Source organism: Haloferax sp. ATB1, assembly GCF_000730175.1.
In genome coordinates, this window is record NZ_JPES01000088.1 from 57,672 (window position 1) to 115,342 (window position 57,671).

43 protein-coding genes and 4 pseudogenes (2 of these 47 cut by a window edge) are annotated in these 57,671 nt (G+C 54.7%); 28 read left to right on the top strand and 19 right to left on the bottom strand.

Annotation, left to right across the window (positions count from 1 at the left end):
* Positions 1-1,121 carry the 3' portion of a hypothetical protein gene (locus tag ATB1_RS21710; RefSeq protein ID WP_128081479.1) on the top strand. Its footprint begins 460 nt before the window's first position, so 1,121 of the gene's 1,581 nt are visible here — the last part of the coding sequence; its start codon lies off the left edge, out of view; it ends in the stop codon at positions 1,119-1,121.
* A 99-nt stretch (positions 1,122-1,220) separates the two neighbouring features.
* Here ATB1_RS21710 and aglM read toward each other — a convergent pair whose 3' ends face one another.
* Both aglM and aglF read right to left on the bottom strand, forming a co-directional pair.
* Positions 1,221-2,525: a UDP-glucose 6-dehydrogenase AglM gene (gene aglM / locus ATB1_RS14685; protein ID WP_042665015.1), complete on the bottom strand. Its 1,305-nt coding sequence runs from the start codon at positions 2,523-2,525 to the stop codon at positions 1,221-1,223.
* Positions 2,526-2,610: 85 nt separating this feature from the next.
* Positions 2,611-3,339: a UTP--glucose-1-phosphate uridylyltransferase AglF gene (gene aglF, locus ATB1_RS14690; protein WP_042665017.1), complete on the bottom strand. Its 729-nt coding sequence runs from the start codon at positions 3,337-3,339 to the stop codon at positions 2,611-2,613.
* A gap of 306 nt (positions 3,340-3,645) precedes the next feature.
* Between aglF and ATB1_RS21015 the strand changes: the two genes are divergently transcribed.
* Positions 3,646-4,971, top strand: coding sequence for a sulfatase-like hydrolase/transferase (locus ATB1_RS21015; protein ID WP_082256439.1), 1,326 nt, complete (start codon positions 3,646-3,648; stop codon positions 4,969-4,971).
* A gap of 60 nt (positions 4,972-5,031) precedes the next feature.
* Here ATB1_RS21015 and ATB1_RS14695 read toward each other — a convergent pair whose 3' ends face one another.
* Positions 5,032-6,180, bottom strand: a complete 1,149-nt coding sequence (locus ATB1_RS14695; RefSeq protein WP_042665161.1) for a glycosyltransferase family 4 protein — start codon at positions 6,178-6,180, stop codon at positions 5,032-5,034.
* Between the two features lie 107 nt (positions 6,181-6,287).
* On the opposite strand from ATB1_RS14695, the gene ATB1_RS14700 reads away from it, so the two are divergent.
* The 3 genes from ATB1_RS14700 to ATB1_RS14710 all read left to right on the top strand — a co-directional run bounded on the left by ATB1_RS14700 (position 6,288) and on the right by ATB1_RS14710 (position 8,530).
* On the top strand, positions 6,288-7,436 hold the full coding sequence (locus ATB1_RS14700) for a glycosyltransferase family 4 protein (protein WP_042665018.1): 1,149 nt from the start codon (positions 6,288-6,290) through the stop codon (positions 7,434-7,436).
* A 70-nt stretch (positions 7,437-7,506) separates the two neighbouring features.
* On the top strand, positions 7,507-8,037 hold the full coding sequence (locus ATB1_RS14705) for a hypothetical protein (RefSeq protein WP_042665023.1): 531 nt from the start codon (positions 7,507-7,509) through the stop codon (positions 8,035-8,037).
* Positions 8,030-8,530, top strand: a complete 501-nt coding sequence (locus ATB1_RS14710; RefSeq protein ID WP_042665026.1) for a metal-dependent hydrolase — start codon at positions 8,030-8,032, stop codon at positions 8,528-8,530. The genes ATB1_RS14705 and ATB1_RS14710 overlap by 8 nt, the downstream gene beginning before the upstream one ends.
* Positions 8,531-9,600: 1,070 nt before the next feature.
* Here ATB1_RS14710 and ATB1_RS22500 read toward each other — a convergent pair.
* The 3 genes and pseudogenes from ATB1_RS22500 to ATB1_RS14725 all read right to left on the bottom strand — a co-directional run.
* Positions 9,601-9,889, bottom strand: a pseudogene (locus ATB1_RS22500) (NAD-dependent epimerase/dehydratase family protein); the annotation flags it as partial.
* A 70-nt stretch (positions 9,890-9,959) separates the two neighbouring features.
* Positions 9,960-10,391, bottom strand: coding sequence for a hypothetical protein (locus ATB1_RS22505; protein WP_042665032.1), 432 nt, complete (start codon positions 10,389-10,391; stop codon positions 9,960-9,962).
* Between the two features lie 47 nt (positions 10,392-10,438).
* Positions 10,439-11,695: a Spi family protease inhibitor gene (locus ATB1_RS14725; protein ID WP_198526118.1), complete on the bottom strand. Its 1,257-nt coding sequence runs from the start codon at positions 11,693-11,695 to the stop codon at positions 10,439-10,441.
* A 655-nt stretch (positions 11,696-12,350) separates the two neighbouring features.
* On the opposite strand from ATB1_RS14725, the gene ATB1_RS21725 reads away from it, so the two are divergent.
* Positions 12,351-12,710, top strand: coding sequence for a hypothetical protein (locus tag ATB1_RS21725; protein ID WP_128081480.1), 360 nt, complete (start codon positions 12,351-12,353; stop codon positions 12,708-12,710).
* 27 nt (positions 12,711-12,737) lie between these two features.
* On the opposite strand, the pseudogene ATB1_RS14735 reads toward ATB1_RS21725, so the two are convergent.
* Positions 12,738-13,653, bottom strand: a pseudogene (locus tag ATB1_RS14735) (NAD-dependent epimerase/dehydratase family protein).
* 418 nt (positions 13,654-14,071) lie between these two features.
* Here ATB1_RS14735 and ATB1_RS14740 point away from each other — a divergent pair.
* The 3 genes from ATB1_RS14740 (at position 14,072) to ATB1_RS14755 (ending at position 17,251) form a co-directional block, all read left to right on the top strand.
* On the top strand, positions 14,072-14,836 hold the full coding sequence (locus tag ATB1_RS14740) for a hypothetical protein (protein WP_241768277.1): 765 nt from the start codon (positions 14,072-14,074) through the stop codon (positions 14,834-14,836).
* Positions 14,837-15,560: 724 nt separating this feature from the next.
* Positions 15,561-16,817, top strand: coding sequence for a PQQ-binding-like beta-propeller repeat protein (locus tag ATB1_RS14750; RefSeq protein ID WP_042665044.1), 1,257 nt, complete (start codon positions 15,561-15,563; stop codon positions 16,815-16,817).
* Positions 16,814-17,251, top strand: coding sequence for a hypothetical protein (locus ATB1_RS14755; RefSeq protein ID WP_042665047.1), 438 nt, complete (start codon positions 16,814-16,816; stop codon positions 17,249-17,251). Before ATB1_RS14750 ends, ATB1_RS14755 begins: the two co-directional genes overlap by 4 nt.
* A gap of 645 nt (positions 17,252-17,896) precedes the next feature.
* Here the strand turns inward: ATB1_RS14755 and ATB1_RS14760 are convergent.
* Both ATB1_RS14760 and ATB1_RS14765 read right to left on the bottom strand, forming a co-directional pair.
* A complete protein-coding gene (locus ATB1_RS14760; protein WP_007276006.1) occupies positions 17,897-18,205 on the bottom strand; it encodes a hypothetical protein in 309 nt (102 codons plus the stop codon).
* A 439-nt stretch (positions 18,206-18,644) separates the two neighbouring features.
* Complete coding sequence (locus ATB1_RS14765) at positions 18,645-18,872, bottom strand: MarR family transcriptional regulator (protein ID WP_082256448.1); 228 nt, start codon at positions 18,870-18,872, stop codon at positions 18,645-18,647.
* Between the two features lie 296 nt (positions 18,873-19,168).
* Here ATB1_RS14765 and ATB1_RS14770 point away from each other — a divergent pair, with 296 nt between their 5' ends.
* A complete protein-coding gene (locus ATB1_RS14770; protein WP_042665055.1) occupies positions 19,169-19,813 on the top strand; it encodes a hypothetical protein in 645 nt (214 codons plus the stop codon).
* A gap of 332 nt (positions 19,814-20,145) precedes the next feature.
* Here ATB1_RS14770 and ATB1_RS14775 read toward each other — a convergent pair whose 3' ends face one another.
* Both ATB1_RS14775 and ATB1_RS14780 read right to left on the bottom strand, forming a co-directional pair.
* Complete coding sequence (locus ATB1_RS14775; RefSeq protein WP_241768278.1) at positions 20,146-20,748, bottom strand: helix-turn-helix domain-containing protein; 603 nt, start codon at positions 20,746-20,748, stop codon at positions 20,146-20,148.
* Between the two features lie 326 nt (positions 20,749-21,074).
* Positions 21,075-22,214, bottom strand: coding sequence for an acyl-CoA dehydrogenase family protein (locus ATB1_RS14780; protein ID WP_042665060.1), 1,140 nt, complete (start codon positions 22,212-22,214; stop codon positions 21,075-21,077).
* A 416-nt stretch (positions 22,215-22,630) separates the two neighbouring features.
* Here ATB1_RS14780 and ATB1_RS14785 point away from each other — a divergent pair, with 416 nt between their 5' ends.
* The 7 genes and pseudogenes from ATB1_RS14785 to ATB1_RS14815 all read left to right on the top strand — a co-directional run bounded on the left by ATB1_RS14785 (position 22,631) and on the right by ATB1_RS14815 (position 30,526).
* Positions 22,631-22,942, top strand: coding sequence for a hypothetical protein (locus tag ATB1_RS14785; protein ID WP_241768280.1), 312 nt, complete (start codon positions 22,631-22,633; stop codon positions 22,940-22,942).
* A gap of 264 nt (positions 22,943-23,206) precedes the next feature.
* Positions 23,207-23,628, top strand: a pseudogene (locus ATB1_RS23470) (hypothetical protein).
* Between the two features lie 26 nt (positions 23,629-23,654).
* A complete protein-coding gene (locus ATB1_RS14795) occupies positions 23,655-25,400 on the top strand; it encodes a hypothetical protein (protein WP_042665063.1) in 1,746 nt (581 codons plus the stop codon).
* Positions 25,397-26,236: a hypothetical protein gene (locus ATB1_RS14800; protein ID WP_042665066.1), complete on the top strand. Its 840-nt coding sequence runs from the start codon at positions 25,397-25,399 to the stop codon at positions 26,234-26,236. The genes ATB1_RS14795 and ATB1_RS14800 overlap by 4 nt, the downstream gene beginning before the upstream one ends.
* Before the next feature lie 2 nt (positions 26,237-26,238).
* Positions 26,239-27,303, top strand: a complete 1,065-nt coding sequence (locus ATB1_RS14805; protein WP_042665069.1) for a hypothetical protein — start codon at positions 26,239-26,241, stop codon at positions 27,301-27,303.
* A 6-nt stretch (positions 27,304-27,309) separates the two neighbouring features.
* Positions 27,310-28,434 (top strand): hypothetical protein, encoded by a 1,125-nt coding sequence (locus ATB1_RS14810; RefSeq protein ID WP_042665072.1) that lies wholly within the window; start codon positions 27,310-27,312, stop codon positions 28,432-28,434.
* Complete coding sequence (locus ATB1_RS14815; protein WP_042665074.1) at positions 28,427-30,526, top strand: VirB4 family type IV secretion system protein; 2,100 nt, start codon at positions 28,427-28,429, stop codon at positions 30,524-30,526. The genes ATB1_RS14810 and ATB1_RS14815 overlap by 8 nt, the downstream gene beginning before the upstream one ends.
* A gap of 381 nt (positions 30,527-30,907) precedes the next feature.
* Here the strand turns inward: ATB1_RS14815 and ATB1_RS14820 are convergent, their stop codons facing one another.
* The gene (locus ATB1_RS14820) at positions 30,908-32,356 is read right to left on the bottom strand and encodes a PGF-pre-PGF domain-containing protein (protein WP_082256449.1); all 1,449 of its coding nucleotides are present in this window, start codon (positions 32,354-32,356) and stop codon (positions 30,908-30,910) included.
* Between the two features lie 307 nt (positions 32,357-32,663).
* On the opposite strand from ATB1_RS14820, the gene ATB1_RS21035 reads away from it, so the two are divergent.
* The 5 genes from ATB1_RS21035 to ATB1_RS14850 all read left to right on the top strand — a co-directional run bounded on the left by ATB1_RS21035 (position 32,664) and on the right by ATB1_RS14850 (position 41,751).
* The gene (locus ATB1_RS21035) at positions 32,664-34,700 is read left to right on the top strand and encodes a glycosyltransferase (protein ID WP_198526120.1); all 2,037 of its coding nucleotides are present in this window, start codon (positions 32,664-32,666) and stop codon (positions 34,698-34,700) included.
* Positions 34,701-34,712: 12 nt separating this feature from the next.
* Positions 34,713-35,990 carry an oligosaccharide flippase family protein gene (locus ATB1_RS14835; protein ID WP_042665085.1) on the top strand — a complete coding sequence of 426 codons (1,278 nt, stop codon included), beginning with the start codon at positions 34,713-34,715 and terminating at the stop codon, positions 35,988-35,990.
* A 105-nt stretch (positions 35,991-36,095) separates the two neighbouring features.
* Positions 36,096-37,061, top strand: a complete 966-nt coding sequence (locus tag ATB1_RS21730) for a hypothetical protein (protein ID WP_128081481.1) — start codon at positions 36,096-36,098, stop codon at positions 37,059-37,061.
* 42 nt (positions 37,062-37,103) lie between these two features.
* Positions 37,104-39,857: a hypothetical protein gene (locus tag ATB1_RS14845; RefSeq protein ID WP_042665090.1), complete on the top strand. Its 2,754-nt coding sequence runs from the start codon at positions 37,104-37,106 to the stop codon at positions 39,855-39,857.
* A gap of 85 nt (positions 39,858-39,942) precedes the next feature.
* Entirely contained in the window at positions 39,943-41,751 is a 1,809-nt protein-coding gene (locus ATB1_RS14850; protein WP_042665093.1) for a hypothetical protein, read from the top strand.
* A 174-nt stretch (positions 41,752-41,925) separates the two neighbouring features.
* On the opposite strand, the gene ATB1_RS24420 is transcribed toward ATB1_RS14850, so the two are convergent.
* The 4 genes from ATB1_RS24420 to ATB1_RS14870 form a co-directional block, all read right to left on the bottom strand.
* Positions 41,926-42,375, bottom strand: a complete 450-nt coding sequence (locus tag ATB1_RS24420) for a hypothetical protein (RefSeq protein ID WP_082256443.1) — start codon at positions 42,373-42,375, stop codon at positions 41,926-41,928.
* Entirely contained in the window at positions 42,376-42,903 is a 528-nt protein-coding gene (locus tag ATB1_RS14860) for a winged helix-turn-helix domain-containing protein (protein WP_042665098.1), read from the bottom strand. It lies immediately after the preceding gene.
* A 368-nt stretch (positions 42,904-43,271) separates the two neighbouring features.
* A complete protein-coding gene (locus ATB1_RS24615; protein ID WP_082256444.1) occupies positions 43,272-43,472 on the bottom strand; it encodes an SWIM zinc finger family protein in 201 nt (66 codons plus the stop codon).
* A gap of 15 nt (positions 43,473-43,487) precedes the next feature.
* On the bottom strand, positions 43,488-44,879 hold the full coding sequence (locus tag ATB1_RS14870) for an ATP-binding protein (protein WP_042665101.1): 1,392 nt from the start codon (positions 44,877-44,879) through the stop codon (positions 43,488-43,490).
* 1,477 nt (positions 44,880-46,356) lie between these two features.
* Here ATB1_RS14870 and ATB1_RS14875 point away from each other — a divergent pair.
* Positions 46,357-48,771 (top strand): TraM recognition domain-containing protein, encoded by a 2,415-nt coding sequence (locus ATB1_RS14875; protein WP_042665169.1) that lies wholly within the window; start codon positions 46,357-46,359, stop codon positions 48,769-48,771.
* A gap of 51 nt (positions 48,772-48,822) precedes the next feature.
* Here the strand turns inward: ATB1_RS14875 and ATB1_RS14880 are convergent, their stop codons facing one another.
* Positions 48,823-50,073: a bacteriophage-like protein gene (locus ATB1_RS14880; RefSeq protein WP_042665104.1), complete on the bottom strand. Its 1,251-nt coding sequence runs from the start codon at positions 50,071-50,073 to the stop codon at positions 48,823-48,825.
* Between the two features lie 498 nt (positions 50,074-50,571).
* Here ATB1_RS14880 and ATB1_RS14885 point away from each other — a divergent pair, with 498 nt between their 5' ends.
* Positions 50,572-51,840, top strand: a complete 1,269-nt coding sequence (locus ATB1_RS14885) for an RNA-guided endonuclease TnpB family protein (RefSeq protein WP_042665107.1) — start codon at positions 50,572-50,574, stop codon at positions 51,838-51,840.
* 148 nt (positions 51,841-51,988) lie between these two features.
* Here the strand turns inward: ATB1_RS14885 and ATB1_RS14890 are convergent, their stop codons facing one another.
* Positions 51,989-52,177, bottom strand: coding sequence for a hypothetical protein (locus ATB1_RS14890; RefSeq protein WP_042665110.1), 189 nt, complete (start codon positions 52,175-52,177; stop codon positions 51,989-51,991).
* Positions 52,178-52,496: 319 nt separating this feature from the next.
* On the opposite strand from ATB1_RS14890, the pseudogene ATB1_RS14895 reads away from it, so the two are divergent.
* Positions 52,497-52,898, top strand: a pseudogene (locus tag ATB1_RS14895) (hypothetical protein); the annotation flags it as partial.
* A gap of 605 nt (positions 52,899-53,503) precedes the next feature.
* Entirely contained in the window at positions 53,504-54,205 is a 702-nt protein-coding gene (locus tag ATB1_RS14900; protein WP_042665113.1) for a heme-binding protein, read from the top strand.
* Positions 54,206-54,298: 93 nt separating this feature from the next.
* Here the strand turns inward: ATB1_RS14900 and ATB1_RS14905 are convergent, their stop codons facing one another.
* Positions 54,299-56,137 carry a choice-of-anchor I family protein gene (locus tag ATB1_RS14905; protein ID WP_241768283.1) on the bottom strand — a complete coding sequence of 613 codons (1,839 nt, stop codon included), beginning with the start codon at positions 56,135-56,137 and terminating at the stop codon, positions 54,299-54,301.
* Between the two features lie 852 nt (positions 56,138-56,989).
* On the opposite strand from ATB1_RS14905, the gene ATB1_RS14910 reads away from it, so the two are divergent.
* A complete protein-coding gene (locus ATB1_RS14910) occupies positions 56,990-57,271 on the top strand; it encodes a hypothetical protein (protein WP_042665116.1) in 282 nt (93 codons plus the stop codon).
* A 212-nt stretch (positions 57,272-57,483) separates the two neighbouring features.
* Positions 57,484-57,671: the 5' portion of a hypothetical protein gene (locus ATB1_RS14915; protein ID WP_241768284.1), read on the top strand. Its footprint extends 61 nt past the window's final position; the window shows 188 of its 249 coding nt (coding positions 1-188); it begins with the start codon at positions 57,484-57,486; the stop codon falls past the right edge of the window.

The window sequence follows — 57,671 nt, forward strand, 5'->3', positions numbered from 1 at the left end:
CTCGAAAAGTGCATACACGGACAGCATTTATATCTGCAATGGGTTTTGCCAGTACACGGTCACTACTACTATTTGAGGCCAAGTTTTTAGACGAAACACTCGCAATTGCCCTTTTCTTCACACTGACTTTTGTGTTGCTGATGGCTCAGAATCGACGACGTAGCATTCTCATTCTCCTGCTCTTAGGATCGATTACATTAACACACCACACAGTGTCGCTGTTTGCACTTTTATTTATAAGCGTATGGTATACTATTGGGTCAGTCACTAGCTCAAACATTGTTCCCTCACGCTTCAAAAACATAGAACTGAATGAAGTTGGACTACCTCCAGTAATATCCCTATTTGTGGGGATGTGTATTTTTATATTCATATTGGCATATTTTGTTCCAGATCTTACAAGGTGGGTTACTGTAGACTTGATCCAATCCATCATGAAAGGTGGTGGAGGGGGTGGAGAAGCATCAGGACGCATTGGGGAAGGTTCAAGCTCAATCCGCGGAGCGATTACAACGTCTGCAGTTGGGGTGTTAGGTGCGTTAGCACTAATTGCAGCTTACGGTACATTATCTAAAAGACAGAGACCATCGTGGGTAACTTCGTGGACTGTATTTGCTGGAATTATTGGTCTTCTATACTCAATATCTCTTGTGACAGGTAGAATTATTCCTCTGGATCCAATTCGGTTTCTGATAGTCTTTGTTCCGTTCTTGGTAGTTTCCGCTTTAGTTATCCTATGCAATTCAGAGATGATATCACGCCCAAACAGACGGACTACCCTCGCATCGATATTAGTTTGTGCACTCATTATTACACAATTGTTAGCGATTCCTCCACACGTCCTTGTTTCAGATCCCGAGTCAACGACCCTCTCTGAAGGACATTATACTTCTAGCCAGTTTACTGCAAGTGATTGGACTAGTGAGTACTATGATGGACAGATTGCGGTTTATGAACCTGGCTTGTGGGTGTCAAAAGGGAATTCAAATCTAACAGCAGTTGATGAATCAAATCAAACCTCTCTATTCGTCTGGCGAAATGAATCAATGGTAAAATTCAACCAATCAGAAGACAGGATTTATGATAGTGGAGATATTCGGTTAGTAACAGGACTTGACTGAGTCGCCTCAGTTAAGCTAAGAACCTACCACGTTCCATGATTAGCTATCGGTAAGTTGGTTTTTCTGCGAATTCCACAGAGATGGCTTATTCTCCACCAATTACCAAGTAAGGCCCTGATAGGTGAGTCCCTCTGTTGACACAACGGTATGCCTTCCATCAACAACAACCTGCTGTTCCATCTGATCAAATTCCTCGTCTAACACCTCAAACTCATCCCAGTCAGTACACACGGCACATGCAGAGGCATCAGCAAGTGCATCAACAGCGGAGTCCGCATACTCAATATCCGGGAAGTATTCGCGCATGTTGGTCGCCGCGACAGGGTCGTACGCGGCGATAGATGCACCTCGGTCCTTGAGACCCTCAATCACCGAGATTGCACGGGAGTTCCGAATGTCGTCCGTCCCCGGTTTGAACGCTAACCCGAGAACAGCCACTTTCTGCCCAGTGACATCGACGTGCTGATCAAGTAAGGACAATAATCGTTCTGGCTGTTTGTCGTTCACCTCGACCGCGGCTTCGAGAACAGGAGGTGTGTAGCCCTGCTGCTTGGCCGCGTGAATGATCGCGTTGGTGTCTTTCGGGAAGCAACTACCACCCCATCCAAGTCCGCTTCGGAGGAACTGTTCTCCGATACGGTCATCAAGCCCAATCGCGTCCGCAACCTCATAGGCATCGACACCGAACTCTTTGCAGATATTTCCGATGTCGTTGATCAGTGAGACCTTGGTTGCCAGAAAGCCGTTGTTGGCATATTTAATCATCTCCGCAGTCCGGCTGTTTGTCTCGACGACGTGGGGGTCAGTTTCAGCAATGAGTGGTGCAAACACCTCGTGCATATCTTCGAGTGCTCGGTCATTGTCCGCACCGAGAACGACTTTTTCGGGATTACGGAAGTCTTGAACTGCAGTCCCTTCACGGAGGAACTCTGGGTTCATCCCGATTCCCAGTTGTTCGCCCTCAACTTTCCCGCTCGCCTCTTCGAGTAGGGGTGTGATGACTTCCTCAGTCGTCCCTGGGACGACAGTGCTTTTCACAATAACTGTATGCCACTCGGATTTCTGTGCGAGTGTCTTGCCGAGTTGTTCTGCCCCGGCCTCCATAATCGAGAGATCGATTTCCCCATCGGCTTGCTGTGGTGTTGGGAGACAGAGGAACGTAACATCCGTCCCAAGGACATCGGTGTAGTCCGTGGTTGCCCGTAGTCGGCCCGTGCTGTCTTCGCTTGCATGCGCCGCAACAAGTTCGGGGAGGCCGTCCTCGTGAATCGGCGGCTCGCCCCGGTTGATTGCGTCGACAATCTCTGTGTCGATATCGACGTTGACGACTGTGTGACCGAGATCTGCGAAACACGCGGCGATTGTCGTTCCGACATAGCCGCTCCCGATGACAGAGAGTTCCATTACTCCGTGTGTCCCACGCAGGTCATATCAAATACTCGGAAAAAATGAAGAAACGGACGCACCAGCCAAGGTTGACCGGCTTCGCTTACTGTGCTTCAGCGACTTCGCCAGTCAATCGTTCTTCTGCTTCATCGCGGTCTTCGGGGTAGCCAATGTCGAGCCGCCAGCCATCGAGCCTGATTGCGTCGATTGTGCGTCCGCTGTGGATGAGCAAGTCGATCGCCTCACTAATCTCGTACTCGTTGCGGTTCGACGGCTGCACGAGATGACACGCGTGGAAGATCTCAGGTGTGAACGTGTAGAAGCCCGTCATCACTAAGTTGGACGGCGGGTCATCCGGCTTCTCGACGACGTCGGTAATCTCACCGTACTTGTTCGTGTCACAGACGCCGTACCGGCTTGCTTTCTCCCACGGGACTTCTTCAACGAGGAAGGCCGCGTCAGCTCGTTGTTCCTGTTGACGATTGACAACATCTGCGAGATTGGCGTTGAAGATGTTGTCGCCGAGCATCAGCATGAAGTCGTCGTTGATGTGCTCTTCGACTTCCAGAAGAGCATGAGCAAGCCCCTTTTGTTCTTGTTGGTGGGTGTAGGTGATAGGGAGCCCCTGGAATTCATCGCCGTAGTACTCGATGATTCGTTCTTTCAGATAGCCGACGACGACGACGAGTTCGTCAGCGCCGAGTTCAGCGAGTTGCTCGAAGCAATGGGTCAGGATAGGCTTATCGTCGACTTCGACCATTCCCTTTGGTTTATCTTCAGTAAGTGGACGGAGTCGGGTCCCCTCACCGCCGGCTAAAACGACTGCTTTCATACTGGCTAATTGTCGTTATTCAGTATAGTTCTTGTTGCATCTTATGGAGCCTGTGCAACCAACCGCAATAGAGGGGGTCATTAGTGAGATGCCCAGCTAACCAGCAATATGAACAGAATATCATAGAGATTCGGCCGTTGGTCGATGATCTATTATTTGGGACATTGGTTCAGTCACGCCTAGTACTGTTAGTAAAGTACACGATGGGTGCTAAAGCGAATTGAAATCAGATTATCAGGGGATGGCTTGTTTGTCAATTCGTCAAAACATATAATTTTGAATAGCTCATACACCCAGTAGAGACATATGGCAGATAATATTCGAAAAGTCGCGAACTATGCATATACGAGGTCTCCCATTGATTTAAGGAGAATAGTTGGGCCATTCTATTACAAGTACATGAGTAAAAGGGCGGACTGGTCTCACCAGAACCCTACAAACAGAGGTGAGACACAGACTGCAATCGACCATGTCTTGGTTATTGTGATTGACGCTCTCCGCCCAGACCATGTACCTAACTTGCCCGTAGATTTTTCAACTGCGATTGCACCTGCACCTTGGACTTTTCCTTCTGTGACTAGTATCCACACAGGAGAATATCCTCATGAACATGGAGGGACTGCTCAAGTGAGGGAAAGCAGCGACTATATGGTAATGCCTACACAGATTGAAACAGAGCACACAATTGCACACGAATTTGAGGTATCAGGTTTTAATACATATTTAGGTGCATCTTTCATAAACCCGTTTCTTGCTGCAAGAGGTTGGTACCAAAAAAATAAGTTGTATGGTGATGCAGATGCAGAGAGAGTAGTTGACGATTATATGGGGTGGAGAGGGAAGCAATCAAAGTCTTTTTCATATTTACACTTTGGTGATTTACATGCACCAATTAGTCCACCGGATGAATATTTGAAGAAATACAATGTGGATACTTCTTTGGAATACTACAATGATTGGTATAGAGGATATGATGGTTCAACTGAAGCATTGAACTGGAGGGACAATCGGTTCCAGCTCTATGCAGCAGCACTAAACTACCTCGAAGAGATTCTTCAGCCACTTATATCATCGATATCTGACAACACCCTCATAGTAATTACTGGAGATCACGGAGAAGCCTTCTACGAACATTGGGAAGAAGATAAAAATTTCACAGTTGCACCACATGCACCTGGTGCAGGACATGGAGGAACGCCGTGGGATATGGTTGCTAGAGTTCCGTTTGGGATTCACCATCCAACAAAGCAAGCCACCTATGAGGGGGGCTGGATCTCATTAAAAGATATCCCCAGAACATTACTGCACGGCGCTGGATTGCAGACTGATAGTTTTAACGGGAGAAGTGTATTCCAAGATATTCCTTCGGACCGACACGTAATTTGCGAGGGCAGTAGATATGGTACTGAAAGAAAGGCCGTTTACTACCAGGATTCTAAAATCATTCATTCTGAGGAGGATTCTGTCACGTTGAGCTTGAAAGTTAAGAGTGGATCTGGAGAAGAAATCACAGATCAAAATCACCACGAGGAGGAGTTAAAGAGCCACCTCCCAAACAGTGATAAAGTTGGTCAGATTGAAGAAACAAATGCTATGTTACAAGATCAGCTTGAAGCATTGGGGTATAAATGATTCACACTTAGTCTTAATCAGGTACAGATGGCTGCGAAGTCACATGACAATATTATGCACTCAGATAAGTCTCTGGTATATGTGAGTCAATTCATTTGCAGACGATTTCCAAGAGTACTGTGATTTGCATAGTTCCCTACCGCGAATCTGCTTATTTGAATGAGGTAATTCAGTAATGATGGTCTCTGCTAACGACTCAGGATCACCAACCTGAGCTAAACTACCCAAATCGTGATCCACTATCTGGTCTGAAACCCCGACAACCTCTGTCGTCACAACAGGAGTCCCACACGCAAGCGCTTCGAGAACCACAAGGCCAAACCCTTCCTGATCGGACGAGAGTGAAGGAAGCACGAATAGATCTGCGATATTATACGCGGTTACAAGATCTTCATCAGGAATATACCCAGTAAAATGAACAAATTCAGAGACGCCCAACTCAGATGCAAGAGATTCGTACTCCGGTTTTAGTTCACCGCCGCCACCAACAACAAGTCTCGGAGTCGTACCATCCCTCTCTACAAGGAGAGACATAGCCTCTAACAGCACGTCAAGTCCTTTGTACTCGTGAACGTCATCGAGGACACTTAAAAAGAAGAGATTGGGGGATTCATTCGAAAATCCGAGTCGTTCGACGTCTTTATCATCAACATCAATTGGTCGAAACGTATCGACGTCAACGCCATTGCTGTTCACCTCAACCTTCTCAGCATACCGATGGAGGTGATCTGAACTTTCTAAGTAGTCGGGTTGCGTAATCAGTATCTTGTCCGCCGCCGCGAGTGTGAACCGCAATGCGGTGTGGTTGTAAGCCGAGGCGACGTGATCAATCGAACCATTCCCAACAATATCGTTATGATAGGTGACGACAAGCGGTGTCCCCGTGATTTTGGCAGCGAGAGCACTGAAATCAGCAGTCCAAGGAGTCGGAATATGAGTGTGAATGATATCCGCCTGGCGTGCATGCTGCAGCACCGAAATCGGAAACTGCGGCATGATATTTGTCTGCGCAACTTTGCCAATATCATCTAATCTCTTAACGTCAACACCGTCAATCGTCTCCTCGTAAGCAGATTCTTCTTTGGCCTTCGCGCAAAGAACAGTCACTTCGTTCCCCAGTTCGACAAGTTCTTTTGACATGTCGTGCGTGTAAGATTCTACGCCACCGATATAGGGAGGAAACCGAACAGGCGTCTGAAGTATCTTCATTGTCAATTCCGTCTCCCGGCACATACACAATAGTTTCTTTTTTATCTTATCTACACGACAAATCGGCCAACACGAATGCTGGAAACCAACACAGACCGAGGCAGAATATGAATCTCGCCTTCGTCTCGAACGTCGTTTACCCCTACATAACTGGTGGCGCAGAAAAGCGCATCCACGAAATCGCCACCCGACTCGCACAACGAGGCCACGACGTCACCATCTACGGCCGGCACTTCTGGGACGGCCCGAAAGAGACCTCCCACGAGGGCGTTACCCTCCGCGCGGTCGCGCCCGAAACGGACCTCTACACCGACGACCGTCGCTCCATCACCGAAGCGCTCGACTTCGCCGCCCGACTCGCCTATCCGCTCGCCAAGCAGCTCCACGACGAGAACCACGACCTCGTCGTCGCCTCCGTCTTTCCGTACTTTCCCGTGCTCTCTTCGAAGCTCGCCGCCCTTGGCACCGACGTGCCCGTCGTCACGACCTGGCACGAAGTGTGGGGCGACTACTGGGGCGACTACCTCGGCATGCTCGCACCCTTCGGGAAGGTCACCGAACACCTCACCGTCCGAGTCCCCCAACATCCCATCGCCGTCTCGGGTATCACCGCCGACCGCCTCGCCGACATCGGCCGCGACAGGGACACAATCGAAGTCGTCCCGAACGGTATCGACGTCGACCAGATTCGAAACGCCCCACTGCCCGACGGGGACGACTCGTTCGACGTGCTGTTCGCCGGGCGGCTCATCGCCGACAAGAACGTCTCCATCCTTCTCGATGCGTTCGACCGCGTGGCCGACGACTACGACGACGTGACCCTCGGCGTCGTCGGTGACGGCCCGGAGTCTGACCGTCTCGAACAACAGGCGAGCACGTTGGACCATGCCGACCGCGTGAGTATGCTGGGCTTCCTCGACGAGTACGAAGACGTGCTGGGCCAGATGCGCGCCGCGGACGTGTTCGCCTCGCCCAGTACGAGAGAGGGATTCGGCATCACCTACGCCGAAGCGATGGCCGCCGACTGTACGGTTATCGGCGTCCAGCATCCCGAATCCGCAGCGAGTGAAGTCATCGGCGACGCGGGCTATCTCGCCGAGCCGACTGTGGATTCGGTCGCCGAGTCGTTAGACCGAGCACTCGCGGGGGAGACGCCACCGACCGAACCGACGAAACGCGCCGAAAAATACGGTTGGGATAGCGTCGCCGACCAGGCCGAAGTGGCGTATCGTCGGGCAGTTGACGGCAGTTGGTAGGTGCCAGTTTGATCCGAGAGACACACCACAGTCGTGAACACTTATCGGCTAACCTCCAAAGTAACATCTAATGCCCAACCCTTCACGTCGCCGGATTGTTGGTATCCTCGTCTTACTGGGGTGTCTGTTTGGACTCATGGTCTGGTTTGGGTCACTCGCTCCTACACCCGAAGTAGGTGCATACCCCGGCTCGGAAGAATTGGGCACAGACTACGATGCGTGGGTCGGCGACCAGGTGAGTCTCACAGGTACGGTCACCGATACTAACCCACTCACGATCAGCGCCGAGTACGGAGCTGGCGAACATGTCCGTGTCCGCGTCACCAACGCCGCTGTCGATGCACAACAGGGTGACAGTCTCTCAGTATACGGCGTCGTCGAACCAGACCGGACAATCCGTTCGTTGAACGCCTACACCGTCTCGCCGGCGAACTATCTATACATGTACGCAGTTTCGTTCCTCGCTGGCCTGTGGGTGCTTGGTAGAATCATTCGGTCATGGCGTCTCGACGAGACGTGGTCACTCGTGCCGCGAGAGACTCCACTTGGGATTCGTGACATTGCACCCCGACCCAAGCATACGGAGGACCACGATGCCTGATCTGCTCGCACACGCCCTTCTTGCATACACAATTGCCACGCTCGCCTCGTGGCGCTACGAGTGGATTTCGCGTCCGTACGTCACCGTTGTGATGGCCGGGGCGTTCATCCCAGACATGACCAAGATCATGTTACTAATTCCGAGCGCTCAGGTTGAACAATTGCTTGGAACTCCGTTTGACTGGACTGGTCTTCACACAGCCGGTGCTGCCTTGTGTTCGGTCCTCATTGGAGTTCTTCTTGTCTCTGAGTCAGAGCGCCTCCGCGTCTTCACGCTCCTCTCAGTAGGTGCTGCGTCGCACCTCATCGCGGACGCCTTTCTGTTGAAACCGACTGGATTGTCCTATCCACTCCTTTGGCCGCTTACTCGAATCCATCCACCAACTCCGGGCTTATACCTGAGTACGGACTTCGAACCGGCACTTATCCTCGGGATGGTTGCACTCATCGCCTACAGTGTTACCCGATTCAAGACCGATCAAGGGCGTTCGTAATTCAGTCTCTTACTGGTCTACTGGTTGTTGATCTCCTGCAGTTGTTCACCTACACCAGGCGACGAGACGTAATCGATTCACTTTCACCGAATCACGAAGCAGAGACCGGACACCCCTCGCAACGAGTGACAAGATCGACTGGGAACCTGCGCTATCAGACACCCTGAGTAAACTAGGACGAGACGACACCGACCGAACCCACGAACCGCGCCGACCAGTACGATTGGGATAGCGTCGCCGACCAAGCTGAGGCGGCGTACGAGCGCGCCATCAACGGAGGGTGGTGATGTTCGTCGAGGACGAAGCAACGGGCGTCGGTAGCTGTGTCTACCGAAGATACTGACGCCAGCGAGTGTACAGATACATCCCGCCGAAGATGAGGCTGACGAGCACCACGAGCCCGGTCACATGCGTTTCGCGCACACCGACACGGAACGGAGGTGTTTGGAGGGCAACGCCAGACCACAGGAGAGAGATCGCGGACACAGCTAGCAGTATCGAACGTCAATTGAGTTAGTGGTTGTGTCCATCGCATCGTCGCACTCGCGTCGTCAAACGAACTACGCCGAGCAGTACGAGTGGGACCACGTCGCTAACTAGCCAGACGTGGTGAGCACCACAGTCGAGAATCAATCGAGGTGGTCGTACCCCCTCCCCCCATGACTTCATCTGTTCTTGTAATGTCGGAATGGGTGACTCGTCGACCAATCGAAGCCAATGCAGTTGGGGAAAAGCAAACGAGATGTGCCGTCGTTCAGTAGTAGAACGCTTCACACTGTGGAAAGCATACGAAATGTACTCTCTCTCATTCGGAAGATGATAGCTGAAGACAGGCGAGTCAGAGTACGTTTCGTATGCTTTCTTTCCTGGTTGAAACCGCAAGACAGCTCAGACGATAGCATACGAAATACACTCTCACTCGGGTCTCAGTCCGACGACGGACGAGATCTATACGTAGTCGTCATCACGAGAAGCGCAGAGTCCATTTCGTATGCTCAAATCTACGTCCAAAAACGGCAGGCACCGACGTGGAAAGCATACGAAATGTACTCGCCCTCCCGTCAAATCACTTACTCTAAATACGGCTCACAGACCCGCTCGACACCTTCTTCGAACGAGAATCTCGGGCTCCCATCCGGTCGCGTCGTGTATCTTCGAGTAGTCCGGCTTCGTGTCGTGGACGTACACCTCGAACGGATTCTCCACGTACACCGCCTCGACGTCCGTCCCGAGCACCTCATTAATCAGCTCGACCATCTCGTTGAACGAGTAGCTCTCGGCAGTCCCGAGGTTGTAGATGCCCTGAAGTCGCTCCTCTGCGGCGAGTTCGATGCCGCGGACGATATCGTCGACGTGGGTGATACGCTCGAAACAGCACCTGCTCCGAAAGAAGCCGCAAAGACAAAAAAAGCCACACCGAGGAACGCGTCTACTGCGTCGGTGACCGAATAGCCGTGACACCGGTATCAACCAGCACGACGAACCCGAGCAGGGACGCGATGAAGAGCGCGATAATCGGGCCGGCGAACGCACCAGAGCCGCCGTACGTGAACGCCCCGTCGGTCGTGAGGACCGCAGAGACGTTCAGCACAACGATACCGAGTGTGAGGACGCTAAGTCCGCCGGTCAGGTATGAGGCGAGTCGTCGCGGACCCGCGTACACGTGATAGAGTGCGACGGCACCGAGAAGCGTCGGTACCGCCCAAATCCCGAGTGCAATCGCGATACCGGCGGGCGAACCGGCGGCGATACTCGAGAGCTGAACCGGTGGGATGGCGAGCAGCACCACCACGACGAGCAGGGTTGCAACCGAGAGCGCAACCTCGGTCATTCGGATGGAGAGATTGTCATTGAATGACATGTTTTGGCTTGGATGCGGGGATGTAAATTGTTTGTGACGAGTACTGTCTACGCTGGCGTAACTGGCGTCGTGAACCCCGTGAGCCAGTTTTTATGTCGGATCCAACTCGTGCCGCCATAGGTGTCGTGGCATTTGTAGTAGAAATTGCTCGCGTCATCGTAGCCGACCACGGTTTCGGTATGCCCGACGAGCGAGACATCCAGCGGCATCGTGGACAACAGAAGCGGGTTACCATCGTCGATCTGATTTTTCGTCTGCTCTGGTCGAGTTAGGCCCACATCGACGAAGTTGTTTTCCGGAGATTCGTAGTCGTTGTCACCGCTATCGTACTTTCGAATGCCCCGCGGGATATCGCCGGGGATGGTCAGTCCGCTACCCGCGCCGGGGACGTCCCTTGTACTCATCTTTTGATGAAGGCTATCGATGAGAGCGTCTCGGTCAGAATAGGAGGTTCCTTCATGGTGGCCGATGGCCATTGATGCCGCAATCGGAGAACAGCCGTCCCACTCATTCCACGAATCATCGGTATCGCCTTCAGTCCAGTTCGGGACTCCAGGCACATCTTCGTCCGTGCTTCGCTGGATACCTATCTGGCGGACGTGCTGTTCTGGTGATGCCTCCTGGACCGTACGCCACTCAGTTTTTGCTCCGTGAGTGCTGGACTCAAACCGGTGGATGCCACTTACGGTCGGGAGCGGACGTGCGTGCCCGGTTCGAAGGTCCACGAACCGTGTTTGCTCGTCATCGCCAGCAGTCGGATCCGTCGCTGCGACACCGTACGACATCCCACCCAGATAGAGCAGCGTCTCGTCGAATGTGAGACTGTCGTGAATAGCCGAGTTCGAGAGACGACGCAGGCGTGACTGGGGTGCAGGGCTCGTGCCGTACCCCAACACGGGTGGAAGCTGCTTCCGCGCGGAGATAACGATATGACCCTTCTCGTTCGTAACCGGGAAGACGTATACTGCCGGTTCGAAGTTCGTTGTCGAGTTCTCCGAAACGGGGAGTTTGAACAGCGTTGCGGAGCCAACGTCGGTACGATTCCACTTCTGTAGTTCATCGTCACCCGCAAGCTGTTCGACCTTTGCCTCGGCCATTGCCCGTGCGAGGGACTTCGAAACCCGGTCCGATGACTGTGCTCTCGCTCCCTTCGTGGCGACGATAGAGCCGAAACTCAACGCGCCGAGCGCTTTCATCGCACCCCGCCGTGTAGTCCGAGTCGGCTGTGGTGAGCCGGCAGTACAGTTGGATGCGCTGTTCGGTGAATTTCGATTCGTGTCGTCGTCGTGCGTATCGTCGGTCATGAGGGCTTGCCTCAGTGGAGTTGTTACCATTCATCAACATTACTTCATTTACTGAGAAATAGCATGGAGGAGCTGCATATGATGAGTCGAATAGATAGAGCCTTCGCCTTCTGCACAACTCACCGTCGCAACGCACGGATCGACAGTTGGTTTTTAAATGAAGTTAGATTTATTATAGACGAATAACATTTTCTGGACTACGATGGGTAGCCCGTCTCAGACTCTCATTTCGACCCTCCAAACCCGTCACAGCATGCTCGCCGAGTTGTGCACGGCCTCATATACGAAACGTCAGCTCGAAACAACGCTGGATGTTTCGCGATCGACAGTCAATCGTGGTCTTCGAGACCTCCAAGAGGAATCCCTCGCTGAATATGACGGTGGGGAGTGGCAGGCGACTGCGTTCGGACGGCACGCCGTACGCGTCCGTGAGTCATACTTAACAGAATTGGCCTCGTTCGAGGAGGCGGACGTATTTCTCGAACAGTTGGCCCAAGAGGGGGTGCTCAATTACGACTTTCTACGTGGGGTGACAGTACACAAAGCGGAAGCAGCAGCGCCCTGCAAAATACTCGAACAGTTCATTACGCAAACGACTCGCGGGACGACAGTTCGAATTATCGCACCTCGTGACGTATTCGGGTGTACGAGAGTCGTGTACAACCGGCTCTGTGAACGCGAAAAGTACGGCTTAGAGCTACTGGTTGCTGATGATGTCCTCGAATCATTTCGAGAGGTGTTCCCCGAGTTCGCGCAGTCGTTGCTTCGTGATTGTGGTGTGCGATTTCACAGAGCGACGGTCCCGTTCTCCTTCGGTCTGTGGATCGTTGATGAGACGGCTGCAGGAGTCATCATCTATGGCGATTACGGCATTGCTGGTCTCTTGGTGAACAACTCGCCGCGTTCGGTCGAGTGGGCAAAAAGTCAGTTCCAGACAGTCGAAGCTCACGCGGAGGAAGTCGAACTCGCCCACGTCACAGCCGTGACCGAGGCCGAACCCACGTCAACACGCTAATCCGCATCAACGAGTAGTCCTTTCAGTTCACAGATACGGCTCACAGACCCGCTCGACACCGTCTTCGAACGAGACTTCGGGCTCCCATCCGGTCGCGTCGTGTATCTTCGAGTAGTCCGCCTTCGTGTCGTGGACGTACACCTCGAACGGATTCTCCACGTACACCGGCTCGACGTCCGTCCCGAGCACCTCATTAATCATCTCGACCATCTCGTTGAACGAGTAGCTCTCGGCAGTCCCGAGGTTGTAGATGCCCTGCAGCCGGTGGTCGGCGGCGAGTTCGATGCCGCGGACGATATCGTCCACATGCGTGAAGTCACGCGTCTGGGTGCCGTCGCCGAACAGCTCCGGCGACTCGCCGTTTGCGATTTTGTCGGTGAACTGCGCGACCGTATTCGCGAACTCGCCTTTGTGTTCTTCCGCGCCGCCGAAGCCCTGGTACACCGAGAAGAAACGCATTCCCGCGAGCTGCATGTCGTAGTGGTGGTGGAAGTACTCCGCGTAGCGTTCGCGGCCCAGCTTCGACGCTTCGTAGCCCGTCCGCGACTTCGACGGGCATGTCTTCCGGCGAGGGCTCCGTCCGCGACCCGTAAATCGAAGACGTCGTCGCGTACACCACGGTATCGCAGCCGTCTTTCCGGGCCTGTTCGACCGTGTTCACGAAGCCTTCGATGTTGACACGGGCACCCTTCGTCGGATTCTCTTCGTGCATCTTGTACGACGACAGCGCCGCGAGATGGAACACCACGTCGACGCCCTCGGTCGGGAGGTCGTCGTCGAGGACGCTCGCGTCGTGGAATTCGACCGCGTCGTCGAGGTTGTCGGGCGTCCCGAGGTAGAGGTCGTCGACCGCGACGACCTCGTTGTCGTCGGCGAGGTGGTTCGCGAGATTCGAGCCGATGAATCCGGCACCGCCAGTAACGAGGACTCGTTTGCCATCCATACGTCGAAGCTCTCACCGAGTGACAAGAACCTATCGTCAACGTGGAGTGAAGTTGGGGCGGGCTCTCTTGTACTCTTCAGAAAGGAACTCGGCTGGTTACCCACCTCTCAGACCGAGTGATAGAATGGTGTATGAAGCGTTGTAACGCCCATCATCAGCAGAGACCAAACACGGATGTATCCACAATCGCTGTCGTACCAGCATACCACCATCCAGAAGCTTCGCCGTTCACAGCGAGAAGGATGTCATGTTGGTCTCAAAAATAAGTCAGAGAATACCGAGAACTCACGAGTGGGTGTCACAGCCGTACAACTGCCACACTGAAACGAGGACAGCCAGTCGATTCGCGGGAGTCGCCGCAGTTCCGAGACAGAACGTTTGCACGGGAAGTTATGTGCCTGACCCATTACGTTCGATTATGGGAGTCCTCCAAGCCCTCCAACGGACACCCGGTGCGCTCAAACGCGCCCCTGGTCTCGTAATCCCACAGCTGATCGTGTTCGTCTTAGTGCTACCACAACTGCTGTTACAGACGACGTATCCGTTCGTGTCGATGCTGTACTCATTGGGATCTTCACTCATTCTCCTACTCGGAATGCCATTTATTCAGGGAGGAATGTTCGGGATGGCCAACGAAGCCCTCACGACGCGCAGTTCACTATCACGATTCGTCAGCGATGGAAAGGCCAACTATGTACAGTTGCTAGTCGCCTACATCGTCTTAGTTGTCGTCAACGGTGTCATCGGTGCAGTCGGAGTTGGATCTGGTATCGGTGCGGTTGTGGGCCATGGATCCGTCAGAATCGTCTTTATCGGACTGGCAGCAGTCGCGGGACTGCTGTATCTCGTTACCGTGTTCGTGCTCCAATTTTACGGCCAAGCAATCGTTATCAGCGGTGCGTCCGCAATCGCATCGTTCAAGCGGAGTTATCGTATCGTCCGAGAAAACCTTCTCGCGGTTGGCGGCTACACGTTGGTTGCGCTGGTAATCGGCATGTTGGTCGGCGGCATCTACGGCGGCATTTCGTTGGTAGCCAGCCCTGAGGCCACATCGATGATTGGCCTCCCGCCGCTTTCGACGCCGTTACTCGTAGTTGTCGGGCTCCTTGCTGTAGGGATCGGCAGTATTGTATCGGCGTTTATGCTCACCTTCTCGGTTGCTGTCTACGACGAATTGGCCTGAGCGAAGCTGATTTTCGCCTCTCGTGTTGGTGACGAGACGACGCACGTCTCGGTCACCAACACAGACCGCTCAGAAAGCGGCAAAGTTCGTGACCAATCGCTTATGTGTCGTTCGCACAACAATCTCAGTAGGAGGCGCACCCGATCCGAACGAGACGGTGCGACCGAAGATATGCCTACTGAAGAGAACACACAGAGTGGCGACACTCGCAGACAGGTAAACCAGGCGACACAGCTTACGCGAATACTAGCAGTGAGTGTGATGAGTGCGGCGACGTTGATAGCCATCGCTGTGACATCATTTACACAGTTCATCCTCGTCGTACTCCTCGCAGTGGTACTCGGAGTCGGCATCTATCTGTTAGCGGGAGTACTTCACCACGACTGACCGAGTGGCTATCGTTGACGGACTGAACTTTCTGCTCCGGGATCGAACACAGACGATAGCGATCGAAGCGAAGTAAGGACGAGGGTCGACGACGTAGCAACAGAGCCGTACAGATAGCGTCCTGTCCCCGAAACCGAGTACTGAGCCAGCGGTCGAGTCGCCGAAAGTGACTCCTCACTATCGCTATCGTGTGCCGAAACCATCATCATAACACCATTGCAGGGTCCGGTAGCGTCGCCGCACCCAACAAGCGCACTCCGCCCGATAGCGTCGATAGAGGGGAGATCGTGTCAACGAGAGCGCCAGACACAATACCGAGTCAGGAAAAACAGCGAGTATGCCCTCCGAATCGCTCGTCTCTCGACGGGGCTTGCTTGCCTCGCTGGGCGGTGCTGCCTCGATCGGCCTCGGGACCCTGTTCGGGACCGACGCCGTCCGCCCTCCGGTCCGTCTCGAAAGTCGGGTCCCCCCTGGTGAGTGGCCGATGGCAAAACGGTCCCCTCGGCGCACCGGCTTTCAACCACGTCCCGGCCCGCAAGACGGCCTCGTCGAAGCGTGGCGACAACCAGTCGAATCCGCGCCCGTCGTCGCTCCGGGAGTCGTCGCTGCACACGACCGGGTGTACACGGTCGGTCGGTACACGGTGCGGGCGCTGGCGAGTGCTGACGGCCGTCCCGACTGGACGCGTCCCCGAGAGAACGCCCCGAGCTTTTTGTCTAGTCGCGCCCCTTTTGAGTTCCTCCAGACGGGCCCGACCATCAGCGGCGACCAACTGTACGTTGTCGGTGGAGTGACGCTGTACGGACTCGACGCGACCACTGGTCAGTCGACGTGGGCGTTTCGCACGACCAGCAGCTTCGAGCACGTCCTCCCGGTCGGCAACCTCGTCGTCGTCGGCATCTCTCGCGGGTCGGACGACCAACTCGTCGCGCTTGACCGGTCGACGGGTTTCGAGCGCTGGACACGGTCGACCGCCGAAGTCCCGCTCGCGTTCGCGTCGGCCACGGACGGCCACGTGGACTCCCCGCTGCTCCTCACTGCGACGACAGCCCACAGCGACCGGCGGCAGTTAGTCAGCCGCGACCCGCTCGATGGCTCCGTCCACTGGCGAGCGCCCGCCGACGCGCCGCAGTTCGAGGCGTTCGCGCTGCCTGCAATTAGCCGGGGGCGGGTCTACGCCGGTGGGGCGAGACTGACCACGTTCGCAGCCAGCGACGGGAGCGTCGTGTGGCAGACCGCGGTCGCCGACGGTGCCAAATCAATCTCGCCGGTCACCGATGGTGAGCGTGTCTATGGTGTTGGTGGTGGCGTCGCCGTCGCGGTGGACGCCGCAACCGGGGATCCGCAGTGGTCAGTTTCGGTTGGCGAAGTTACCCCGTTCGTCTCGCCTGTCATCGCCGGTGAGACGTTGTACGTCCCCGGCGACGGTGTGGTGATTGCGCTCGACACGACCGACGGCTCTACTCGGCTTCGTCACACGCTGTCGGGGACGACAGATGGTATCGACGGCATGGCGAGTGCTGACGGGAACCTCTACGTCAGGTCCCACCAGTCGGTCCGTGGGTACGCCGCGCCCGAGGAGGGTGACTCGTGAGCGAATCTGAGTCAGCGACCGAAACAGCGGTCTCGGGGTTCCTACAGCAGGTGGGTCGTGGCATCGTCTCCTTTCTCATCCTCCAGTACTCCCTCGGCATCGGTGTCAGAGCGGTAGTCAACCAAGCGGTCGGACCGACACCCATTGCGAGTACAAGTCTCATCTCAACTATCGCCGTGGCGCTCGTCGTTGCGACCCTCATCAACTACTCGAAGCTACCCAGCTATCGCCGGCAGGTGGGGTTCACGGTGGTTGCGTTGGCGATCGGAATCACAGTAACGACGCTCGTCATGAGTGGAGACGGTCACGTCGGTGGCCTGTACCCGACACTGCAGACGGGCCTTTCTTGGCTGGGTGCGTTTCTCATCGCGTACGCGGTTGCCTTCGAAGTCGAGTGGAGTCGAGTCGTTTCGTGTTGGTACCGCGTGGAGTAGCCGACTAACCACTCCCAAGTAGTGTCTCACGGAATACAGGAACAGTATTGTGGTAAATATATATTCTAGTATGATGAGAAAATAAAATAGAACCGTCTGAAGAGAGTAACAACCAGTTCGATAGTATTACTACAGGTGGGCGACTGCAATATCAGGTCCAGAAGTTGTAGAGACACAAAACAGAGCCATATAGTGTTTAAACATTCTAATTCGGGTGGCTAAGCAGTAGGCCGGCCAAAGTGTCGCGCATTAGCCTTTGTAGGTAATCTCTATTAGCCCAAAATGGCTATACTGGCAGGAAAGGCAGTATAAGCGGTTCTCGATGTATCAATACCAATCAGTGACACACTCGTTTCGAGAGATACCCAGAGATCACATCCAAGCAGAATATCCAAGAAGACAGTAGCTATATGATAGAATATATTTTTGAAATAGTGTTTTAGTACTCTTGCAACACTCTACAGCAACAGTCGTGAATCTGAATCCGCTCTGGAAGACCCACCGTGCCACACGCAGGACACGCCACGAGCGTCGTCGGCAACTCCTGGCAGGACTCCAACGCGGCGTGCAGATGTGCCTGTACGTCGGGTTCGGTCGTTCGGGTCAGCGCTTGAGCAAGGTGCATTCGCAACTCTTCGTGGGCACTCATACACGAGGGGTCTCCTTCCGCTCAGAATCCACTCGAAGCCCGAGGGGTGCAAGCTGGCCCATCGAGGCCCACCCACGTTTCTGAGAGACGAACGCCTTCCACTCAGTGAGGGGCCGGCCATCAAGCGTCTGGTAGTGATCGAGAGTTCGGCCGTCAAAAACGACGACGGCGTCGGCCCGGCGGTAGTAGTGATGTGTACAGCCCTCAGTGTCGATACCAAGGGTAAACGAGCGTGCGAGGGCGTTGATAAGGTGGTCGGCTAGCGATACGGTACGCTCTTGTGTCGCGGTGTGCGTAGTTGACATTGGCTTTCTTGTCCAATCGAGAAGCCACCGGTCACGTGTTCTAGCACGTGGCCTTTCTACAAAAGGCGAATCCAGTGCTTCTCAGTTCTACCTACGTTCTTCGATCACTTAATACTATGCACAATGCCCAGTCAGATTGCATATTAGTAATGCCATTCTTTATAGCATATAGTGGTCTAGTAGCAACTATGAGCGCCTCAGATCTCACTGGGACGGACAAAGCAATTCTCGACGTACTCAAGCGAGGACGCGATGGGGATAGTCCGTGGGGAATTGCGACCAAAGGCTATCTCGTCGATGAGACTGGGTACTCACGAAATAGTGTGTATAATCGCCTCGAAGTGCTCGAAGCTCGTGGCTATGTGAAACTCATTCATGAGCCTACGCGACTCTTCGAATTCGTGAGTGATCCGCGAGAAGAGTGAGAAGAGATCAGTTACTACAGTTCGGATGCGTCGACATCCCCAGATAGATAGCCACGTCCGGTTTCGCTAATCTCGTATTTCCCCCTCTCAACGCGATCTACAAGCCCCTTCTCTGCGAACTCCGACAACCGATTATTCACGTGTGTTCGAGTGAATCCAGCATTAAAAGCGATGATACTGGGTGAGAGTACAAGACCTGAGTCGCCCAATATCTCAAGAATCTGGTCGTCAGTCGGTTTCATCCATTCCCCCCGTTTGCGCATACGGAATCAATCAACACGATAGTGTTAACCGAACCGATGTATAATACAATATACACTAATAGACGTTATTTGTTTGCTTATTAGTAAACAGATTGAAGTGGATCGATTTCGTGGAGTGATCTAACGACTCATCGGATTTCCAAGTCCTCTCAGAAAGGACCCGTGCTGAAGACACGGATCCGGTGCGGTCAGTTCAACCCAAACCGCATGTCTTCAAACACACCACCCACGCAAAAAGGTCTCGTCGCACAGCCACCCCACACGGAGGGCCACGAATGACCTCTATCGAGGATCTCGCCGCCCGGATCGACGAACTCGAAGAGCGCGTCGACGAACTCGAAGCCGACACCCAACAACTCGAAGAGACAGTCGACGCCCAAGCACAGACAATCGCGTCCCAACGCGAGGAACTCTCCCAATACAACACTCACACCCAAGATCTCGAAGCCAAACTCGACGCGGCATCGGACCACCGTAAGCATCTCCAACAGCGCCTCTACGCCGTCGAATCATCGGACACCCCCACCGACGAATCCACCACCCCAACCTCCCCGCTCCAACAACTCATCCGGCTCCCCTCGAAAGCGCTCTCAAAACTCACCGCCAACCAAGAACGCGCTCGCTTCATCGCAAAGGACATCAAAGAGTACGCCACGAACGTCCCCGCAGGCTTCGCACTCGATTCGAGTACTATCAGAACCGTCCTCCACGCAAAGGAAGGTCGAACACCCCATACCCAAACCGTCACTCGCGTCATGGACTTTCTCGATGACCTTGGCAAAGAAGGCGTGAAGATCGTGAAACGCCGCGGGACGAAACGCGTCATCTTCTCTGAACACGCCGTCTCAGAACTCGCAGAGACGTCACCTGCGTCCGCGGGTGGAAGTGGGATCACGGACGTTGTGATGGGGTGGCGCTAGCGAGCGTGTGATCAACGATCGATAATCGGACGCACGCCACAAGTCGTCGACACCCACTGCGGGTACAGACGCTCGTTCTAGCAGCAGCACTGGAGAGAGCCCCTTTGTGGACAACGGTAGTGTGAGTGAATAAAACGAGTTTGTGGTGGTGAGTCCATCGAGACAAATCACAACAGGTGTGATTAGTAGGCTCTGTTGAATGCCGTAGAGCCTGATAGAACCTGTGTGACACAGACAGAGGGTGGATTTAGCACGTGGGTGTCGTTCGTTTCATAGCCTCGTGAGAGAAAATGACTGTTACGTAGGGTTGCAAACACAAATTTCGAAGGACACTATTCGAGCCACGTCAGGCCGTCTCTCCCTAATAAAATCGCCTCCACTTTGTGAAGGTGTTCGTGGAGGGTCGAAGTGGTAATCCCCAGTTCATCCGCTAATTCGCCGGCCGACGTTTCCTTCGGATACTCGTAGTACCCCATCTCACGAGCGAGTTGAAATACCTCTAACTGACGCTTCGTGAACTGATCCACTGGCAGTGTGGTTGGCGCATCTCCCCGATTCTGCTGCTTCATACTCCGTACATGAATCTCCGCACTCATCTGCTCACGAACTTCATCAAGCTTGATTCGAGCCGTCTCCCGGTCGTGGTTCGTTACGAGACTCCAATACTCCCTCCCATCTCGAATATCAATCGGCCCCGTACACACGAATCCACGAGAAGTGAGTGGCTGACTAATCTGCTTTCGCCCATCGTGAACAACGAGGAGTTCGCGCGTTGCATTTCCGGGCTTTGGAATCGATGCCTGTCGGAAAACAGTCGCCATCTGGGAGACAGAACGAACCTGTTCAGACGCACGAATAGCTTCGATACCCTCGGTAACCGATTCGTGATTGTTCGCGTAGATAGTGAAAAGCGTCGCAACCTCGCCGCCAGTCATGTAAATCCCATAACCGAGAATCCCGACGTCGAGACGCTCCGTGATTTTGATTTCCCAGCATTCTGGGTACCAGAGATCAAGAGACACCTGAAGTGCTTCGTCAGACCGCTCGGGAGACATCGTAATATCGAATATCCCCTATAGCCCGATAACGGTTCTGTGAGCCGGGGCAGACAGCCGACGACCCTCTTGGTCGGCTCTGTTGAAATCCTTCAGCGTTGACATTGGAGAGAGCGCTCTTTCTGGCTAGTTTCCGTGGATCACAGTGAAAGCTAGTCTCTCAACAAATCGCAAGACAGCGAGAGGACTTCAACAGAGCCTCTTGGTCAGTTATCATGTCGCTCGAAGATGGCCTCAGCAAGCGTGTTCTTGTGACCTTCGTTCGGGCCACCGGCAATCGTGAGGAGTTTCGCGTCGCGCAGATACCGCTCGACATGGTGCTCAGTCGTGTAGCCGATACCACCGTGGAGTTGAATCGCGTCGTTTGCGTTGTCCACGGCGGCCTGTGTGGCGTTGATTTTCGCCATGCTGAACTCGCGTGTGACGTCGTATCCACGTTCGGCACGGTCGGCCGCGCGGAGGGTGAGTAACCGGGCGGTATCGACTCGTTCAGCCATCTTCCCGACCTCCCATCCTACACCTTGGAAGTTGCTGATGTGCTGGCCGTACTGCTTACGTGCGCTCGTGTAGGCCACCGTATCTTCGAGGGCAGCGCGGGCGATACCGACACCGCGAGCTGGGACGTTCACGTCCGTATGTATCTCTCCACGCTGAACGTAGCCCTCGCCCTCCTCGCCGACGAGTCGGTCATCGGGAACGCGAACGTTCGAGAGGGAGACGCGCGGGGATTTGACGCTGTTCGCGCCCAGTGTCTCCCATACTGTCTCGGTTTCGAAATCATCGGTTGGTACGAGAAACGCGCTGATGTTGTGTGGGGTGTCCTCCTCGGGGCCAGTCTTCGCGTACGTAAGGACGTAGTCAGCGTCAGAGAAGTTCGTCACCCACTGTTTGTGGCCGTTGAGTACCCACTCATCCTCGTTACGTTCAGCGGTAGTCTCCATCTCCAATATATTACTCCCCGCGTTCGCCTCACTCAAGCCGAGTGCGCCGACAGTGTCGAAGGACACCATCTCTGGAAGGAAGTCCTCGCGCTGCGCCTTGGTTCCGAAGCGCTCGACGACTGTCGCAACTCCGATGTGGAGTCCGATGGCACTTGCCACGGACATGAGTCCAGCCGATAGCTCTTCGATCATCAACGCGAGTTCGACGAGGCCTTCGCTCCGGCCCCCGTATTCTTCCGGAAGCGTCACGCCCGTCAAACGACGTTCGCCGAGTTCGTCGAAAATCGTGCTCGGGTACTCCTCTTTTCGGTCGAGGTCTCTCGCCTTTGGTTCGATTTCCGTTTTTGTAAACTCCCGAACCTCATCTCGAAACTCCCGTTGATTCTCCGTCAGGCCGAACCTCATATATCATGGGTATGCACCTAACCGAGTAAATGTGGAACCTGCTATAGCAGGCTATCTGGAGATACCCATCAAGATGATTTTCTATACTAAACGAGTTTTCATCCAACTCTGTGACCGACTTGCGCCCTGTATTCAGCACGGCCGCTGCAAGCTGTTAGTAGCTGGGGATTTCAACAGAGCCGAGTAGTATTGATTGGCCATCCTCTGGCAACGACGACTGCCTGCCGTAATAGCCAACTACGAGCCGCGAGTGGACTCGCTCACGATGTCGGTCGAATCGTACGGTCCCACTCGTCCAGACCCGCTGACTCGATTCATGGCCGCCTGTCAGGGCGCTGGTATTGCCTCCATCGCGTGTCCAACGGTCGGGAGTGCGTCGATCCTCGTCGTGAGTGCAGTCACCCACTGGACGCCAAGTGAGCTCCTGCGTTGGAGTGGACAAACTGCTGTTGTTGCTGTTCGTGTGTGCAATCGCCGTCGGCTTCATTGCAGGGTCGTACTGGCCGGTGGTCGATGGCCACCCACAGAAACGCGAACACGAACTGTACTGGGTTCGAAAGCGCTTCACCATGTGTCTGTTTGGCGGCCTCGGGTGTTACGGCGTGTTCTCGCTTATGTTCGTCGTGACGGTCACAGACCTGCTCCAGAATATGGTCGGCCTTGGCGCGGCGATTCTCGTGTGTACCTATTTGTATGCGTACTCCACGGACCGACGTGGGGTGAGGTGAGCAAGCTGGGAGCAGAGCCAATCCCACGCATCAATTGCTGACGAGACAGAGTGCTCGTTCGTTATGCGGTCTTGGGTTGAAATCTGCAGTGAACTCCTCGTAGACAAGACAGTCATGAGATAATGAACTACCATTGAAATCTAGATATTTCACAGATATTAGCACCTATTCCACACATTCCACAACCAAAAGAACTTAATTATCGCCTGAAAGTTGAAGATGCAGGAATTGTCTCCAACGGGACGCAATTCACAAGCAACCCACATGTCGAACGAAAAAGACAACCCAACCAATACAGTAGTCAATCCAGCTCACGATTCAGTTCGAGTCGTTTCGTCCGGCCGTATCCTCGCGATAACTGCCCTCTTTGGACTCGTCGTCCTCACACAGCCTGTTGCAGCCCAAGATGGAGTCATCTGCAGTACAAGCAAACTGCCGCAGATGCTCGAAGGCTTCTTCCAATTAACCACGGCGCTCGGCTGATCGGTCTCATCGTTGTCTGGCAAGGCGATTCGCTCTTTCAGATGTTTACGACGAATCACGAGCAGAAAGCCAAGCTGAAAGAGCATATGCGTGCAGCCCTAAAGTCTGCAGTCACCCTGCTCGTACTCGGCCCCCTCTACACCGTTGCGGGGTCGTTGATGGGACTGCCACTTGCGCAGTGTGTTGATCTCGCGCCCTGGTGAGCACGGGCCTCACATTGCCTTCCTGTATGCGCACTTCCGCGTGGCCTGTCGTCTTCGTTTGCCTCCTTCTCACGAGTGGTCTCGGTCTCGCCGGTCTCGTCACAGCAACGCCACATCCAGAGACAGAATCCAATGGCTTGACCGAAAACGAGACGGCAACGCTGTGGTCTCGTGACGCAGACGAGTACGTAAACGAAACGGTGTATCGCCAGCGGTACGGCGAAAGCCGAACCCCCATCCAGCAACTCGCCAATGGAACAGATATCACGTTCACACGCCCACCGGCGACCGCGGCAACGTGGACACGGAATGACTTCGGTGACCTGACCGCAGGCAGTACACAGACATCGGTGTATCCGGACCACGCGTCTCTCACAAGTGGACGTTTCATCGACGATGCACACGCGACGTTCTTCGCGATCCATCCATCGACACGGGGTCATCTCGAAGCAGGGGAGACACCACTGTACGTCGCACCCAACGGAAGCGTTCGCGGATTTGTTGACTATCGTGTTCGGATTCCGGATGGCCACCACTCCAATCGGTCGTCTGTAACGTGGTCACTCGTTGACGACGAGATCTCGGAAGTCCGTCTGAAGTCGGATGGTGACGTTATCGTCCGCACAAGAGGGACTCATACACCAGTCCTTGCGTACCACCTCGACGAGACATGGAGTACAACACTCACGCTCGAAGCCGATATCGACGTCCGACTGGAGAAGACGACGACAGTCTCTGTTGGGAACCGAACCCAGACAGAGGTCGCCTATCGGACTGAGACGATCACCGTCGCTGATTCACTCGATGTCGAGGTGTACAATCTTCATGCATACGCCTACGACGCGGCGTATCCCAATGGTGACACCGGAGTCGCACTCTTCCAGTCGAGGCCGTGGCAGGGCTACACACTCACCGAGGATGGCGACTCACGCGTTCGCGGTGTCTGGCGGTTCTACACGGCCCGTGACAACCGATGGGATCGGCTCACCCAAGCGACGGCCACAGATGAGACCGAGATCCATTCCGAAGCACACCCGGTATATGTTCATGCCTACCCATCACGCATCGGGCCGCGAGCCGAACCAATTCGTGATGGGCCGAAGATACTCGACTCGTGGGGCAAAGAACGCCCGAGTCCACAAACCACGATACCAGACACGGTGGCTGTCGAAGTCGTCGACCGGGCGTATACGCCCACCTACGGACTTGCAGTCCGCACAGATGAGCTTGACCGCGATGCACTCCGTGTAATCGGCATCGTCCGCGACAGCAACGCAACTCCCATCACGTCAACGGTGAGCAGTGGTCCGGATCGCGAACTTCGCGAGAGTCGACTCACCGCCGACGTGGTCACGCAGACAAACGATCAGGCGACCGTCCACATTGAACTTCGAGATAACGAGACTGGCGCACCGATCGACCTCACGGCTGACGAACGCCAAGTCTCGCTCAACGGTGAATCTGGCGGGGGCTACATCACCATTGCTGACCAGCGTGTTCGGACGAACGAGTCCGGCGTCGCGGTCGTGAGTATCGACCAACCAGGGGTCTACACCGCACGCTATCATCCGGGAACGTGGCTTGTCGCAAACCCAGCCTATGTTTCAGAGACGGCGACTGCCCGGTGGCATCCACTCGGAACGCTCGATGGGTGGGTTGAGTTACTGATCGAGGTCGGCTGGCAGTTCATCCCCTTCGTTGTGACGTTCTATGCCGGCAAGCAGGTTCTCCGATTTTTCGGGCCACGCGATGATTCTGAACGATATCCATGACACACAATCAATCACAGTTCGATCGACGTACCGTTCTCCGAACAACAGCAGGGCTCTCACTCGCTGGCATTGCTGGCTGTCTCAACGGCAGTGGCTCCAGTGACGAAACGACCAGCACGAACGGCGATTCAGACGACCAAGGAATCTTGCGTCAGGTCGCTGTGGAGGGAACCACGCTTGTCGTCAGACTCGGCTCTGGGAGTGCTGTCGAACAGCTCAACCTCATCCAGCCGAATGGTGAGCTATTCGGGACGCGCGAGGTCGCGACCGGCGTTCAGCAGATTTCATTCGAAATTGGGACTTCGTACGATCCCGGTGACTATCGAGTGCTCGCCGTTCACGGCGACGAGACGGTCGCCGAGACGAGTTTGGAGATCCGACCGCAACTCGAAATCGTTGACGTCGGTCTCTTCAGGAACAACCCAGACAAGCCGTGGGATGAGATCTACGGAGAGAGTGAGACTAATCGAACGAGAAATAGCGAAGCGTATGTCGAAGTTCGGAATACAGGGTCAGGGCCCGATGCCGTGGTTGGACTTCGATTTAGAGGAGATGTTCCTCATTTAGCAGAAAAATACGAGGGGAGCGGCTTGCATGGGACTGACCAGATTGTCGTCCCATCAGAGGACCTTATCGACCTATTCAGTAGCACATTCCCCTTCGGTCCGAAACTTGGCGACGACGGAATGGGCTGTTCAATCGACGGGAATCAGGGTGAGTTTACTGTGATTATTGAGTCCCTGGTTTCCGGCCGTGAGATTGCAGAAACCTTCGGTGTCACGTACTCTGGCTCAGAAGAGATGCGCGACTGCGAGATCAACATTTCTGCCCCATAATCATGGTTGAACTCATAGACGTCGTTCTCGAAGGATTCAAAGACGTCGTCGATTGGATTATGAGCCTCTTCGAGAGCGGACTCAAAGAAGGATATAGAGCCATCTCTGAATCAATGTTTGGAACACCAACCCCGAATACAGGCAGTGGGTTCGTATTTGGGACTCCAACGAACGCACCTTGGCCTACAATTCAGGATGCACTGGTTGGGGGTGAAATCATGCTGATCTCGTTCTTACTTCTCATCGTTAGTGTGCAAGGTCGTCACACGATGCGAATCTTCAATATCGGAAGCGGGTACAAAGCCCGAAAAACACAGAAAACAGCTTGGACCGGAGGAATTCTAATTGTTGGTTGGTACTGGGTTGGTGTCCTCTCCCTGTACTTAGTAGACGGCATTACTATCGCTTTACTCCCGAGCCTTGGGTCTCTGTCAGATGCGATGCTTGAACTTCTACGTGTGACCCTCACCAACCCCATCTTAGGCCTCCTCCTCGCCGCACTCGGGGGCATCTCAATGTGGGCGATTCAAGCCCTCTTTTTCATCCGCGAGATCTTGCTATATGTCTACGTCTATGGGATGCCCATCGCCATCGCACTCGGATATGGAAACATCCCCATTCTCTCCGACATCGCGACTGGCTTCGCAAAACGATTCGTTCCGTTAGTCGTCCTCCCACTCCCCGCAGCGGTCGTGTTCAAAGGCTATGACCTCTTATTCGCCAGTGGGACATTCAATCCTGCAACCGCCTTTCTCCAGTATCTCGTTGCCGTCTCCCTGCCCGTCATCGCACTCTATCTGACGTGGAAGACCTTCGCCTACGCCACCCCACTCACTGCGAAGGCCATTGGAACCGCAAGCAGAGGCGCAGTCATCGCCGGAAGCGTCGCCACAGGTGCGGCTATCGGCGGGTCGAGCGTCGCAACGACCGCCGCCCGTTGGGGGCCAAAAGCCGCTGCTGGGCAGGTACTCGCACAGAAAGCTGCCACCCGAGCTGAAAGTACCACCACACCCACTACTGCTGCGTATCGCCGTACCGAAAACGACCCACACAACACCAATCGCTAATTCATCATGTCGACTGATTCAGACGCTGCAGAACGCCGCCTCATGGACGAATTCGGAGAAGAAAGCCGCATTCCAGGGCTCAATATCGAAGAAGGGGATGTTGGCGTCCTCATTGTGTTCCCACTGCTCGGATTGTTCATTGCCGGTCTCACTGGAATCGACTCACTCGCAGTCCCACTCATCGCAGGGGGCATCGGACTCGGTGCCGCCGTCGTCTATGTCACCCCGGACCACCTCACTGCGTGGGCATGGGCCACAGACGTGTCTCGATTCGCACTGCGACCGCGGCAGACGTTTAGTGCGCCTATCGAAACAGACACAAACACCACCGCAGAGTTCGTTCGAAATGCGGGTGGCCTTGCGAACTACACACCGTTCAAACCGGATGAACGAACACAGGAGCTCACCAACATAGAGCGGGCGTGGCCCGGTGTGGGTGCAATCCAGCGTTCTGACGGTGTAATGGAGGCATTCATCGAAGTGAACCCAGGGAACATGGACTTCGCCATGTCCGATGACTGGGCGAGTCTCCAAGCAGCAGGCACTGCGTTTGCAAACACGGAACTCGATTCGAAGCTGACGTTCCACGCGACGACGCGGTCGTTTCCAGTCGAACAACTCACAGCAAACATCGAACAGCGGCTTTCCGATGAAGACGTCACCCAAAACCCTGTCTTCCGTGAACTCCTCGAAGAGTACCGCGAGAGACGCCCACGGGCGATGCGAAACCGCGGGACACAACAGATTCGCTTTTTCATCGGCGTCGAGGTCTCGCCACTGGAAGTCTATGACCGCTTCCACGATGAGCGAACACCCGCAGAGAAGTTGACTGAACTCCCTGGGATTGGCTTCCTATTCACGCCATTCGTCACGCGCCGAGAAGACCTCTCGAAGCCCGAAGAGCGTGCCCGGATGTTTGAGCGATTAACAACCCGAATCACGAACATCGATTCTGGATTCATCCAGCAGGCGTCGGGGTGGTCGGCTCGTCGCGTGAGTACAGCCGAGTTGTTCATACTGACAATGGAGTTTTGGAACGGCCACGAACACGACTATGACAACCCACAACGAGTGATCCGTGACCACCCGATTATCGGACGGGCTCGTCGAGAGGATGCGTTCGATGCGTAATCTCAGCTTCCAAACAGCGAGCGAACTCGCACACCAGCTTTTCGAGTGGCTCCAACAACCAACATCACCCGAAGGTGCTGCCGTGTACGCTGTCGGAGCGCTCGGTATTGCGCTCGGGGCTATCGGTGTGTGGAAATACCGTTCTCCCGACGTCGTACCCGAAGTCGAGTTCTCGGACGTTCTCGACGAAGACACGATTCACACAGGACACACTGAGGGGCAACTCCTCGATGATATCGCAGAGTCACACAAAACCACGATTGCACCCACAGCCATCGAATGGGAGACCCGAACTGCCCGTGTGGGCGAACAGTGGACCTCGACACTCATGATTACGGACTACCCTGATTACCCGAATGATGGCTACCTCAGTGATCTGTTCCAGCTAACAGACGTTGAGTTCGACCTCACAGCCCATATACGGCCAAAAAACCAACTGCGTGCTCGAAGCGAACTCCAAGAGATCGCTGACGATCTCCAGGTTGACGCCGACCTCGAACAGAGCGTTCGAAGTGGGTATCTCCAACAGCGAGCACACCAAGCTGCGGCGACGTACAATGCGGTCGAAAGTGGGACTCGTGTCTTCGACCAGTCGGTGTTCGTCACTGTGCGTGCCGACACACGCGAGAAACTCAACGATGCCGTCCAACGCGTCAAAAGTGCGCTTCGAGATGAGCCGGCCAGTCTCACACCGAAGACTGCGATTTGCAAACAAGACCTCGCACTCCAATCTGCCGCACCGATTGGAAAGAACATCGTTGGTCGCAGCTCAATCGCGCTTGGTGGGGCCGTTGGCGCGCTCCTTGCATCACCACACAATGCGACCATCCTCGAAGAGGGGGGCGTCGAATTCGGGATTCACAAAGACACCCACAGCCCGGTGGTGATCGACCCATTCGCTCGCGATAACGGCTATGCGATGTTCACCGTCGGCGATACCGGCTCTGGGAAGTCGTTTAGCTCGAAACAGAACTTCATCCGGTCGATCGAACAAAGCACAGACCGGATTGGCATCATCCTCGAACCACTCAACAATTGGGCTGGCGTCGCCGAAGCCTTGGACGCCAAGCGCATCACCGTTGGCGGGACGCTCGGGTTAAATCCCTTAGAGATTCGCCAGACTCCTGAGCACGTCCAGCGGGCGATGGGTGAGGACGCGAGTCCGTTCAACGAGAAACTCGATGACGCAATGAGCTTTCTCACGAACTACTTCGCACTGCGTGGAATCTCGCTTGGTGACCGCCGAACCACACTCGAACTCGGACTTCAACAGGCGTACGAACGCCAGGGGATCACCGACGAGATCGACACGCACGGCAATCAGAGTCCGACCATCCGCGATATGATGGACATCTTCGAGGAGATGGTTGCATCACCCAGCGAGTTTGTCGTTCGGGCGGACGCCGAGGCGCACAAACTCCGCGCGGACGCGACGTGGCTTCTCGGACAACTTGGTCTGTTCGAAGACGGTGGCCGATATGCAAACTTGGGTCGACAATCTGAGTTCAACATCCGCGACGAGAAGGTCGTCTACCTTGATTTAGCCCAACAAGAAGGCAGCGTCAGCAGTAGTACGGCACTGACGATGCAGCTTCTCATCTCTTTGGTGTACGAACGTGCCAAAGAGACAGACAAGGAAGTCGTGTTCGTCATCGACGAAGCACGGTACATCATGCAAGACGCCGCAAGTCTGGCGTTCTTAGAGACGGTGTTCCGTCATCACCGCCACCACGATCTCTCGATTCGACTTGTCACACAGACTGTCGACGAGTTCTTCCAACATACTGAGTCCGAAGCGATTCTCGATCAGTGTGCAGTCAAGCAGTTCCACCATCTCGATGGCATGGACGAAACGTGGGCCAAAGAGTTCGGGCTGAACTACGCTCAGATGCGATTCGTCCAAGATGCGATTCCGGGGAATGAGGATGCGGGGTACTCCGAAGCGCTCGTTGGCGTCGATGGTGAGTGGCGTGGCATCAGAGTTGAGGCGATGCCCAAAGAAAAGCGAGTCATCGACTTCGACCCAACGGAGTCGTCTGCGAGATCGTTACCCGGAGGTGAGAGCACTCGTCAAGCGTACAGGCGTTCGTGAGGGTCCCAACGCCAAAGTTAGCAAAAATCGAAGTCGTTTCCCTGAGTGAACAACCGGTCGCGTGAAGACGGACGATGAGTGTCCCAAAATGCGGCGCGTTCTGGTGTCTCGGAAACCAGCATCCGCTGAGTCCGCAGAATCTCTAATGCTGCGAGATGCGAATGAGACGCGAAGCATCTCAGTCACGTTCGAAAGACGTGCTGCGTCTTTCGAGCCTACAAACTCGCTCTGCGTGTGTGGGACATCGCCGCCCGCGCACGTGCCCCATATTCTTGGCTCTATTGAAATAGTTTATATCTGACATTAAAGAGGGTTACCACAGATTTTCGCGGATGCTGTTGCAAACTCGCATCTCAATAAAAACGAGAGGTCGTTTGTGCGTTAGTCTTGACGGCGAAGACCAACGAGCGCAACTGCGAAGAGAGCAATAACTGCGAGGACTACAGAGAATCCTGGGCCATCGGTTGACGTCGTTTCAGTCTCTAGATTCTCATCCGTTGTCGTTACCTCCTCTTGAGGTGTCGCAGTAGACGTCTCGGTAGGTGCCGCAGTAGACGTCTCGGTAGTAGTCTCAGGTGTGTTCGATTCGGTCGTCGTTGTACTCTTGTTCGAGATCGCGAACACAGAGAGACCAGGAGACTCGGCTGTGAAGCGGTAGGAGTCACCAACTTGCTCAGTAAAGCTAGTATCGAGTGCATTCCACTCACCGTCATGGTACCGGTAGAGTGCAATATCTTCTGGCGAGCGGTCGCCAAGTTGTTGTTCACTCACACGGAAGTTGAAGTCGACCGTCGCAAGGTTGTCATCAGGTGCGCTGTGGTCGACGTTAATGTATCCAAGCACGTCGTCATCTGTTGGCGAAGTGGATACCTCTTCATCACCGGTCTCTGGTTCGTCAGGTGATGAATAGGTCACATCCATGTCGAAGTCAGAGTCTTCCTCGAAGTTGACGTTAATATTCTCGACAGCACCACCAGAAGTTTTGACCTGCTCCTCAACCGTCTCCTTGTTAACAGTCAACTTGACGGATTCACCGGCCGACCCAGACTTGATATTCACTGAGATACTCCGTCCGTCAGGAGAATCTTCGACGGAAACTTCTGCGCTTCCAGTCGATTCAACTGTCGCCCGCTCAGACGTTGCTATGTTGGAGGCTGTGCTGCTTTGGGAAGCACCACCACCACCGCCACCGCCGCCGCTGCGGTCGTCATCATCGTCGTTGTCGCTGTTGTTATTGTTAGTCGACTGCTCTTTGACGTCAAACGTATACGTTGTTTGACTGTCGTCGAACGGGAGGAACTCACCATCGGTGGCTTCCGTGTCGAAGCGTACGGTCCACTGACCGTTATCAAAGTTGCTGGTGTCAATGACAAGTTCGTAGGTGAGTTCACTATCAGCGCTACCATAGCCGTAGCCATAGCCGTATCCGAAGTCCTTGCTGTATCCGGAGCCGTAGCCAACAGTGTTTGAACCGTACCCGTAGCCTGCGTTGTTTGAGACAAGCGTCACGGAGTTCAACCAAGACGGTTGCTTAGATTCAACGCCGCCGCTCGCATCAATGCGGACGGATTGTTGTTTGCCATCGGGGCCCTCAAGCTCAATCAGGTGATTTTTGATTGGCGTACTGTCGCCCGATTCAAGGTCGATATCGACAGTAAGAGTCACTTGATTACCGCTCTGGACCGAGGACTTGTCGCCGTCGAGAGTCCCTGTAATAGCTGATGCTGGTGATGCGACACTCAACACAGAGACCACGACAACCGCTGCGAGCAGGACACTCAGCAGCCGTGTGTGGTTCTGAAGTTGAGACAACTTGTCGGTGAGAGACATGTCTGCGTGCTAGGTCCAACCATTCACATATAGTAGCTTCGGATTACCAAATCTGAGTTCAGATATTCAGAGAACCATCAGTCGGCCCCTTCAGATTTTCTATTCGTTAATCGTCCTAGTTCTGTGGTTAAGCTCCCTGTTATAGGCCGTTATAGATAGAGGAGTGACATTCTCGGTAGAGACTAAGGGACGTTTCTGAAAATCATTATTCTGAATGATAGCCAGTTTTATAAGTAGTATTGTCAAAAGAATTTGTAACACAACCGGGTCCGCGACGGACGGATCCCTCACTCACAGAATCAAAGACATGCTCCAACTCATACAGACTCTCGCAGTAGGCTGCTTCTTCATCGTTTTACTTCCCGTGAAGTTGCTTGCACGCGTTCTCCCAACTCGTGTTCTCAGTCGTTGGACGACAGGTCAGGTTAGTCAGCAAAGCCAGCCCTGTGCGACCGAAAACTCATCCAGCACAACGCGGAGTATCGTTCTTCCGATTTACAATGAAGATCCGTCTACTTGGGAATCTCTTGCCTACTCGCTTCGTGTCTCGGGGTGGGACGAAGTCATACTCACAATTGACCAACCGAATTCGGAAACACAGGCTGCCATTGATCGCATCTCCGACCCAAATATTAAATTCTCAATCTCGCAATCACGCCGCGGAAAGGGGGGAGCACTCCACGAAGGTCTCACAAGCACAACAGGAGATATTATCGGATTCATTGATGCAGACGGGGCAATTAGTACCGAGAGCATTGACAAGCTCTACGCAACTGTTGAATCGACCGATGCACATGTTGCGATCGGCTCTCGCGATATTGGGTCAAATAGCAGAGCTTCTCAGTCAGCCTTACGGCAACTGCTTGGACAGATCTATAGTAGGCTTGCACAAGCGGCAACGAAGGTCCAGGTGACCGATTTTCAATGTGGCGCGAAGGCGTTTGATGCACAAGTCTGGGAACAGACTCACCCCACGCTCCGTGAACGCCGGTTTGGGTTCGATACTGAATTCCTTGCACATGCGAATGCAAACGGATACACAATTGAGGAAGTCGGAATTGAGTGGAATGATCCTGGAGATAGTGAAGTAACGCTGTACACCGATATCCCGGATATGCTTCGGGCATTACTCCGTGTCCGGCGTTCACTACGGACAGTTTCTGAACAAGGAACTACGAACAAGCAATCGCTCGCACTTGTCTCTGCACACCCCCCAACGCGAGGTGGGCTTGCAGAGTACGGAGAGAAACTGGCACATGCATATCATCGTCGCGATGATGTCGTCCCAACAGTCGTCTCTCGAACAACTGAGAACACTAATAGAGAGTACCCATATCAAGTTGTGCCTCGCTGGCGGCGGGACTCATTGGCAGCTGCAGTATCACTTATTCGCGAAATTGCAGATCCGACGTACGATGCAGTACAGTTCAACATCCATATGACATACTTTGGTTCACAGAACCTCCACCGGTTTGTTGGCCTTCTCATCCCACCGTTTCTCAGCACGGTTCTCGAAACCAAAGTCGTCGTCACAATGCACGATTTCTTCGAAGTGGTAGAAGACGAGGAACTCCCAGACGATGTGGGACGGCTACACGTGTGGGGAGCGAAAATCGCAACTCGACTGTTGCTCCTTAGCGATGTTGTGACTGTTACATCAGAGAAGTACTTGGAACTTGTCGAGGTTGAATACGGGATCACGGACGCCGAGTACATTCCTCATGGCACCTTCCAGCAACCAATGAAAGCAGATGGAGGGCAAAACCATGAGACAAATAACCAGCCGGATAAGACAGACTCACCGTTCACGGTTTTATTGTTTGGCCATCTCGGCCCCACGAAAGACGTTGAAACCGCTGTCAACGCGTTTGAGCGTTTCCACCGCCGAGTTCCGGATTCTGAATTAGTAATTGCTGGTGGGTCCCACCCCGAGTATCCGGGGTATCAAAAGGACCTCAAACAACAATACGGTGATCTCGATGGTGTTCGGTTTACTGGATATGTTCCAGATAACGATCTTCGGCGTATCTGGAAGAATGCAACCATCGCAACGATGCCGTATCATACGATGACTGGCGTCTCCGGGGTGTTCCAACTCGCTAAGTCCTACGGAGTCCCTGTTGTTGCAGCGGACGTTGAGGGGATGCGAACATCGACTGTTGATACTGGTGGGGACGCAGTATTTGTCACACCGGGGGATGCACACGAATTGTGCCATGCGTTTGAGAAATTGCACGGGGACATCGAGTATCGACAAGAACTCGCATCGAAAAACCGGAAAGCGGGCGAAGAATGTACAATTGAGGATACCGCAGCAATGATGTCTGCAGTTCTCGCGGATTAACCTTACATCGCTATGGATTTTCCCCGTTCAACCTTTCTGACTCGGTTGGGGTCACAAGTCGACTCGTTACTGAGAGATGCGGGTATCGTCACCATTGGTGTCATCCTCAGTGGAGGAATCAACTACGGATTTCAACTGTTCATGGGTCGAGCACTTGGTCCTGAAGAATATGGCGTATTCGGTGCTCTGTTTGCACTTACGTATCTTCTGCAAGTATTCAGCCGTGGGATTCGGTTTGCTTCAAGTCGCCATGGGGCAAAACTCAATCAAGCTCAGCAGAGTGTCTTAGCCTTCCATTCGTCGTTCGCAATACGTGCTTTCGGGATTGGTATCGTTCTTGCTAGTATTGTAGTTCTCGCGACTGAAGAGCTATCAGCGTTGCTTGGTATCGGGCAGTTCATCACAATAATAATTGTAGCCCTCTCGATTCCGTTTTCTTTGCTTCTTCCGGTCAATATTGGGTTAATGGAGGGAACGAGTCAATTCAAAGATCTTGCTGGGTTTCAGGTGATACCTGCGGTTCTCAAGCTTGGGGTCGGTGCTGGGTTAGTACTACTGGGCTACGGGATTGCAGGTGCATTTCTTGGTATCTTCGCTGGCGTTGCCGTCGCTGCAGTCTGGTCTACGAAGCGTATTCGTGACCGAAACGCCGCGTTGGGGGATCTGTCAGAACTCTCTACCCACCATGCATACCGTTATCTAGTCCCAGCAACGCTTGCAGGGCTCTGTTTCAACATTCCAGGTAATGTTGACGTGATACTCGTCCAAGGGCTTACGAGTGACACCGCTGCGGGCTACTATACAGCAGCGTCTGTTCTCGGTAAGTCACTTATCTTCCTTGTGATCGGCTTGACTGCTGCGTTATTCCCTGCGATTGCTCGGATAGATTCTGATGAGACTGCAGATCAAAAACAGATGCAGTCGCTATTCAAACGGGGGATGGGGTATTCGGTACTACTCCTCGGAAGTGTAACCGCAGTATACGCCCTGATACCAAAGTTCATCCTTGTGATTTTGTATGGGGGTGCATACGCCAATGCTGCACCCTTTGTTCGATGGTACGCCGTTGCAATATTCGTATTCTGTCTGGCATTGGTCATTCTGAATTTCGAGCTGGCACGATCCAACTATCGATTCGTAGTCTTGTTCTCAATCGTCTCAATTAGTGAGGTCATTGCAATGATAGTGCTCGGAGGAGACCCAATTTCGCTCATCCAAACGTTACTGGCCGCAAACACGGGATTAGTCTGTGTTGGGGGTATCAAGGTGGGCTACGAGTTGTGGAGCTAAGTAGTCCACACGAACCGATGCAGGTTCCTATTGACCTCGCAACCAATACAACAATTGAGAATCTCCTCGATTGTTTTATAACTGCGCAGCAGGGACCGAATTAGTATGGATGCAACTCGTAACGTGGTCGAGGGGGTGAAACTCTGGGCACGGAGTTCTGTGAAAGCAATTAGGAAAGAAGGCTTATCCGGATTTTCGGAGTCAACTCGACTGCTTTACACACATATTCTGCGATTTTACGGACTCATTCACAACTACGGTGAGCCGATCTACGATGCTGAGTGGGACGTATTAATCGTGCTTGATGCGTGCCGAGCCGACCTCATGGAAGAGGTTGCATCCGAGTACGATTTTATCAATTTCGATGTCACCAACTCTCTCGGGAGTTGCTCTCCAGAGTGGATGGAGAAGAATTTCACATCGTCCTACATCGATGAAATGCAACAGACGGCATACATTACTGGGAACCCATATTCTGAGACCTGTCTTGAGTCAAGTGAGTTCGAACTGTTTGACGAAGTCTGGAGATATGCGTGGGACGAAGAACTTGAGACGATTCCACCAGGGCCACTTACTGATCGAGCAATTACAGTCGCCCGGGAAGGCCAGCCAGATCGACTAATTGTCCACTATATGCAGCCACACCACCCCTTTGTTCCATCACCTCTGGGTGAAGGCATACGACCTGACACGGGAGAGCGAATCGAATTTAGTGATCTCGAAGACGTGTGGACACGGCTTCAACGTGGAGACCTCAGTCGTGAAGAAGTCTGGGAGGGGTACCGAGACAATCTCGAATATGTCCTTGAGAGTGTCGAAACACTCATCAACAATATCGATGGGAAAGTGGTCATCACAGCTGATCACGGCAACGCACTCGGAGAATTCCACATGTACGGTCATCCGATCTATGCACCTGTGTGGCCACTCAAGCGAGTTCCGTGGTGTGAGTATGAAGCAACCGACTCAGGGACGTACACTCGGGACCAGACTGCATCGGAACGCCACGACACGACAGATGACGAAACCCTCTCAACAGAAGACAAACTCGCCGCACTTGGATATATATAGCACGTTCAACGGGCTGAAACAACAATATTTCAATCACATCACATGCAAAGAATCCTAACTCGTCTCTCTCAGCACAAGATCACCGATGACCAGCGTAACAGAGTTCTCGCAGGAATCGCATTTCTTGTTGCCTACAGTATTCTCCTCCAGGGGATTATTCTCGGCCGATACTATGCGATTGGTGACCTACCACCACACGCAAAAGGGATTGCACTAGCGAAGTTCTTCGGGACGTGGCATGAGACGATGTTGGGATTCGCACACCAGTACCCGATTCACAAGATGTACTTTGGTGTGTTTACTCAACTCCTTGGGCCACTCGGGCAGAACCTGCTGTTTCTGTCACTCCCAGTTGGTGCGTTCATCGCTTTCATCTTCCTTGGACGCCGGTTTGTTCCAGAAGGAACAGCACTCTTTGTTGCGGCAGGAGTGTACGCTCTCAACCCGCTAACGCTGGCGGAGATGGTAAACGGAGGGTCTGGAGAATTCCTTGCATACGTTGGCGGACCAATTGTCATTGAGTACTTATACCGGATTACAGAGCGAGATTCGCTCAGGCCTGTGCTCAAAGCAGGAGCGGCATTCGGGTTATTTGGTGTGATTCCATGGACCCTCTTTTGGATCCTTGCTCCGTTCGCGCTAAATCGCCTGTATTCAGTTCGTAAGGACCCAAAGTCGGTTTCCCGATTGGTAGCATCTGGGGGTCTTGGAATCCTGCTTTCGATTCCGGGCGTATTCTATCTCTTCGTTCGTGGGGCAAGTATCTCAACAGCCAATGGGTTTGCGAGCCATCTGGATTGGAACTACGCCGATGCTACTGTCCTATCGATACTCCGCCTTGCCGGCAATCACGGCTCATACGCGTTGACCACGTACGGATACAATACTGATTCATGGGCAGCTATTGGTCTTATTATCCCCTGTATTGCGCTCTTCGCAGTTACGAAGACAAAACTTCGGTTTCTCTACCCAACCGTTGGTGTGTTTGTCTCGTTCGCGGTACTTACGAATGCAACAGTCACCTACCCACTCTTCGAGCTATTTCCACCACTATGGACGTTCCGGAACATGACCAAGATTCTCTTTCCGATCTCACTCTGTGTCTTGTTGCTGTTTGCTGCTGGCTTCCACTATCTTCTAGCACTCACACGACGCGTGCCGTCTTTGGGACTGTTCAATTTTCAGGTGACCGAACCAATGCAGACAGTCTTCAATCGGCTTCCACAAGTTCTACTCGTCGTCCTCATCGTCAGTAGCTCGTTTGCGTATGTCGCTCCCATGGCAGGCGCAGCAGGACTGAATGGGACCTATGATGATAGCTATGCAATTCCAGAAGAATATGACACGGTCGCAAACTCGCTTGAAGGGAAGGTCCTCTGGGCACCGTACAGCTATACGACACAGCTTCGGCTGAGAGCCACATACCCAAATCATGTCGGAATAAAGAGTGGTGGTCTTAATACTGGAAAAGCGAATGGGGAGTACGTTCGCCAATTTTTCAGATCGATCGGAGCTGGTGACCGCCTCTACCCGCACCTTTCGGCGCTTGGAGTCCAGTATATTGTTGTTGACGAACTCCCCCAACAACGCTATCCAGCAACAGAAGGGCGTATTCGAATGGAAGAACGCCACGGTGCACCCTGGTTGTTCGGAAATCCGACCGAATTTGCCAGTCGATTCGACGACTCAGCAGCCTACACGCGAGTGATGGAGACTGAGAATCTAACGGTGTATCGTGTGAACGGCATTGAGCGAAAGTCCGGAAGCGTCATCAAACAGGGAGTTCACCGATTATACACACCTCAGACACCGAGTACGCACGCCGGTGACGCCTCGAATCTAATTTCGAACCCTAATTTCGAACAAGGGGTCTCCAGTTGGTGGACGAATCCCCGGTCGACAGGTACCCAAGCAACAGTGGTTTCTAACAACGGCACGCGAACACTCAAACTTGAGACGTCGACTGGAAACGTCATCCCTGTTGCTCAAGGATTCGAGACAGATCCGGAGCAAGCATACCAGGTAGCTGTAAATTCAACTGGTAATGTGTCGGTTGTTCTCTACTGGTATGACGGAGAAAAACGGGCAGATAACTCAAACCTCATCGATCGAAGGGAGTACCCCGTCTCAGAACACCCCATACAAGTGATTGCAAAGAGCGATTATCTATCGTTGCGCCTTCGACCGAAGAACGAAACAGTCTCCCTTCACTCGGTCTCCGTCAAGCCAACGACTGTGCCGGCTGCAGTTGGCTTCGAGCAGAATACCGAGGACATTCCAGGCGTCCTTATTGACGGAGAACAAACAGATACAAACGTCGGAAAAACGGTGGCTGTGAACCTCCCAGCAGATGAACGTGCCTCGCTAAATCCCGACATTGTTGTGACTGATGCAGAGTCCGTCCTGCCTGGAACTGTAGTGCTGAACGATACATATCGACAAGGGGCTGGGGTACTCCTCCCTAACGAGACGATTGAGACACAAATCCCAGAGAATGCGACAGTCACCACGTATGAAACAGAAAACGGGACTGTCGTTGATTATTGGGTCGTTGGAGAGTGGGATCACACGGAAACCGCAGTCAAATATACTTCCTACCACGATGCTTGGACAGCAGGAGCCAATGCAACGCATCTCCGTGCGTTTGGTTGGGCGAACGCATTCACGAATACAACGACAGCAGAGATCACTTGGTCCGGGAACGGAGTTAGATTACCCGTGGTCGGGATCTGGGGCTTCAGTTGGCTTGCTATACTGGCTGGGCTGACCTATCTCCGGCGAGAGCAAAACCAATGAATACACATCGGAGAGGAGTAACCCGAACTACTCACAGGAGAGATTGCCCGAACTGCTCGCAGGAGAAATATCTCGAATAGCAAATATGAACCAAACACAGAGCCTCTATATTCGTGGTGTACTTGTCTTCTCGGCAATTGCGCTTCTTGTATTTGCACCGCTGTTTGGTTCGGGGTATATCCTGTCGCTTGACCTTGTTTGGGCACCCGGAATGTCGCACGTCCAGCACCTCATTGAGATCAAAGGACCACTATACTATGGCCGGTTCCCCTTTGTCTTCCTCCTCGATACACTCGGGGTAGTTGTTCCGTTAGACGTCCTTGAGAAACTCGTCTTGATGAGTGTGATTGTGATTAGTGGTCTTGCAGGCATCCACAGTACTCCTGCACAGACACACACTAGCAAGTTTGCTACGGGGCTAATCTATGCTGTCAATCCATTCGTATACACTCGGTTTCTTGCCGGTCATTGGTATCTACTACTGAGTTACGCCGTATTACCGCTCGCCATCCGTGCGTACTATCAGTATCTATCTGGAGAGGTTGAGCAACCCTATCGTGCCTTACTGTGGGGAACGCTAGTCTCAGTATTCGACCCCCATGGAACTGTTCTACTTGCGTTCATTGGAGGGATATTCACTGTTGTACACGGCTTCCACTCGGAACTTGAACAAAACCTCTCAACCGTGAAACGGGTCGGGTTCTACTGTGTAGGATTTGTGCTTCTGAACAGCTACTGGATCCTCCCAGTCGTTACAAATTTGACCGGCGGCAACGGGACGCTGTCAGCGTACAGTATTGCCGATCTCACCGCGTTTTCAGCATATCCAACGATCGATGAAAACATCCTACTGTCCGTAATGATGCTCTATGGATTTTGGAGACCAGGCTATCTCACCACAACGAGTGTTCTCCCCACACCACTCGTGTTTGGCTTGTTTACACTGCTGCTAGCATTGTTGTTGTATGGGGTATTTATCTCAGACGACAAGTCATGGCGAGACGGGCTGTTTGTAAGTGCTATCTGCTGTTTCATCCTAGCAATGGGCGCTACTGGGCCAGTGACTGGGCCAGTTGTTACCAAACTGTTTGAGACTGTGCCCGGTCTTCTCGCGATGCGTGATACCCAAAAATTCAGTATTGGGCTTTGTCTCGCATACGCGTGGTTTAGTGGGGTTGCTCTCGATGAGCTTATTCGGGATTCCCCGATCAACGTCCCATCAGTCTCAAGAGACTCATCACTCCGAGTTGGACTTAGTCTGGTGATCTTAGTTGCGACGCTTTCATACTCTCTTCCAATGCTCAATGGTTTCCACGGCCAGTTATCGCCAACTGAGTACCCTGATAGTTGGAACGTACTCAATGAACGGCTCACCGACGACCCGACACCGTCTCGTGTTCTCGTGTTTCCATGGCATCAATACATGATGTTTTCATTTACAGACAGGACGATTGCAAACCCCACCGACATATATTTCGATAAACCAGTTTTGCGGGGCCGAAACATCGAAATCGGGACTATCGAAAGTAACGCTCCAGAACCCGCCCATCAAGAAGTTCGCAGCCTCTTGGCAATGGACTGGCGTGATCGATCAGGGTTCGGAGAAGCAACCGCTCCACTTGGAGTGAGATACATTGTGCTATTCAAATCTGCAGACTACGAGAGCTATAGCTACCTCAACGATCAAACGGATCTCAGAATCCAGGGTGAGACAACGGAATATGTTCTCTACGAAAATACGGCCTTTGATGGTCAACAACAGGACGCATGGCCAGCAAAAAGTTCGCCGATCCCAATGACAGCTGTTCTCGTTGGTTTCGGACTGTCGCTGCTGACATTACTGTCAATAAGTATCCCAGTAGGTCGACGAATACTAAACGAAAACTCTCGTTAACTTCCTGGGCTGGCGGTCGTCTGTCGCGCGGTTGATGTAGTCTTCGGCACGCGTGACATCCTCCTCGTCGGAAACCTCGCCGTTCACGGCGAGGAGGATGTCATTGGTTCGCGTTCTTGTAGGCAACACAAGACCGAAGCGTGGCCATGTCGTGGATGGTCGCGATACCTGCGTTCATTGAGTCGACCACAGAGTTTCAAGTCGCTGGTCAACTGCTGTGAGAACAGTTGAGTACACTTCGAGAGGATGGAGTGAAGACAGAGAAAGGCCAGTGACCTCCGCTGCATCTGGGGGCTGATGAAAATGTACCCGTGCGTTGTGAGTGTTTGGGTGTTGATCCCAGCGGCACTCCCATTGGGATCCGTCGTCATGCGCTTCGACATAGTGAATCGAGAAATCACCAGTCGTGAACCATCGGATATCAAGTCGTGCAGTCTCTATCGATTCGGGGTATCGGCCAGCATCAAGCAATGCGTGGAGGAGTCGTGGTTCGTAGGAGTCTGGGTCGAACTCTGTCTCGACCACGAACGAATCCGACGCGAGGTGTCGCTCAAGCAATCGCAGAGTCTGACGGTCGGGAGGCCCAGTTGAATTCGGTTCTGGGTCTTCAGGAGGTGTACCCATTTAGGCCGGGATGAGGTGCCCGTCGTTCTGGGAGAGCTGGCGTGCAAGCTCGTAGAGCCGAATATCCCGGATCACTCCCTGCCATTCATTGACCGCAGTCATGCGGTCGTGAATCGTTTCATGGGCTTCGTGGTCGAACACCGAGACCTCGTTGGGATCTGTGGTCTCGAATTGTGTCTCGTACTCCCGTCGTCGTTCTTCGAGCGCCTTCACGCGCTCAAGTATCTCTTCGACAGAGAGGTCATTTGCAATTCGACTGGCGTCTTGCCACTCCAGATACCCCTCATTCCGCTCATACTGAGCCGGTCGACTGTCTCTGTCTGCTCGGACAATGCCCATCTCAGCGAGTCGGTCAAGATGTTTTTTCGCAGCGTTAGGTGAGCAGTCCGCTAACTCTGCGATATCAGTGTACGCGGTAGGCGACGTAACACCCAGAACAACATCATAGACACGGCCAAACGTGTCTGTTCCCTCTTGCCATCTTCTCCGAGCAGAATCAGAGTCAGGTGAAGGGTCGAATTCAGTCATACGTTGGTGTAAGCGCTTTGTCTCAATATATCTTTGTGTTTTGCAGATATTTGAATGGTCATTGAAACGACTGGGAAGTGTCTATGACATCCTCCCCGCAGTAAACGGCGAGGCTTCCCACACATGGGGAATACCAGTCAGTCGTCGCCAGAGTCACAGATCACTCTAGTTGGCTCACGAGACGTGGTCTCGTGGACGCTAGCAGAGGGCCCCGACTCTTCGTAGGCCGTGAGGTCATTTGCGCTGGTACGCTCTTCTCACGGTGAGTCGTGGCGGTGTCACAACCGCTCCCACCCGGGAGTGACAAAATTTCTCGCTGGAACTAGAATGACAGAGAAACTACCGACCCCAATGTTAATTTTCGACGTTTATATTGAATTGCGAAGCCACCACGTCTCCTGCTCGCACGTTGCGAAGCGGCCAGTCGGCTTGGGCAGCACTCGCGTTCGGATTTCGAACAGGACACCACGGAGATGCTGACACTCGACACCACGTTTCCGGAGATCTGGACACGAACACGTCCCCGCTTCAACGTCAACGTCGTACGTCTTCCCGTTCGACAAGTCCACCTGATCAGCCGCAGGTTACTCGCTCACCACGATATCGTTGGGCGTGAACAGAGAGACATCCGAGCGCTCGTCAGCAACCGCTCGCAGGCCGTCGGAGAATCCTGAACGAGCGAAGCAACAGTAGTGAGACGTCAGAGTACCACCCTCAGGTGGCGTCCAGTCGACCTGCGCAGCGCTCCGCTCTAGGTCCGCAAGGTCGCCTTCGTTCATTTCTCGCTGCGTGTACTTGCACTCCCCAGCGACGAGTGTGCCGTCACTCGCAAGGCCGACAACGTCCAGTTCGTGATGCTTGTGCCACCAATAGCCAATCCCGTGGTAGGTCTTGGGAACTAACGACGGGAGCGCATTCTGACAGACGAGTTCGAACATTGAGCACATGTACTCCGAGAACGAAGGTGCGATCAACTCCTCAAAAGCATTGTCACCGAGCTGGGCGAGTTTCCCTTCTTGGCCGTACACATAACGGAACCAGAACCGAAACAGCGGTTCATTCAGTCGGTATCGGCTCTTTCGGGTCACGTTGGGATTTGCTGTCACCGGGATATCCCGTGTGACCAGTCGCAGTCGACGGAGCTTCGCGAGATACGATCCGAGTGCGTTCGAATCGATACCGGCGAAGTTAGCAATCTCATTCGCCTCGCGCTTTCCTGTCGCAATTGCGCGGAGGACTGTGTAATAGGTCTGTGGCTCTCGAATCCCAAACTCTGTCCGGAGAAGGAACTCTGGTTCGTTGTGGAGCACACCGTGTTCGGAGAGGACGTGTGTCTGGATGTTCTCCGCGAGCGATTTCGTTGGGGTGAGCGCCTGAATATAGTACGGCGTCCCACCGAAGACGCTCCACGTCTCAATCGTTGTCTCTGGGTCGTCCGTGGGGTACAGCTGTCGTGTGTCGGCCAACGCAAGTGGTGGTAGGTCGATAGTTCCGGTCCGGCGTCCGTACAGCGGGCTCCCGCCTCCAAGCACTTTCTCTTCCATCACGCTGATCGACGACCCGACGAGTACCAACGACGCCGCCGTCTGTTCGAGATGGAGGTCCCAGACCCGCTGTATCTTCGAGGGGACTGCATCGTCGGATTCGATCAAGTACGGAAACTCGTCGATAACAACGACTGCGTCCTGCCGCCCAAGCGTCTTGAGAATCGTCTCCCAGTCACGCTTGATATCGTCAACGACCGGGTACGTCTCGCGAGCGGTCTCGACGAAGCTTGCGAGCTGTACGTCCGGAGTCTCCTCGGTCGCCTGCCAGTACACCGCATCGTCTCGGTCACGAATTGCTTCACGGACGAGCGCGCTCTTTCCAAGCCGCCGGCGGCCATAGATGACGAGCAACTCCGCCGTATCACGGTCGAACCGGGATCGAAGAAACGAGAGTTCGTCGTCGCGGTTGACGAAGGAAGGCCGAGACATAGTCCGTATTTGGCTTGGTAGATCATAGTCGTTCTGATTATCTTAATCGTGATTTTACTAATCGTGATTTTACTAAAGGATACTAAGTTGAGGCCTTGTCTACGCGCTGTCCTCAAACCATCGGACGTCAAGTCGAACGTCACGAATCGACTCTGTGTTCTGTGTCAGTCAAAAGTCAAGTCCGACCCCAATTATCAAACAATAATGTAATTCTGTCTAGTTTTGTTTCTGAAACCACAGATGTAGAAGAGATTATGTCCACTGTGTGAGAGTGAAACTCGTTATTTCGTCTACAACCGACCGAGCCTTCATCCGCCTCTCGCCAACTGCGGATACGTTCACCCCTTCGACTGTCACCGCACAGTTCACTCGATTGTACTACCTCTTAGCGTCGACACAAACTCCATCCACTCTCGAATGGCTACTCGTCACTGATGGATCGAACCCAGACACGATCGAGTACGTTCTGAGCGTCGACACTGCACTCGCATCGACGATCGAAGCGTGGTGTCGAGAACTCGTTCCGAACTCGTTCGATATTTCGACTCCAACGACAGACCCACTCAATCGGCTCTCACCTGCTGACGCTGACGTCGACCCAGACGATGGGGCTCTCGAATCGTATTCACCACCACAATACCGAGCAGTCGAGTTCGTGGGCGTCACAGACCGACACGAAGACTGGCAAACCACGCTCACTCGATACGACGAGTTCACCGACAAACATAGCCGCCTTCCACTCGCAACGGTGGTGAGCACGCTTGCGGACGCGTCCGTGCCGATGGCCGTCCAGATACTCATCACACCGTATCCAGACTGGCGACACCACGCCATTGACAGAAAACAACGGCTCAAACACGGCCGGGATACGGTCTTCCAGCGATTCGTCGAGGACTGGCTTGTGTCGACAGACCCCGAGAACAACGTCTCTGACCCAGGGGTTCGCTCGCGCGTGGATGCACTCGACGAAAAAGACGCACAACACAGTTTTGCAGTCACCGCCCGGGCAGTCGCAACAACGACCGACCAACGTGCACAATTACCCGACTGTACCCCAGTCACCACGGCATTTTCTCACCTCAATGGCGACCACTACCGAATCGAAGGTCGCACACACCACGGCGAAGACGCAAAATCGATCTACGACTCACTACGCAATCGCGTCACGATCGACCCAGAACACTCGAAGCTCACTGCGAGACTTCCGTGGTCCGAAAATGCCAGTCGTGGACTCGTCATGGATGGGTGTGAACTTCCGGTGCTATGTCTCGTAGATGCAGCCAGCCTCCCGACAAAAGCTCACCGTGGACTCGCCCCCACACCAACAGACGAACACGGGCTTCCACGCCCACCGCGTGATCGGATCGAGCGGTATCGAACAGCGGGGTTCACACTCGGCCATGCACAGACGGCCGATGGCGATGCCGAAGCCGTCCCCATCTCACTGCCGCCAGCACTCCAACCACTCCATGTTGGTATGTTTGGCCGGACTGGATCAGGCAAGTCATCGAGTCTGGTTGCGGCGCTGCTCGCGAATCACGCAGCAACCGATGGCGCTGATATCCTCATAGACCCCAAAGGCGACGGGATGGCCGACGACTATCTCCGAGCACACTATGCGAAATACGGCTCTCTCGATGACGTCTACTACTTCGATTGCACAGAGACACTCCCCGCGCTGTCGTTTTTTGATATTCGCGACCAACTCGATGCAGGCATCGACCGGACAACTGCTGTCGAAGACGTCGTCGACCACTACATCGATATCCTGATCGGCATCATGGGTCGCGACCGATTCGAACAGGCGGTTCGGTCACCCGACATCATTCGCTACGTCCTCAAAGCGATGTTCGATCCGATTCATGGGTCGAACGCATTTAGCCATCGTGAGTTCCAGACGGCAGTCGCCAGATTACACGAAACGCGCGACCCGCCGCCGGTGGTAGATGAAGATCTCCAAGCGATGCTCGCCGGTGTCGCCGCCAATTCGAAGCGCTCGTTCGACGAGCTCATGCAAGGGGTTGCAAATCGTATCGAGAAAATCCCACTCGATGCACGCCTTGCACAGATATTCAATCATATCCCAGCCGACGATCGTGATGACCCGAAATTCGATCTTCGGAGGCTCATCGACGAAGATGCAGTCATCGTCATCGAGACGGGGGGTCTCAGACCGGCCTCACAACGCGTCATCACGCTTGTCATCCTCTCGGCACTGTGGACTGCCCTTCGACGCCGAACCCAACAAGGTGACGACGAAACAGACCACCCACTCGTGAATCTGTATCTCGAAGAAGCCGCGCAGTTATCGACGTCATCGCTCTTGTCAGACCTCCTTGCCCAGTCTCGTTCGTTCGGCCTCTCGATTACCTTGGCGATGCAGTTTCCGGCACAACTCAAAGAGACCAACCCAGAGGCCTATCGCGAAGTCCTCAATAACGTCTCAACGATTGTCACGGGGAACGTCGCAGTCGACCCGGAGTTCAGTCGGCGATTTGCAACAGCCGAACTTCCCGCAACGGAAGTCCAAACCCGACTCCGGGCGCTTCGTCGTGGCCAGTGGCTCGCAACGCTCCCTGCGGGATTCGGACAACCAGAGCCACACCCGTTCGTCCTCCAAAGTCCACCACTCCCGGCTGGCCACCCAGAAAGTGAGGCCCCGTTTTCGCCCGCTCGTGAGACAGCATACGCGACAGCACTGGAGTTGTGTACTACTCGATCTTCCCACACGTCTGGGATCGATGTCTCGAAGATTGGCAGTCGGGCCACCACAGAGCAAACACACACGTCACTGGGCCACCGTGAATCAACGCCGCTTGCTGATTCAGAAGCGTCGACACACCACGCGACTCCCGAGCCCTCACAGACACCATCCGGGCACTCACCACCAGAACCCTACCCAGATCGAAACGCACCAACACCCGATGCCCGTATCAACTCTGCGCTACCCTACACGTCGCGTCTCCCACCGATGGTTGTGTATGACTCAGAAGTGCACGTCGTCGTCTGTGAGGAGTGTTCGACTCGATACGACCCAACACTCACGGGCATCAAAAACGCCGTCGAGTGCTGTCACAGCCTCGATGACGTTGACCGCGATGACATCCCAATCTCACAACTCCCACTCAAACTCTCGGCAGTCGAACGCGGCAGTAGTGCCTTTACTGACGCACAACTACGGTTCCTCCAAGCGGTCTACTCTGCACATCAGCGTCGATTCGACCCCGAGTTCGAGTACAACCTCTTGTATGACAGTATGGTTCGTCTGCAAGAATACACTGGCATCAGATATCAAGAAGTAGAAGAACTCATCGATGGCGGATCTCTCTCGGTCGATTGTAAGTATCCACACAAGCTCTACACAGTCACACCAAAAGGTCGTCGTGCGATTGCAGTTCGCCATCGCGAAGGCATTGCCCACGGCCACGGCCGCGGCGATCTGAGTGAGTCGAGTCTCCACGTCGTCATGGTCGAACTTGGCCGGCGGTATCTCGAAGCACAGTTCGTTAACGACGATGACTCGGAAGCTGTCGAAGCTGTTGCATACTACGAACACGAAGGCTCGCGTCTCGATGCGGTCTGTCTCGATGAGCATGGCGACATCGTCGTCACCCTCGAAGCTGAGCGAGCGAATCACGATATTTTGACTGCAGTTCCAGACGACTATGACAAGATGGCTGCGTGCGATCCCGAAGCAGCGGTGTGGGTCGTGAAGAATCGAAGTGATGCACATGAGGTCCTCCGTGCACTCAACGAGCCAAACGAGGGCTACCCACGCGTCGAAAAGACCTACAGTTCGAATTCGCCGCCATCGTCGTTCAAGATTCACCAACCCGGATTCACCGAGATGCGCACGCTACAGGAGTTGCAGTCGGTACTATCCCAGTCGTGAAAATCGCCAGTCACCAGTTACAAACGAGAGAACCAACGAAACAGGGCTGGGCTACCGTCTGAACCACCCAAACAGCGACCACCCACGACCACTCTCGTCTGTCTCGCCTTCCGCAGCGACCGCCGCTTCGAGTTCACGTCGCCGTTCGCGTTCGGTTTCCAACTCCGCTTGCAATCGTTCGTTCTCTGCGAGTGTCGCTTCGAGATGACTCTGCAGGTCTTTGAGTCGTTCGAGAGTGCTGGTATCCCGAGCTGCGACTGTCTTTTCACTGTCGGTTGGTGTGGCCGATGTCGGCTTACGTGGTGGCTGGTAGTCCCCACGTCCAGTTCCATCTCGGGCGGGGTCTGTGGTCGACGTTGAACGGCCGGCTGTAGTCGACCACTGTGAGGGGTCATAAAACTCGGACGTGCCTGAAACCGCCCGCTCAATGGTCTTTTCTCCGTATGTTGACCCATCGGCGAAATGAACGTCATCCCATTTCTTGCGATACAGTCCAGAGTCTCGGAGAAGCCGGTCTATCTGTGCTGCGTCGCCACCTGTCCAAAACGCGAGGATCGAACACAGCGCCATGTCTGCTTCTGAGTGGCTGTCGTACGCGCTCGTGTCACCTTTCCACAGTCGGCTGAATTTCAGGCCGTTTGCTGCGTTCGATGCACGTTCGACCACATCTTCGTCGGTGAGGTCGTTTCCTGGCGTGTCGACAGCACTCGGTTCCTGAATCGTGCTGTCTGTGTTCGATGTGTGTTGGTCACGCTGGGTATGTTGTGTCTCGAAGTACGCACCGTGGATTTCGGTGAGTTCGTCCGTTCGGTCAGCAACTGTCGTGGGCGTCTCGTCGACGTGGTCACCAGTCACCGTAAAGAATCGTGAGTCTTCGTAGAGTTCGAGGTTCCCTGTTCGGTTGCCACCTGGCGGTAGTGATCCACGGACGATGACGTGATAGCCCGTTCCTGACGGACTAACCTCTGTATATGACGCAAGCTGGTCGATGATCTCTGTGGCCCATTCGTCTGTCTCGCCCGTTTTACGACTGCGGCATTTGTCGAGATCGACACCAACATACGGGTCGTCAGTACTGAACACGAAGCCGACACCATCTGCCGCGCCATCTGTTGCATACGCGAGCGCGTCGTCGAACGTCGTCCACGTCGCCGCATCGGTTGCAGAAGCGTAGCCGCCGTTCACCGAGACTGGAACCTTCGTTTCGGCCCCACCGCGTGTCTGTTTACGCCATCCCACCCAGTGGTCCCGTTCGAGGAGTTCGTCGGGGAGTGTGTCGCGTGCGGGTAGGGGTGGAGCCATCGGTACTCGATGGTCTCGTAGACACGTAGATAGCTATTTCGTGCTGCTACACCGGTGCGTCAATTTCTCCGGGTTCTGTGGAGATACGATGGGGGTTCGCTCAGTGTACACAAACCCACGGCTCTGTTGAAATCCTCCGCAATTGATAGTTTCCCACCTTCAACCGCTCAGTACAGGGGACTCACGGATCGCTCAATACAGGGAACTCAGGAATCGCTCAGTAAAGGATAGCCAGTTGACATCAAACCATTTAACCGAATCTCCGGGCATTGATTCTCTATGGATGTCCGCCGTGCCCTCCTCGGCAACCCTGACCTACGCCGCCGTCTTGCTGGCACCATCGTTATGGAAGTTACAAGGCTAAAACCCCGCCCTTCAGGGCGGGGATACAGCCGACAATTCCTCCACTAATCACGCTCGATGGTCCTGTTGGATATTCTACGTTCAGTCGTCACTTTTAATACCTGAATTTCCATAACTGGTTATGGACTCAGTCCGATGCTGGAGACAACCCGCACTTATCGAGCGAAAATCGTCAACCACCAACAGGTGAGCGACGACCTCGACCAGTGCGGGTTCTCCGCGTCGAAACTGTGGAATGTCGCCCGATACTACACGCAAGGCCGATGGGATGAAGACGGGGAAATCCCCGACGACGGCGAACTCAAATCCGAACTCAAGGAACACGAACGATACAGTGACCTACATTCTCAGTCAAGTCAGCGAGTTCTTGAAGAACTTGCTGAGTCGTTCACAAGTTGGTACAAAGCACGCCAACGAGGAGACGAGGACGCCAACCCACCCGGCTATCGCAAACACGGCGACGAACACCCGCGCTCCACCGTGACGTGGAAGCAAAAGGGCATCAGGCACGACACCAAGCACAATCAACTCCGTCTGAGCAAGGGGTTCAACCTGAAGACTCACCGTTCGGACTTCATCCTCTGCGAGTACGAAACACGCCCCGACGTGACCGTGGAGAACATCCAGCAAGTGCGGGCCGTGTGGAACGGCGACCACTGGGAACTCCACCTCGTCTGCAAAGTCGAAATCCCCGTAGAGGACGCACCCGGCGACAACACCGCTGGAATCGACCTCGGCATCAAGAACTACCTCGCTATCGCCTATGACGACGGTGATGCGGAGTTGTATCCGGGGAACGTCCTGAAGCAAGACAAGCACTACTTCACCCGCGACGAGTACGACACGGAAGGCGAAAACGGCCCGTCACGACGTGCTCTCCGTGCCCGACAGAAGTTGTCTCAGCGGAAAGACCACTTCCTGCACGCCCTCGCCAAACACATCGTTGAACGGTGCATCGACCATGAGGTAGGCCACATCGCCATCGGTGACTTGAGCGAGATTCGAGAAGACGAAAATGGTGAGTCTCGGAACTGGGGCAAGCGTGGAAACAAGAAACTCCACGGATGGGAGTTCGACCGCTTCACGACCTTGCTCGAATACAAGGCAGAGGAACACGGCATCCTCGTTGACCGAACGAGCGAACGAGACACGTCGAAGACGTGTTCGTGCTGTGGTCGGAAGCGTGATGCGAATCGCGTGGAGCGTGGCCTGTACGTCTGCGAGTCGTGCGGGACGACGATGAACGCAGACGTGAACGGTGCAGTGAATATTCGCAGAAAGATAACTCAGAATCCCCCAACTAGGGATATGAGTAACGGTCGTTTGGCACGGCCAGTAGCCTACCTGTTCAACCAAACCTCCGGGTCGTTCCACCCGAGGGAACAGGTAGGTTGCGAACCCTAATATCCCAACGCTCGGGAATCCTCGCCCTTCAGGGCGGGGAGGATGTCAATCTGGGTGTGCTCACCGCGCTGGCTCTCGGATATCTCTTGACGTACGAACTGGACCTGTGGTGACGCCCAACCACAACCCACCCGAGAACGTCGCCACCTCACCCGTTGGACTGCCGACGGAGTTCGTTAATTACTGTGGGAAGCACAATACCCACACCGAACAGCGCAACGAGTTCCACAAGTCCATTTCCCAGATACTCCTGTGCCAGATACCAGGCAGTGAGTCCGAAGAACATGAACACGAGCGTCGTCTTCGTCTCGGCGCTCAGGAGTCGGTCACGAGCCATACTGGGTGGTTTCGGGTAGCGCTCCGGGATAAAATCGATCCAAGGTCATTTCCGTGAGGGTTGCGACGCCTCAGGAATCCCGTCGTCCACATCGGAGTCCGCATCGACACTAGAACGCGCGTGATGTCTTTCGACAACGATAGACACAGAGTCGAGTGAACGACGGTACCGACTACCACAACCAGTATCGAAGTCTCGGTGTCCATCCGGAAGACCGTTCTCACAGCGGTGACGGGGCGTTTCACGGCCGTGAAACGGCGGTTCGTGGGGTCGAAAAACCCGTCTCGATTTAATAATCCCCGTCGACAACGGTGGATCCGTGTCCACGCCCCCGTCATGGATCGATGAACGAATCGATCGGAACCTCGACAACACGCTCACACAAGAGCACGTCGTTGAGACGATGATCGAGTCCGATCGACCGTTCTTCTCCCTCCGGCAACTGCACGCACGAATCAAACCCGAAGTGAGCAGGGCAACAGTTCGAAATCGGTTACAGGAGTTACAGGCAATCGACGTCGTGGCCACAGAGACGTATCCCGACTCGATCACCCTGTACTACATTAACCATCCAGCGTCGGACTGGCCCCTCTCGCCCGAGGGAAAACGCGCGCTAAACGCAGATACCCCGCTTGACCGGCTCTCCACACGAGGATTCCTCACGCTATCGGACACGGCAGGCATCCGCACGCTCGTACTCGCCGGGCTTCAGTTGAGTTTAGACGCTTCTCGTGGCCTTCAACCTGCGATATCCAACACCCACGACCCATCTGAAGCGAAGGCTTCGTGATGCAGTCGCTGCCGAAGATGCAGACGTTCCGCAAGAACAGATGAAGTCGTGGAGGGAGAGAGCAGACCGTATTGAACGTCCACACCGAGGATTCGGAGATGCCAGCGAATTCGTTCTGGCGATGTGAAGCAGTACCGAACCCCCACGACTTCATCTGTTTCAGCACGTTTCAAGCGCTCACACGCTTGGAATCGGCTCTTCAGTCTCGGTAGGACGCGACTACATCCACGGGAGAGGATAGCCATACGACGGTGGCACTCGCTCGAACGCATGCGAACCCGACTCAGTCAGTCACCTGGACTTGGCGTAGTAACAACTCGAAACTCCCGAAACGACGAATGCGGAGCGTCTCAGGACCGCGAGTGGAACGTCACGCTCGAACCAGTACTCCATCTGGTTCGACATTCGCGACACCACCCACCCCCACGACTTCATCTGTTATCGCCCTGCTCGACCGTGTTCACAGCCGAAGTCGACGCGAGCGGAACGCAGAGCCACACAAGATGGCTTTTGCAGTCGCGTCGCCTACACAGGACATGGATTGGAAGACGAAAACGAAGTTGGGTGCGGGCATCGTCGGCGTGGGACTGGCCACCGCAGCAGTCTGGACGGCCGTCGACCTCGTGAACAACCGCGGGACTGAACGAGTCCCCTACAAGACGGTTGAGCGAATCGATGGTGTCGAACTCCGGCGATACCCGGAGACGATTCGCGTCCGGACCACCGCGTCTAACGGCCGAGAGGCGTTTTTCCGCCTGTTCAACTACATCGACGGCGCGAACGAAGGCGGCACGTCCGTCTCGATGACCACGCCCGTCGAAACGGGCGCGGACACGAGAGCCACCGGAGACGCCGATGACGGGGCCAGCGTGACGGGCGAGTCGATCTCGATGACCGCCCCCGTCGAGACAACCCGAGAAGACGGTGCGACGATGTCGTTTTTCCTCCCTGCAACGTACACGCCGGAGACCGCTCCGGAACCAACGAACGATGACGTGAAGCTCGTCGTCGACCCGCCACGGACGCTGGCCGTCCTCCGCTTTTCGTGGTGGGCTCCGAGCGTCCGCGTCTCGCTGAAAGAACGCACCCTCCGGAAGACGCTGGCGCAAGCCGGCATCGAACCGACAAGTGAGCCCCGCCTCTTGCGCTACGACGCACCCTTCACGCCCCCGTGGCTCCGTACGAACGAGGTGGTCGTCGAGGTGGACACGACGAGTGTTCGGCGGGCGCTAAGGTGAGAACACGGAGACTGTCTGTACGTTGGTGTTTCGTGTGCGTATACGACCCCCCGGTGTTCAAGTCGGGGAGACTGTCATCGACCCGCCGTTACATTACGACCGCCGGCCGTTTCCACGACCGTTGGCGTTTCCGTTCTCGTGTCCGTTTCCAGGTTCGTTGACGTGTTCGTTCTTGTGTCCGTTCCCACGCGAGTCGGCGCTGCACGATCCCACAACGTCATCGCTCTCGTCGCTCGTCACGCGGAATATCGCCGTCGTCCCGCTGATCTCGTGGCCGACGAAGACGAGCGGGTCGTCAATCGGGCTCTCCTCGGCGGTCGCGAAGTCCAGTCCCTCGGGGCCGAGGTCGCCCGCAGCGCCAGCGGGGGCGTCACCGTTTTCGATGGCCGACTCGATGTCGACCGAGAAGTCCCGGTTGTTGACGTACTCGACGAACGTGGCACACTCGGGCTCGGTGATGTCGTAGACCATGATGCCGCCGACGCGTTCGAGTCCGATGAACGCGTAATACCGGTCGCCGACCTGCCCGATTGTGAGCCCTTCCGGCTCGGGGCCTTTGTTGTCGCTGCGGCCGTCAGGGTCGTGTTCGTTGTTGTCGTTGTTAAACTGGTCGCCGAATCGCTCTGCGGTGATGTCTTCGAAGTCGCTCCCGCTGTCGAACACCCGCTCGCCGTCCGTCGTGAAGATGCTGAACGACCGCCCGCCGAAGACGTACAGTTCCTCGTAGCGCCCGTCACCGTCGACGTCACCGAGCGTCGTCGTCACGCCTTTGGCCCCGAGATTCTCGGGCTGTTGGAGTTCCTCGACGCTGTCGATGCCTTCGATCTCGTCGAAGTCGAACGCTCCGGGGTCAAGTCGGAGGTCAGAGATTTCCGCCTCCTCGCTGAACGAGTCGTAATCGCGACTGTCGCCCTCGTTGGCCGTCACGAGGTAGGTCTTGCCATCGGGGCTGTACGCGCCGATTGCGTCCGGCTGGAGAATCCCGTTGATCGGCCAGTTCCGGACGTTGACCCCACCGTCCTCGTTGCTTGCATCGAGTTCGTTTCCGGCCAGACTGTAGTCCTTGAACCCCAACGGCAGGAGATTCTTGATTTTCGCCGTGTCGATGTCAATCTCCGCAATCGCGTTGTTCTCTTGCAGCGAAACCCACGCTGTTTTCGAGTCGTCGCTCACGGTCACATACTCCGGCTCGAAATCCTGCGACGCGCTCGCGTTCGGGCCGAAGATGCGGATGCCCTGCTTTCGGAGCTGCTTTTGTTTCCCGTCGAAGGCGGTGAAGTCGGCGGTGCTGACCGTGGGGGTATCCGCGCCGTCGGAGACGTTGACGATGCTGACGGAGCCGCGGGGGTCGTACGCGTAGTTGTCCGTCGGCTCACCCTCGTTCGCGACGAGCACTCGCGTTCCGTCCGGGGTGAATGTGACCTTGTCCGGAAGCGGGCCGACCGGTGCGGTCCCCAGGCGTTCGAGCGTCTCGGGGTCGTAGAGCCCGACTAACCCGGAGTCCTGGGCGACCTCTGCTTCGAGCGCCACGGCGACAACGTCGGCAGACGTCGCGACGCTGTTCGCGGAACTCACGCCGTCGAGTTCGCTCGCGGCGTCGAGTGCGCCGACCTTCTCTGGTGCAGTTGGGTCCGAGACGTCCAGGACGTCGACGCCACCGAGGTCGGCGTTGATCACGAACAGCCGCTGTGTGGGGGCGTGGTAGGCGATGATTTCGGCCCCACCTTCGTCGAAGAGCCCCGACTCGTACCGGCCGATCTGTTCGAGCGTTACGTTCTCGTCTCCCGAAACTCCACCCGCAGTCTCGGAGCCACTCACCGCTTGGCTGTCGCCCGCGACAGCCGTGCCTGCGAGGAGTCCAAGGACGGTTCCACCTGTGAGGCCCAAGACGGCTCGACGACCGAGACCGCTCGTCTGTTGTGATCGTTCCACAGTCGATAGCCCCCGTCGGCCACGTTAAGCACTTATAATAGCTGACCTGATTGCTACGTAGTGAACTGTTGACGATACTACGGAATCAAGGGACTCCCCGCCCGTTTGAGCCAGGATGAATCCGGCCGTTGCGTTCGTCACCTACTGTTCGAAAGGTGGTGCAGATAGCCCGTCTGTGATGCGCTGGGAACAACGCCTGATCGAGGACTCGTATCTGATAGCACACCTGCGACAGACTCCCGCGTCCAATTCCTGTGGAGAATCTAACACCGCTACTACCGAAAATTGGACATGCTTGACGACCAGTCATCCGCGACAGCGACCACGCGAACAACCCGACCATCGTGCTACACCTCTAGCGAAAATTGCGTCGATTCTACACCGTAGTGGCGAGGGTGAACCGGGTCACACGCGCTACACACCCCGATACGCAACGGTGTACATGGACGACGATTCTCCGCAAAGGTGTACTCGGTTCGCGTCGATCACTGACGTATCCGGAGTCGCCATCGACGCCGGCTGTGTGGCACTCGTCACCCACCCGGTTCCGGCCTACAGCGCCCCACACCGCTCACAGGGGTGATTCGCCCGTTCTTATCCTCCGTGCAAGTGCCGTCTTGACGGCCACGTATCGTCGCTCGACTACGGTTGGAATTCGTCGATTCCCCAGCACACCCTCTCGAACGTGGGGTGTACTCCCCGATTTCGCGATCGGGAATCGGGACCGAGTTGGCGTCTGCACGCGCTCGCGACGCGTGACGACGACAGTTCACACTTCCCCGTCTGTCGCCCTCTGAACGCTCGTTTTCGGGCGTTCGACCTGAAATGGGGGTTCGTCGACGACGACCGAATATGGCCGCGATTGCCGGCCGAATTGGAGGTGTCGCGACGGCGGCCGAGACGGACACGTTGTTGCGGGAGTTGACGTGGATGTACGCTGACTCGTCGCAAAACGGGGGGGACTTTTCCGACGACAGGAGGAAGACGAGAATTGTGCTTCCCGTCCAGTCGGTACTCAAGGAGCTCATCGGGCTGCTATTTTTGTTGTTCTTGGTCGCCGGCCCGATCCTCCTGTACATCCTGGTCCGAAGCCAGGGACTACTCGGAGACCCGCCCGGTCGGGGACTACAGTAGCACCCCCGACGAGACGGCTCTGACTTATATCACTGCCCGAACCGACACACGAGTACGGAATGGCCGACACACGAGTACGGAATAACCGACACACGCCCACTCGTCGAGACGGGTAAACGCCTTGGGACGTACGCCCTCATCGTCGTCGTCCTCGTCGCGCCCTTCGGTCCGTTTTGGTAGTCGGGTCGGCGGTAGGCCGGGAGGCCTCCCTCGTGCATATCGGGGTCGCACTCCTCGCCGGGTCGCCCGTTCTTCTATGTGGACTCGTCGTCCTCGAACACTACGCGGGAGTCCGCGCGAGGACCGTCGCGTCGTTCGACGGCTTCTTCCTCGGCCTCAACGCGGGAGTGCAAGGTGGGGAGTGTCTCGGTCTCTCGCAGAACGCATCGGCGTTTCCCGG

What these genes read in the sequence shown, in the direction of transcription:
- aglM (WP_042665015.1), bottom strand. Translation starts at nt 2,525, where the DNA reads ATGGAACTCTCTGTCATCGGGAGCGGCTATGTCGGAACGACAATCGCC.
- aglF (WP_042665017.1), bottom strand. Translation starts at nt 3,339, where the DNA reads ATGAAAGCAGTCGTTTTAGCCGGCGGTGAGGGGACCCGACTCCGTCCA.
- ATB1_RS21015 (WP_082256439.1), top strand. Translation starts at nt 3,646, where the DNA reads ATGGCAGATAATATTCGAAAAGTCGCGAACTATGCATATACGAGGTCT.
- ATB1_RS14695 (WP_042665161.1), bottom strand. Translation starts at nt 6,180, where the DNA reads ATGAAGATACTTCAGACGCCTGTTCGGTTTCCTCCCTATATCGGTGGC.
- ATB1_RS14700 (WP_042665018.1), top strand. Translation starts at nt 6,288, where the DNA reads ATGAATCTCGCCTTCGTCTCGAACGTCGTTTACCCCTACATAACTGGT.
- ATB1_RS14705 (WP_042665023.1), top strand. Translation starts at nt 7,507, where the DNA reads ATGCCCAACCCTTCACGTCGCCGGATTGTTGGTATCCTCGTCTTACTG.
- ATB1_RS14710 (WP_042665026.1), top strand. Translation starts at nt 8,030, where the DNA reads ATGCCTGATCTGCTCGCACACGCCCTTCTTGCATACACAATTGCCACG.
- ATB1_RS22505 (WP_042665032.1), bottom strand. Translation starts at nt 10,391, where the DNA reads ATGTCATTCAATGACAATCTCTCCATCCGAATGACCGAGGTTGCGCTC.
- ATB1_RS14725 (WP_198526118.1), bottom strand. Translation starts at nt 11,695, where the DNA reads ATGACCGACGATACGCACGACGACGACACGAATCGAAATTCACCGAAC.
- ATB1_RS14740 (WP_241768277.1), top strand. Translation starts at nt 14,072, where the DNA reads ATGGGAGTCCTCCAAGCCCTCCAACGGACACCCGGTGCGCTCAAACGC.
- ATB1_RS14750 (WP_042665044.1), top strand. Translation starts at nt 15,561, where the DNA reads ATGCCCTCCGAATCGCTCGTCTCTCGACGGGGCTTGCTTGCCTCGCTG.
- ATB1_RS14760 (WP_007276006.1), bottom strand. Translation starts at nt 18,205, where the DNA reads ATGTCAACTACGCACACCGCGACACAAGAGCGTACCGTATCGCTAGCC.
- ATB1_RS14765 (WP_082256448.1), bottom strand. Translation starts at nt 18,872, where the DNA reads ATGAAACCGACTGACGACCAGATTCTTGAGATATTGGGCGACTCAGGT.
- ATB1_RS14770 (WP_042665055.1), top strand. Translation starts at nt 19,169, where the DNA reads ATGACCTCTATCGAGGATCTCGCCGCCCGGATCGACGAACTCGAAGAG.
- ATB1_RS14775 (WP_241768278.1), bottom strand. Translation starts at nt 20,748, where the DNA reads ATGACTGGCGGCGAGGTTGCGACGCTTTTCACTATCTACGCGAACAAT.
- ATB1_RS14780 (WP_042665060.1), bottom strand. Translation starts at nt 22,214, where the DNA reads ATGAGGTTCGGCCTGACGGAGAATCAACGGGAGTTTCGAGATGAGGTT.
- ATB1_RS14795 (WP_042665063.1), top strand. Translation starts at nt 23,655, where the DNA reads ATGCGCACTTCCGCGTGGCCTGTCGTCTTCGTTTGCCTCCTTCTCACG.
- ATB1_RS14800 (WP_042665066.1), top strand. Translation starts at nt 25,397, where the DNA reads ATGACACACAATCAATCACAGTTCGATCGACGTACCGTTCTCCGAACA.
- ATB1_RS14805 (WP_042665069.1), top strand. Translation starts at nt 26,239, where the DNA reads ATGGTTGAACTCATAGACGTCGTTCTCGAAGGATTCAAAGACGTCGTC.
- ATB1_RS14810 (WP_042665072.1), top strand. Translation starts at nt 27,310, where the DNA reads ATGTCGACTGATTCAGACGCTGCAGAACGCCGCCTCATGGACGAATTC.
- ATB1_RS14815 (WP_042665074.1), top strand. Translation starts at nt 28,427, where the DNA reads ATGCGTAATCTCAGCTTCCAAACAGCGAGCGAACTCGCACACCAGCTT.
- ATB1_RS14820 (WP_082256449.1), bottom strand. Translation starts at nt 32,356, where the DNA reads ATGTCTCTCACCGACAAGTTGTCTCAACTTCAGAACCACACACGGCTG.
- ATB1_RS21035 (WP_198526120.1), top strand. Translation starts at nt 32,664, where the DNA reads ATGCTCCAACTCATACAGACTCTCGCAGTAGGCTGCTTCTTCATCGTT.
- ATB1_RS14835 (WP_042665085.1), top strand. Translation starts at nt 34,713, where the DNA reads ATGGATTTTCCCCGTTCAACCTTTCTGACTCGGTTGGGGTCACAAGTC.
- ATB1_RS21730 (WP_128081481.1), top strand. Translation starts at nt 36,096, where the DNA reads ATGGATGCAACTCGTAACGTGGTCGAGGGGGTGAAACTCTGGGCACGG.
- ATB1_RS14845 (WP_042665090.1), top strand. Translation starts at nt 37,104, where the DNA reads ATGCAAAGAATCCTAACTCGTCTCTCTCAGCACAAGATCACCGATGAC.
- ATB1_RS14850 (WP_042665093.1), top strand. Translation starts at nt 39,943, where the DNA reads ATGAACCAAACACAGAGCCTCTATATTCGTGGTGTACTTGTCTTCTCG.
- ATB1_RS24420 (WP_082256443.1), bottom strand. Translation starts at nt 42,375, where the DNA reads ATGGGTACACCTCCTGAAGACCCAGAACCGAATTCAACTGGGCCTCCC.
- ATB1_RS14860 (WP_042665098.1), bottom strand. Translation starts at nt 42,903, where the DNA reads ATGACTGAATTCGACCCTTCACCTGACTCTGATTCTGCTCGGAGAAGA.
- ATB1_RS14870 (WP_042665101.1), bottom strand. Translation starts at nt 44,879, where the DNA reads ATGTCTCGGCCTTCCTTCGTCAACCGCGACGACGAACTCTCGTTTCTT.
- ATB1_RS14875 (WP_042665169.1), top strand. Translation starts at nt 46,357, where the DNA reads ATGTTTGGCCGGACTGGATCAGGCAAGTCATCGAGTCTGGTTGCGGCG.
- ATB1_RS14880 (WP_042665104.1), bottom strand. Translation starts at nt 50,073, where the DNA reads ATGGCTCCACCCCTACCCGCACGCGACACACTCCCCGACGAACTCCTC.
- ATB1_RS14885 (WP_042665107.1), top strand. Translation starts at nt 50,572, where the DNA reads ATGCTGGAGACAACCCGCACTTATCGAGCGAAAATCGTCAACCACCAA.
- ATB1_RS14890 (WP_042665110.1), bottom strand. Translation starts at nt 52,177, where the DNA reads ATGGCTCGTGACCGACTCCTGAGCGCCGAGACGAAGACGACGCTCGTG.
- ATB1_RS14900 (WP_042665113.1), top strand. Translation starts at nt 53,504, where the DNA reads ATGGATTGGAAGACGAAAACGAAGTTGGGTGCGGGCATCGTCGGCGTG.
- ATB1_RS14910 (WP_042665116.1), top strand. Translation starts at nt 56,990, where the DNA reads ATGGCCGCGATTGCCGGCCGAATTGGAGGTGTCGCGACGGCGGCCGAG.